This is a genomic window from Methanoculleus nereidis (assembly GCF_032944295.1).
Taxonomy (GTDB): domain Archaea; phylum Halobacteriota; class Methanomicrobia; order Methanomicrobiales; family Methanoculleaceae; genus Methanoculleus; species Methanoculleus nereidis.
Map to the genome: position 1 here is coordinate 1 of NZ_JABFFQ010000002.1, position 57,442 is coordinate 57,442.

Consider the following 57,442-nt stretch of genomic DNA (forward strand, 5'->3'; position numbering starts at 1 on the left):
ATATACTCCAGTCGCGATTGTCAGGGTACGGGCGTCCCCAACGTTCGGTTCTTGGCATGGAGGGACGGAAGGGACGTCCGGCATCTTTTCTGTGTGGGTCGAAGAACCAGAGTTATGCAACACAGCAGTTGGGGATACAGCGCGAGAGGGGATTCGCTCCCCCGGCGCTCAATAGAGTGAACGGCGCATCACTTCTTCTTCTTGGCCATGGAGAGTATATCTACTACGTATTTTCCTTCCTTTTCCAGTCCCACGACGACCTCGTCCGATCGGGCCAACTTCTCGATATTCAGCTCGTACGAACCGGGACTGAGGATACGTATGCTCTCAATCCGCTCGAAGACCTCGATCTCCTCATTTCGTCGATCCGGCTTGACCTCAAGCACATCTTCGCCCGTATCCCGGGCAATCTCGTCGATGGTCTTCTCCTTCAGCACGTCGTCGTGCCGTTCGGCCTCACGGATGTAGAGAAACTTCTTCCCACCGCAGCTCGGGCATCCTTTCAGTATTACTGTCGAACCGTCCTCGAACTCCCTGCCACATTGCGTACACTTGTGAGGCATGTATCACCCGTAATATCCGTTCATCTCGACGAGGAGACCCATGCGCTGATAAGATCTTTCTCCTTCTTGAGCGTCTTGAGCTGGTTTGCAGGCCCGATCACGGTCAGGCGGGTCTCGGTGCGCTTCCCCCCGAAGAGTCTCCCCAGAAACCCGCTCTGAGAATCTTTGACGGGGTAGGTCTCCATCTCGATCCCGGAAAATCCATCCGGCGCGATCTCCCGCATCGTGATCTCAATGAGTTTGCTCTGCTCGTCCGGCGCGAGACCCTTCTCCAGGACAACGATATTTCCTTCCATGACGTCGTCGAGGATCAGGCGGATCTTCTCCATTGCAGTGAGCCGATCCAGGCGTTCCGCCGAGATAAGGTCTATCTGTACACCCTGTATCATCTCAATCACTCGAAATATGACGTCATATTCTCGTACAGTTCTTCCACGTTGATCCCTTCAAGGCTGGATATGGCAATCACAGGGTGTTGAGGAAACGCGCTCTTGATCCGCGCAGGAGACGCATCGGGAAGATCGTTCTTGTTTGCGACGATAAGAACCGGAAGCTTCCGGCTCTCGATGATCCCGACCAGCATGATATTCACCTGCTGGAACGGGTCCTGCGTGGCATCAAGCATGTAGATGACGCCGTCGATGTCCTCACGGAGCCAGTGCATCGCCTCGGCCACGCCCTCGGTCGCCTCCCGTGCCCGCTTGACGGCTTCCTCCTTCTCGATGCCGTACTCGACGAACTCATTATAGTCAATCTTTGTCGTCACACCCGGCGTATCGACGATGTCGATGGTTATTGAGTTGCCGTTCTGGCCCGTGATGGTGATGTCCTCCTTGCGCCGCACCCGGCGGGTTTCATGGGGCACCTCGCTGACCGGCCCGACCGCATCACCAACCCAATCACGCACAATCCTGTTTGCAAGCGTCGTCTTGCCGGCATTGGGAGGGCCGTATATCCCGATACGGCAGGTCCGCTTCTTAAAGAGTGCCCTCAAGAACCCCGAGATCTTTTTTTTCGTACGAACTAAGAACGTCATTAAGTTCCCTCAGGTAGGTCTATTTTCCCTATACTTAAGTGAGTTGTGGCACTCACAAATAAATATAATTATATGTTCCGTCCGGCGCATTCTCTCTATTTTGGGGACAAACCGCAATCCCGAGGTGAGAGAATTCTTTTATACTGTTAAAACCTAGATAGACTTGCACCTGGAGAATTGGCTCAAATAGCGCCCAGATCAGGAGAATCCCATGATGAATAATAGCGATGCCATCCGTTTTGAGACACGCATACCAGTCCGGGAGGTCATGCAGAGCCATCCAACGACCATCGATGTAGGGGAGACCGTCGCCCGAGCGGCGCAGACCATGTGCCGCGACGGAGTCGGCAGTTGCATTGTGCTGCAAAATAACCTGCCCACCGGGATCGTCACGGAGGAGGATATCAACTGCAAGGTTGTGGCAAAGGACTCAAAACCAAGCAGCGTTGCCGTCAGTGAGATCATGAGCACACCGCTGATCACGATCAGTGCCGAAAAACTGGTCGGGGATGCCGCAGCAATGATGGTAAAGCACCGTGTCCGCAGGCTTCCCGTCGTCGAGGATCAGATGGTCATTGGTATCGTGACGGTCAGGGATATCCTCACCGTCGCGGCCGAAGTGAATGAGCTGCTGGCGGACCTTATCGAGATTAACCGCGAGGAAGAGTACGCTCTAGGGGTCTGTGACCGGTGCGGGAATATGTCCGATGACCTCTCGCGGGTCGACAACCTTATGCTCTGCCCCGCCTGTCGGGAGGAGGAACAGTTGCTATGAAGGTGGCCTCAAACCTGATGGTGGAAATTCCCACCCTGCGCTACGACGAGTACGTCACGAAAGCACGGAGCGTGCTTCGGGAAGACGTCTTTCGTGAACTCTACGTTGTGGACGAAAAAAATCGCCTGATGGGCTATCTCGACATATCCGACGTTCTGCGGGTTATGGATACCAAGTCAAACGTCACCATCAAAGGATTTATCAGGGAGGCTGCCCAGGTCGCCCCGAGTACGCCCCTTGCTGAGGTCGGCCTCGCTATAATGAACGCCCGTACCAACAGCGCTGCGGTTGTCAATGAAGACGGCACCTACCAGGGAGGGGTGCTCTTCTCCGAACTCTTCCCCGTCCTGATCTCCCGTCGTAACATCCCCGGCAGAGTCGATGACGCCATGTCGCGGGAACCCGTCACCTGCGCACCGGATGACCCCATACACCGCATCTACAGCCTGATCGTTGCGAGCGGCTTTACCGCGTTCCCTGTGGTGCAGAAGAAGGAGACCATCGGCATCGTCTCCCGCCGGGATCTCCTGCGCGCCGGAAATTTCCGCATATCGGTAAAGAATCAGGCAGATACTACCGTAGAGCGGGTGATGACGACACCCGTAATCTCGGTGACGCCTGATGACTCTCTGGCAACGGCGAGTCGGCTGATGGTCGACCATGACATCAGCATCCTTCCGGTCATCGACGAGAGAAAGAGGCTCGTCGGCGTTATCGACCGCCATGACGCCCTCGCTGGCCGCACGCCGTGAGGATGTCTTCGGATACTATTTCAGAGGAGTGAGACCATGCAACCAAATTCCAATAACTCAGATAAGAAACCGGCCGACAGACTCCTGAAGATGCCGGGCAAACGTGATCGCGGACCGATCGACTTCAAGACGAGAATCGCAGAATATGAAGGCGAGATAATGGCGATCGCCACGAGGGACGTTGTCACGGCACAGCGGACCACGACGATCATGCAGGCGGTCGAGATCATGACCCGGGCAGGGTTCCGCAGGCTGCCGATCGTCGACGCGGGAACGCACCACCTCCGGGGGATCGTGACCGTCAGCGATATCATCAACTTCATGGGCGGCGGCGACAAGTTCAACCTCGTGCAGGTGAAACACGGGGGGAACTTCCTCGCGGCCATCAACGAGGAACTCCGCGAGATCATGACCCCTCACCTGGTTACCATGCCCATCACCGGGAGCATCGGCGATGCGATCGATATCATCATCAACAAAAATGTTGGTGGGATTCCCATCACCGACGCCGAAGGAGGGCTGAAGGGTATTGTGACCGAGCGCGACGTAATGAAGGTGCTCACCACCGAGCACTCGGGCCGCAGGGCAGAGGATATCATGAAATCGTCAGTGCGCGTCACCAGTCCCGACACACCGATCGGCAACGTCTGTCGGGAGATGGTGAAGTGCAGGTTCAGGCGGCTTCCAGTGGTTGTCGACGATGTACTCTGCGGCATCGTTACCGCAACCGACATCATGAGTTATCTTGGGAAAGGCAAAGCCTTCGAGCAACTGACGACCGGAGACTCCGCTGAGGTTATGGGAGCGCCGGTACGGTCACTCCTCTCCGGGGAACTGCACACCACCACGCCAGACCGGAACATCCACGACGTCGCCCTCGAGATGATCCGGCGGCGTGTCGGGGCGTTCCCTGTTATAGAGGATTCACGCCTTGTTGGACTGGTAACAGAATACGATCTTGTAAAGGCATTTGCTGAGGAGTGAAGGAGCATGCGTGCGATTGATGTGATGTCCGCGCCGGTGTACGTCGTTGCACCGGCCGACAACGTCGCTTATGCGCGAAACCTGATGCTCAAACATCGTGTGTCGAGACTCCCGGTCATGGAAGGCGATGATCTTCGGGGCATCCTTACCAAGAAGGATATCGCCTACCGGCTCAGGCAGACGGAACCGATCTGGCGGCGGCGCCCAATCGACCGGATCCCGGTCAGTATCCTGATGGCGCCGGACCCGATCACCGTAAAACCGGAGACCAACATCCGCGATATTGCAGCCATAATGCTTGATCGGGATATCTCCGGGCTGCCCGTGATCAATGACGGGAAGATGACCGGCATCGTCACCAAACTGGATGTTATGCGTTCGACCCGCGTACGGGGGCTTTCTGCCCGGGTCGGCGATATTATGGAAGATGCGGCTACGGTCAACCGGTACCACTCGCTGGACCACGTCATCGACACAATAAAAGGAAAAAACGATAAACTTATTGTCGTTAACGACAATGGAAGCCTTGCCGGCATCATTACGGAGAGTAACCTCGCATTTTATGAGTATCAGGACGAGCGGATGAACCTGCCCAGGAAAGACGTTACCCACCTTCGGAAAGAGGAGCCGGCAGGGCAGAAACGCTTCAGATACGTTGTCGAGGTATCGGCAGTTGCAGAGGACATCATGAGCCGCCCGGTCATCACCGTCACCCCCGATGCATCCCTCCAGGATGCCGTCGGGCTGATGCTGGAGCACCAGATCAACAGCCTCGTGGTCGTGGAGGATGGAGATATCCGGGGTATGCTCAAGAGAGATGATATTATCAAGGAAGTGGCAAAATGAGCGACAGATTTCAGGTACTCGTCAAAGATGTGATGGCAAAACCGATCACTATCGCGAAGTCCGCCTTTGTCAGCGAAGCGCTCGAAAAGATGCTCGGTGAGGGCGTCGATCCCCTTATCGTGACCAACAACGGCACGGTCATCGGCACGACATCCCGGGCGGCGATCGCCGAGACGCTCGGGAGCAGAAAGACCCAGGCGCTGAAGGCCACATCCATCCATGTCGCGAACACGGTCGAGGAGAACTTCACCTCCGCGTACCCGGACCAGAGCATCGACATCCTGGTGCCGCTGCTCCAGCACTACAAGCTGGTCGTGGTCTTCGATGCCGAGCACCGCCTCATCGGGCAGGTGACGGCAGGGGATCTCCTGAAGGTGCTCCGGCCGGCAGGCGGCATCCTGGAGGTCATGGAACCGGCACACACCATCCAGGGCGAGGAGCGGGCCGTCCATCTCCGCCGCAGAATGCTTGACGGCGAAATCGACCGGTTCATCGTCGAGGACGGCGATAGGATCCTCGGTATCGTCACGGAGACCGACGTCGCAAAGGCGCTCCATGCGTTCAAGGATCTCGTGGAAGAAACTCACCAGGACTACCGGATCAGGAACCTCCTCGTGCGCGACATCATGACCGCGCCCCTGATCTCGATGGACGCGGATACGGATGTCTCCGACGTCATCGACCTGATGCTCAAAAAGAACATCAGCTCCGTCCCGGTCAGGCAGAGCGGCAAGATAGCGGGCGTCGTGACCCGGAACTCACTCGTCCAGGCCCTGTGAAAGGGCCGGATAATACTAACTCTTTTTGCGGGCGGCGGGGGCTGGCGCTCCGGAGCTTAAATCTCAGAGTGTAGACTTGCGGGAACTCATTGAGGGGCGACTCATTGGATGTCCTTCAGACCATCGCTCGCAGGAGCATGGGTGCTCAAGATCTAGATCTGAGAATTGTTGCCCCCACCCCGCCCGGCCTTCGGCCTCCTCCTCCGCACCTTCGGTGCTCATGCTCCGGCTCTACGACCCGCCGCACCCCGCCCCATGGGGCGGGGGCAGTCACGGCGATATTCCCACGGTCCACTGCACCGGGACTTTTCCCTCGCTTTTTTCGCGCTTTCTTTGTCGCCACTCGCATCTGGCAGTCTTTGTGCTCCTGCCTTTCGACCCGTCATATCCCCCGTGCCATTCTTCGGAGCATCACTTACCCAATGCACGGATTTCAAGGGGGTATCGCCATTGGGGGAGGGGCTGACGGGGAGTGCGATGCTCCGAAGGAGCGGAGCTCGAGCACCCAAAGGGTGCGGAGTGCGAGCGTAGCGAGCTTGAGCACCGTTAGGTGCGAGGGGGGCTTGCCCCCCTCTCCTGTCTCCAAAGGGTACCGTTGCTGCTCCAGCGAACTGTGCTTACTTTTTCGCTGAGCACCTACCCCTCCGCATCCCCACAATATGATAACACCAAAGCCTCCATCCGCCCCGCTCGCAGCCTCTCGTTGCTCAAACTTCCACCCCTCAGGGAAGGTCGTCCCCCCGGTGCCAATTATTAATACGCCATAGCCAGAAACGGATACCAGGATTTTCCATGAAACCTACGCAGCCAGTCAAACCAAACAGCGATATAACGGCCCTCTTAGAGTCCATGAGCAAGACCGGCTTTCAGGGGCGAAAGCTCGGGGAGTCGCTTGGGGTCTGGACCAGGATGGTCAACGATCCCGACTGCACGATATTCATGGGACTGTCGGGCGCGATGATCCCGGCAGGCATGCAGAACGTGCTCATCGAACTCGTCAGGCACCGTTACGTCGACGTCATCGTCTCGACGGGCGCGAACATCTTCCACGACACCTGCGAACACCTCGGCGTCCGGCACTACCTCGGCCACCACCACGCAGACGACGAGGCGCTCTTTGCGGAGGGGATCGACCGCATCTACGACGTCTTCGCCTACGAAGAGGAATTCCGGAGCATAGATGCGGAGATTGCTCGGTTCGCCGACGAGATAGCACCGTTTCGGGGTTCGTCGCGGGAGTTCATCCGGCGTCTCGGAGAGTGGCTCCGCGAGCAGAAGCCGGAAGGGCGGTCGCTCGTCGCCACCTGCGCCGAGTATGGTGTCCCGATCTTCATCCCCGCTCTCTGCGATTCGTCCATCGGGATTGGCCTCGTCATGGCCCGTCGCCGCGGGGTCAAGGTCGACATCGACCAGCTCGCCGATACCGACGAGATCACCCGTATGGTCGAGAACGCGAAGAAGACCGGCGTCATCTACGTCGGTGGCGGCGTGCCGAAGAACTTTATCCAGCAAACACAGGTCATCGCGTCGATCCACGACCAGAACCTCGGCGGGCACGCCTACGCCATCCAGTACACCACCGACGCCCCCCACTGGGGGGGGCTTTCCGGGTGCACGTTTGAAGAAGCGATCAGCTGGGGCAAGGAGGCGCTCGAGTCGCCGCGGGTCCAGTGCTTCTGCGACGCCACGATCGCACTCCCCATCATCGCCTCAGGGCTGATCGGGAGCGGAGTCGAGCGGGCTCGCAGGTCTCCCTGATCACCACAATTATTATTAATCAACGGAGCCAAAATAAATAGGCACAAGTCATAGAATGCTGTGTCTGGAGCAACACATCGCGTGTTGCGAGTGTCGAAAGATGCGAAGTTCTATGTTGAGGTAGCCAAGCCTGGTATGGCGCAGGTTTGCTAAACCTGTGTCCCCCTGGGACTCGAGGGTTCAAATCCCTCCCTCAGCGCTTTCACCGACAACGTCGATGATGAGGCGATCACATGGATGAAGAAGAGATAAAGTACTTTGTTCGAATCAGGAACACTGATCTCGACGGCACCAAGGCAGTGCACATCGCACTGACGGGGATCAAGGGCATTGGTCCGCACACGTCGCGCACCATCACCGCCCTTGCCGCCGTGGATCCGCATGCCGTGCTCGGCAAGCTGGACGACGAATCCGTCGGGCGGATCGCAAACGCCGTCGACACCTACACCGAACAGGTGCCCGACTGGATGGTAAACCGCCCAAAAGACGTCTACACCGGAGAGATCCGCCACCTCCTCGGCAACGATCTTACCATGATGAATGATGACGACGTCAACCGCATGAGAAAGATGCGCAGCTACCGCGGCATCAGGCACGAGACCGGACAGAAGGTCCGCGGTCAGCGCACCAAGTCTACCGGAAGAACGGGCACGACTGTCGGTGTCAAGAGAAAGAAGAACTGAGCGGTGATTGAATGGTATATCCTGGAAAAAACCACAAGCAATACGCGACACCCAAGCGCCGGTTCGAGAAGACCAGACTTGAGGACGAAAAGCGGCTCATCATCGATTACGGGCTCCGAAACAAGCGTGAACTCTGGAAAGCCCAGAGCGTGCTGCGGAAATACCGCGCTGCCGCCCGTGAACTGGTAGCACTCCGCTCAGGTGGACTCAGCACCGAGGACTACCAGAAGAAGAGAGACCAACTTATCAACCACCTGCACCGCTACGGTCTCGTCGGCGAGAACGCCGACGTCGGTGATGTTCTTGCGCTGAAAGTCGAGCAGCAACTCGACCGCCGCCTCCAGACACTGGTCCTCAGGAAGGGGTTCGCACGCTCCCCAAAACAGGCTCGCCAGTTCATCACCCACGGCCACATCGCGATCTCCAGTCGCCGCGTGACCGTGCCGAGCTACCGGGTCGCGAGAGCCGAAGAGCAGGAGATCTCCTACTACGGCCCATCCCCGTTCACGAACGACGTTCACCCTGAGAGAAGCCGCATCGCCCGCACAGGAATGAGGTAATATTATGGCAGAAGAGAAATGGGGCATTGCACACATCTTTGCCTCCTTTAACAACACCATTATCACCGTCACCGATCTCTCCGGAGCGGAGACAGTCACCAAGAGCAGCGGCGGCATGGTCGTGAAGCAGGACAGGAACGAGAGCTCTCCCTACGCAGCCATGCAGATGGCAATCCAGGTCGCACAGAACGCACGCGACAAGGGAATCACCGGCGTCCACGTGAAGGTCCGTGCACCCGGCCGCGGCAAACAGCGGAGCCCGGGGCCCGGCGCTCAGGCAGCGATCCGTGCCCTCGCCCGTGCGGGGATGAGGATCGGCCGCATCGAAGATGTCACCCCGGTGCCCCATGACGGCATCCGCGGTAAAGGCGGCCGGAGAGGAAGGAGAGTGTAATGGAGATAGCGTTTTCTCGACTGGATGAGAGAGTCGCCAAATTCACCCTTAGCGGCGTTTCCACATCGTTCGCCAACACGTTCCGGCGGGCGATGATCAGCGAAGTGCCGACGCTCGCCATCGAAGATATCCGTATCTACGATAACACAAGTGTTCTCTTCGATGAGATGCTGGCACACCGGCTGGGGCTCATACCTCTCCGGACCGACCTGAAGCGTTACAAGCCGCGCAGCGAGTGCTCCTGCGAAGGCGTCGGATGCCCTATCTGCACCGCCACCTATACGCTCTCCGTTGAGGGGCCCAGGACCGTCTACTCGAACGATCTGATCCCTCAGGATCCCGACGCTGCACCGGCGGAGGAGAAAATCCCCATCATCGATCTTGCGCGGGACCAGAAGGTCGTACTCGAAGCATACGCCATCGTCGGCACCGGAAAAGAGCATGCCAAGTGGCAGGCGACGACCGCCTGCGGCTATAAGAATTACCCCGAGATTATCATCGATGAGCGGTGCGATGGGTGCGGCATGTGCGTCGACGAATGTCCAAGGGGCGTGCTCGAAGCAGAACAGGGGAAAGTTCGGGTCATCGAGGGACGGCAGGAATTCTGTTCTCTCTGCAGGCTCTGCGAACGGGCATGCCTTGCCGGCGGCATCGGAGCCGAAGCAGCCATCCATATTGATGCCGCTCCGAACAGGTTCATCTTCGTGGTGGAAGGCGACGGCTCAATGCCCGTCCGGGAGATCATCGAGAGAGCGCTACAGTATATCCAGAAATCATCAGACGACCTGGCAGACGTGATGAACGAGATAACGGGAGAGGGGACTGAATGAAGAAGACAACCGAGACTAAATCGAACCCCCGGCTGACCGCCCTCATCGTGACGCTCAAAGACGCGTCACGCTTACATGAGGCGAACATCTGGCGCGAGATTGCAAAGAGGCTGGATGCACCCCGGAAGAATTACGCTGAGGTGAATCTCAGCAAGATCGACCGGTACGCGAACGAAGGCGAGACAATCCTGGTGCCGGGCAAGGTGCTCGGCAGCGGCGCGCTCCGCCTGCCGGTGAAGATTGCCGCCCTGGACTTCTCCGAGGCAGCAGTGAGCAAGATCACCGGTGCCAACGGAACGTGCATGACCATCGAGGACCTCGTTCGGGACAACCCGAAGGGGAGCAGGGTACGGATCCTCAGGTGAGACGAATGGTTACAGTTATCGACGCAGACGGACTACGGCTCGGAAGAATGGCTAGCATCGTCGCGCAGCGTGCGCTTGCCGGCGAGGAGATCGCCATCGTGAACGCGGAAAAAGCAATCGTCTCCGGAAACCGGGCGCACGTGCTCGCGAACTACACCACAAAGCGCGAGCGGGGGTCTCGTGAGGGAGGTCCGTTCTTCCCGCGCAGGCCCGATCATATCGTCAAGCGCACCATACGGGGCATGCTGCCATACAAGCGCGAGCGCGGTATCGCCGCATTCAAGCGGATCAAGACCTATGTCGGCGTTCCAGTAGAGCTCGCCGGGATGGAAACCGAAACGCTGGAGAGCGCTCACATCGACCGGCTGAGCAGCCCAAGGTATATAACGATCGGGGCGATAAGCACCAACCTCGGAGCAAAATATTAAAGTAGGGTGATGGAATGGCAAAGATCATCAATACAAGCGGTAAGAGAAAGACGGCAATCGCCCGGGCGACCCTGAAACCCGGCAACGGCCGGGTTCGCATCAACTCCGTACCCCTGGAGATCTACGGGAACGAGTTGACTCGTATGAAGATCGCCGAGCCGCTGCTGCTGGCTCCGAACGCGCTCGACGGTGTCGATGCGGCGATCGATGTTTCCGGCGGCGGTACGATGGGGCAGGCCGAGGCAGTCCGGACGGCGCTTGCACGCGGCATCGTGGAGTGGCACAACGACCCGCAGATTAAGGACGCTTTCCTCGCGTATGACCGTACTCTGCTCGTAAATGACTCGCGGCAGAAAGAAGCCAAGAAACCGCACGGCTCCGGCGCACGGGCAAAGTTCCAGAAGTCCTACCGGTGAGGAAAGAGATATAAGGGATGCAGGACCATTATTATGATACCCGTACGATGTTTTACATGCGGTAAAGTCATCTCTACAGCCTGGAAGGAGTTCGAGGAGCGGCGGGATGCGGGCGAGGATCCAAAACGGATCCTCGACGATCTCGGCCTGGAGCGATATTGCTGCAGGCGGATGCTGTTGACGCACAAGGTAGTAGTGGAGGACCTGAATCCGTACCAATGAGGGGTCGTGGGGTAGCCTGGCCATCCTATGGCGTTCGGGATGCTGTGACCTGAGTTCAAATCTCAGCGACCCCATTTTATCACTAATGATTTTGAGGCTACACGATGGAATCGTATACCCGATATGAACGAGCGCGGATTATAGGGGCTCGTGCTCTTCAGATATCGATGGGTGCACCGGTTTTGGTCAAAACGCCAAAAACAGAGCCGCTCGAGATCGCACTTGAAGAGTACGATCGAGACGTGATCCCTATAACGGTGAAGAGAAAGTAGTGATCTGATGACGACCATCGAACAGATTACCTTAAGAACAATCCTCGATAGCCGTGGAAACGAGACCGTCGAGGCCGAAATCCACACGAGTTGCGGCTTTGGGCGGGCTTGCGCCCCGAGCGGTGCCAGCACCGGAACCTATGAAGCGAAGGTACGGCCGCCGCGTGAAGCTGTCGAGGACGCGCAGAAAAACCTGATTCCATCGCTTATCGGTGAAGACACCCGCGATCAGATCACATTCGACGCATTACTCAGAGAGAACGACGGAACACCCGACTTCAGTTCAATCGGCGCAAACGTCGCCGTAGCACTCTCGCTTGCGTGTGCAAAGGCGGCTGCATCGTCTCTTGACCTTGAACTCTTCCGCTACCTTGGCGGTGCATTTGCCAGCGAGACGCCCCTGCCGCTCGGCAACGTCATCGGCGGAGGCGCGCATGCCCCGAATGCCACATCCATTCAGGAGTTCCTGGTGGTCCCCACCGGGGCCTCCGGCGCAACGGAGGGTGTCTTCGTCAATGCTGCCGTTCACGGCGCGGTGAAGAAGATCCTGCAGAAGCAGGGCAGACTCTCCGGAAAGGGGGATGAAGGCGCGTGGGCTCCTGCCATAACCGACATCGAAGCGTTCGAGATCATCACTGAGGCAATCAACACTGTCTCCGATGAGATGAACGTCGAGGTCCGGATGGGCATCGACGTGGCGGCAAGCGAACTCTGGGACGGCGAGCGTTACCGCTACAAGGATGCGGCGCGGACCAGGGAAGAGCAGATCGCCTACATGGCGGATCTCGTCGACCGCTACAACCTCATCTACATCGAGGACCCTCTCTTCGAGGAAGACTTCGATGCATTCGCCGACCTGACCGAACAGGTCGGGGACCGCTGCCTGATCTGCGGAGACGACCTCTTTGTGACCAACGTCGAACGTATCACGAAAGGCACCGAGACATGCGCAGCAAACTGCGTCCTGATCAAACCGAACCAGATCGGAACGCTCACCGACACCTTCGAGGCGATACACCTCGCCCAGGAGAGCGGAATGGAGACCGTCATGAGCCACCGGTCCGGAGAGACCACCGACGCGACGATCGCGCACCTTGCAACCGCATTCGGGTGCATCTTCCTCAAGACCGGCGTGGTCGGCGGAGAACGGATAGCCAAACTGAACGAACTGATTCGCATAGAGGAGCTGATCTAACTTGACAGGAAACGAACTTGGAATAGAATTGAAAGAGCCACTAATACCCGTTGAGGAGTATCTCGCGGCAGGTGTGCACATCGGCACCCAGCAGAAGAGCAAGGACATGATGAAGTTCATCTACCGCGTCCGCGGGGATGGGCTGTATATCCTGGACATTCAGGCAACCGACGAGCGGGTTAAGGTCGCTGCGCAGTTCCTTTCGCAGTTTGAACCCGCGAAGATCCTGGTTGTCACCTCCCGGCAGTATGGTCAGTACCCGGCGAAGAAGTTCGCCGACGCTATCGGCGGCATGGCCGTCATCGGCCGGTTCATCCCCGGGATGCTCACCAACCAGCGCCTGAACAAGTACATCGAGCCCGACGTGATCGTGGTGACCGACCCCATCGGTGACTCCCAGGCGATCACCGAGGCAGTCCAGGCCGGTATCCCGATCGTCGCACTCTGCGACACCAACAACATGACGAAGTACGTCGATGTGGTCATCCCAACGAACAACAAGGGCAGAAAAGCACTCTCGGTGATCTACTACCTCCTGACAAAGGAACTGCTCCGCCTGCGCGGTGTGGCCACATCACTCACTCCCGAAGACTTTGAGACAGAGTTATAAGATCCAAAGCACAAGAGCTCAACCTTGATGGATATGCGCCCATGCAGTGTAGCGGGAATGTTCTATCCTGCCGAGCCCAGGCATCTGGAGCAACTGCTGGAAACATTCTTCCGAAACAAGGCTCCGGGCATCACAGCCCGGGGTGTCGTCTCTCCCCATGCAGGCTACGTCTACTCGGGGGAGACCGGAGCCTGTGCTTTCTCTACCATACCACCTGATTTTGACGGCACATTCGTCGTCATCGGTCCGAGCCACCGGGGATACATGACCAGTGCCTCTGCCGTCCCGTGGGCGACGCCTCTTGGAATCGTAGACGTCGATACAGGATTTGTCGACGCACTGGATATCGAGGTCGATGAGGTATCGCACCGGAGCGAGCACTCGATCGAGGTGCAGATGCCGTTCATCAAATACCGGTTCCCGAGAGCACGGGTTGCGCCCGTTCTTATGGGAGACCAGAGTTATGAGGCGGCAGTGAGCCTCGCAGAGCACCTGCTTCAGGCGATCGAGCACACGGGACGAAACGTGCGGATTGTCGCCTCGAGCGATTTCTCTCACTACGTCCCGGACGAGGTGGCCCGCCGGCATGACCTCACTGTAATCGATGCACTCAAAACCCTGGACGTGCCGGAGTTTTATCACCGACTCCGGGAGACCGGCGCCACGGTCTGTGGCTACGGCCCAATCGCCGCCATGTGCATCACATGCCAATCGCTCGGTGCAGAGAGAGGGGAACTCCTGCGGTATACGACCAGCGGCGACGTGACGGAGGATTACAATCAGGTTGTGGGGTATGCGGCGATAGCGGTGGTGTAATTTGGCAACGTGGAGCGCGCCGGGCAAGATATTCCTGTTCGGCGAGCATGCAGTGGTCTATGGTAAGCCGGGAGTCGCGATGGCGATCAAACCTCGCGTCTTTGTCACGGTGAGGAAATCCCGCAACCCGACACGTCCTAAATCACCCTACATCGACGAGTGTTTCAAATTGATGGGGGTCCGGGGCAGCGTATACGTCCACTCACAATTGCAGAGTTCATCCGGGCTCGGATCGTCAGCCGCGGTGACGGTGGCCACGCTTTCTGCAATCAACGACGAGTTCCGTCTCGGGCACACCCGCGAGTATATCGCCGAAGCTGCGTTTGCCATCGAAAAGAAGGTCCAGAAAGGGAGGGCAAGCCCCACCGACACCTACGTCTCGGCAAACGGGGGGATGGTGCTCATCACAGGGGGCTCCAAGCGGAGACTTCCTCCCGAGAACCTGCAGATCGTGGTGGGGAATACCCTGGTGCCGCACAGCACCGCGAAGATGGTGGAACTGGTCGGGAATCTGCGACGAAAGCAGCCGGGTGTCGCAAACCCGATACTCGACGCTATCGGGGCGGTGACGCTTGCCGCCCTCCATAACATCAGCAACCCGAAGGAACTCGGGCAGTATATGGACATAAACCACGCCCTCCTGGAGGCGCTCGGCGTGGGGCATCCGGTCAGCAGCAAACTCGTCCTCGCGGCGAGGGCGAGCGGCGCATACGGCGCGAAGATCACGGGAGCAGGAGGCGGCGGGTGCATCATTGCCCTCTGCCCCCGCCGTGCAAAGAGCCGGGTTGCCGGGGCCATTGAGGCCTGCGAGGGAAAAGCAATTATCACAACGATCGATACAGACGGCGCGAGAAAAGAGAAGCATGACTGAGACCGTGGTACTGAAACTGGGAGGGAGCGTGATCACCGACAAGTCGGGAGAATGCGCTATCGATCACGCTCGCCTGCACGAGGTTGCGGAAGAGCTTGGCGCACACCGAGAGACCGCGCTCGTGCTTGTCCACGGTGCAGGGTCATGCGGGCACCCGGAGGCCCGGCGCTACCGCATCAACGACGGTCTCACCAGGGAGAATGTTCCCGGCGTTTATGAGACACACGCGGCCGTCTCAAGCCTGAACACCGCGGTCGTCGATGCCCTGCGGGACGCGGGGGTCGAGGCGATCGGCATCCACCCGCTCGATCTCGCGCTCGCACAAGACGGACGTCTGGTCTCGTTCGAGACCCGCCACATCGCCGAAATGACAGAACACAGGATCGTCCCCGTGCTGCACGGCGACGTGGTGATGGACCGTCTCCGGGGCTCCTGCATAGTCTCGGGCGACCAGCTCGTGACCCGTCTTGCCGCCGCTCTCGCGAGCCGGCGCGTGGGCCTTGCAACCGACGTGCCCGGGGTGCTGCAGAACGGCCAGGTCATCCCGCGTATCGACCGGAGCACGGCAGAATCACTCGATGTTGGCGGATCGGGAAACACCGATGTGACCGGAGGCATGCAGGGCAAGATTGCAGAACTCCTGGCGCTGGCCGATGGAGGCATCGATTCGCACATCTTCCATGTCTCAAAGATTGGCCGGTTCCTGGACGGCACCGGGCATGGCGGAACGATAATCGGAAGGGGTATGCCATGACGAACGAGACCGCCACATCCTCACGGAAACGGGATCATCTGGTCATCTGTTGTGAGCAGCCTGTCGAGGCCGGCGATGCCGGGTTTAACGATGTGCGGCTGGTCCATAACGCTCTTCCCGAGTGCAACATGGATGCAATCGAGACGAAAACACGGTTCCTCGGTAGAGCACTCGGCTCCCCTCTCTTCATTGCAGCGATGACCGGAGGACACCCGGACACCCTCGAGGTGAACCGGCGGCTGGCACGTGCCGCCGAACGGTATAACCTCGGCATGGGTGTCGGTTCTCAGCGAGCGGCATTGGAAAAGCCCGAACTGGAGGAGAGTTTCACCGTCGTGCGGGAGGAAGCGCCGCGTGCCTTCCTCTGTGCAAACCTCGGAATCATCCAGCTCCGCGACCACGGCATCGAGTGGGCGGAACGGGCTGTCGAGATGATCGATGCACAGGCGATCGCCATCCACATCAATTCGCTCCAGGAAGCGATTCAGCCGGAGGGCGATCATAACACAGAGGGGTGCCTCGAAGCGCTCAGGTACCTCTGTGAAGAGTTCTCCTACCCGGTCATCGTGAAGGAGACAGGTTCCGGCATATCCGCCGGGACGGCAAGGGTTATCCGGGGAGCAGGAGCGAGCGCTATCGATATCGGCGGCTACGGGGGCACATCATGGGCAAAGATCGAACGCCTGCGGGCGAACGACTCCAGGCTCGCCGATCTCGGGGAAGCGTTCCTCTCCTGGGGCATACCGACGGTGGTAAGCCTCTGTGAGGTCCGGACGGCGGGAGGCCCGATCATCGCGACGGGCGGACTCCGAACGGGTGTCGATATCGCGAAATCAATTGCCCTCGGGGCGGACCTCGGGGGCATGGCGCTCCCTCTCTTAAAACCGGCCATGGAGAGCGATGATGCTCTCTCTGCGGCCATCGAGGCGATGCACCGCGAACTTCGCGTGGCGATGTTCCTGACGGGATCCCGGTCGACACGGGATCTCCGGCACGCACGGACGTATATAACCGGCCTGACCCGGCAAATGCTTAGAAACAGCGACTAATCACGAAACAAACATCCCAACAAGGAGGCTACATGGATATTGAGATCATAGCAGTGGGCGGATATAACGAAGTCGGCAGAAATATGACTGCCGTCCGCTGCGGAAAGGAAATCGTCATCTTTGATATGGGCCTACGCCTCGACCAGGTGATGATCCATGAGGATGCTGATATCGAGAATATGCATTCTCTGGACCTGATCGAGATGAAGGCCATTCCTGATGACACCATCATGAATGCGGTAGAAGGGAGTGTCAAGGCGATCGTCTGTTCGCACGGGCACCTGGACCACATCGGTGCGATACCGAAACTGGCGCACCGCTACAACGCCCCGATCATCAGCACGCCCTATACCTCAGAACTGATCAGGCAACAGATTGCAGGCGAACAGAAGTTCGGGGTGAACAATAAACTCTTCGCCCTGAAAGCCGGACAGCGCTACACCATCTCCCCGCACCTCACGCTCGAGTTCGTGCGTGCCCAGCACTCGATCATCGACACGGTCTTTCCGGTCCTGCACACACCGCGGGGCGCGGTCGTTTATGCGAACGACTTCAAACTGGACCGGACGCCGGTGCTCGGGGAGCCGCCGGACTTCGCCCGGTTGCGCCAGATCGGGAAGGAGGGCGTCATCGCTCTCATCACGGAGAGCGTCAACATTGCCGATAAGGGACGCTGCCCGAGCGAGAAGATCGCACGGGACCTGGTTCGGGACACCATCACGAGTTACGAGGACGACAAAAGCGCTCTCTTCGTCTCGACGTTCTCGTCGCACATCTCCCGCGTCAAGACCATCGCCGAATGCGCCCACGAGATCGGCAGGAAACCGGTCCTGCTCGGGCGGTCGATGGAGCGCTACAGTTCGGCGGCAGAACAGCTGAAACTGGTCGGGTTCCCCGAATCGCTCTCGATGTTCGGCAACCGCCGGACCGTTGATAGGACGCTCAGGCGGATCATGAAGACCGGGAAGGACAAGTTCCTCCCGATCGTCACCGGCCACCAGGGGGAGACGGGCGCCATCCTGACGAGGATCGTGATGGGAGATACCCCCTACAAACTGGAGAAGGGCGACAAGATCCTCTTCTCGGCAAAGGTGATCCCGAACCCGATGAACTACGGGCAGCGCTACCTGGTCGAAGCTCGCGCCAAAATGGCGGGCGTGCGGATCTTCGACGAGCTGCACGTCTCGGGTCACGCCTACCGGGAGGACCACTACGAGTTCCTCCATCTCTTAAACCCCCAGCACGTCATCCCGTCGCACGGCGATATCGGGATGACCGGAGGCTATGCGAAGTTCGCGGAGGAGATCGGGTATACGCTTGGAAACGACCTCCACGTCATGAGGAACGGCAAGAGCCTCCTGATAAAGTAGGAGATAGTGCATGACGACGCTAGAAGACTACCTGGAGAAGAATGCTGACCGGATCGACAAAGTTATTCACCGCTACTTCGGAGACGTCCACGGCGACCTTTTCCGGGCGAGCGCCCACCTGCTGCTTGCGGGCGGCAAACGCCTCCGCCCGGCGGTCGTCATACTCGCTGCAGATGCGGTGAGGAAAGGAAGCTCGGACGACCTGATCCCGGCGGCGCTCTCGCTTGAACTGACCCACAACTTCACCCTCATCCACGACGATATCATGGACGGCGACGCCGCCCGGCGCGGTGTCCCAACGGTGCATACGGTCTGGGATGAGCCGACGGCGATCCTTGCAGGGGACGTCCTGTACGCGAAGGCGTTCGAGTTCATCTGCCTCTCGGATGCCTCCGAAACCGCCAAGATCCGCGCGGTGAAGATGCTCGCCCGGACATGCACCGAGATCTGCGAGGGGCAGAGCATGGATATGGCGTTCGAGAAGCGCCACGACGTCCTGGAGATGGAATACCTGGAGATGGTCAGCAAGAAGACCGGGGTGCTCTACGGCGCGTCTGCCGCCATCGGCGGGATCCTTGCGGGTGCGAACCCGGTCCAGGCCGATGCCCTCTACCAGTTCGGGGTGAACAGCGGTGTTGCCTTCCAGATTCAGGACGATCTCATCGATCTCCTTGCAAGTTCTGAGGCGAGCGGCAAGGACCGCGCTTCGGACATCCGGGAAGGGAAGCAGACCCTGATCGCCATCCGGGCACGCGAGAGGGGGATCGATCTCGCTCCGTACCGGAGGGCACTTACCGGTGCCGAGATCGACGATCTCATCGCCCGGCTGCAGGACGAGGGCATCGTCGAAGAGGTGCGTGCCGTTGCCGTCGAGCGGGCCACCATCGCAAAGCAGGCGCTTTCGGTCCTCCCCGACTCGGAGGAGAAGCGGCTTCTTGCGGAGATCGCCGATTTCTTCATCGCCCGAGGCAACTGATACCATGGAGACCGATATTGAGCACCTGCTCTTTATCTACGCTCTGCAGAACGCAGTGAAGCACGATAGCGCCCCGAAGAGCGGGACAGTCATCGGCACGGTGCTTGGCAAGCACCCCGAGTTCCGGAGCCGTGCACGGGAGATCGGGCCGCTCGCGGGAAAAGTGGTCGCAGAGGTGGCGAAGATGACCGCGGCGGAGAGGAAGAGCCGCCTTCTGGAACTCGCCCCCGTACTCCTCGCCGAACCTTCCGAGACGCACGAACACGTCCGGGAACTTCCCGCCCTTGAGGGCGCGGAGAACGGCGTGGTGATGCGGTTTGCACCGAATCCGAGCGGGCCGCTGCACCTCGGGCATGCCCGGGCCTCCATCTTAAACGACTACTATGTCCGGCGCTATGGAGGGCGGTACGTCCTCCGTATCGAGGACACCGACCCGCGGAGGGTCGATCCCGAAGCATATGACATGGTCCGGGAAGACATCGCGTGGCTGGGGCTCGGGATCACCGATATCGTCTACCAGAGTGACAGGCTCGATATCTATTACGACTGGTGCAGGAAACTTATCGAACTCGGCGGCGCCTACGTCTGCGTCTGCGATTCTGAGCGTTTCCGGGAACTCAAACTCAAGGGCAGGGCGTGCCCCTGCCGGGAACGTACGGTGGAGGAGAACCTGGAACTCTGGCAGCAGATGCTTGATGGGGAGTTCTACGAGGGCGATGCGACCGTCCGGGTGAAGACGGAACTCGCCCACCCCGACCCGGCGATGCGCGACTACTCCGCGATGCGGATCGTGAATACGCCCCTCCACCCGCGGGTGGACGCTACGGTCTTTCCGTTGATGAACTTCTCGGTCGCGGTGGACGACCACCTGCTCGGGATCACCCACGTGATCCGCGGGAAGGACCATATCGCAAACACGCGGAGACAGCGCTACATCTTCGACTACTTCGGCTGGAAGCCGCCGGTCTACCGACACTATGGCCGGATGGGGATATCGGGCGTCGTCCTCTCGACGTCGGGGATGCGCGAGGGGATAGTGAGCGGTCTCTACACGGGCTGGGACGACATCCATCTCGGGACGCTCCGGGCGATCGCGCGCCGGGGTATCCAGCCCGAGGCGGTCCGAAACGCCATGGTCGATATCGGTATCGGCGAGACCGACATATCGTTCTCGTGGGAGAACCTCTACTCCCGGAACAAGGAACTCGTCGACCCGAAGGCGAACCGCTACTTCTTCGTGCCGGATCCAATCGAGGTGACCGTCGAGGGGGCTCCGCGTCACGAGGCCCACGCGGCACTGCACCCGAACGACCCATCCCGGGGGGTCCGCACCCTCGTCGCCGCCGGAACGATCCTCCTCCCGCGGGCGGATATCGCGGGCAAGAGCATGGTCCGGCTAAAGGACCTCTACAACGTGAAGATCGAGTGGGACGGCGAGGAGCCGCGCGTATCTTACGCGGGCGACTCGCTCGAGGAGGCCCGGCGCGAGAAGGCGCCGATCATCCAGTGGCTGCCGGCGGACGCGAAACTCCCCTGCACTCTCCTGCGGCAGGACGGGAGCCTCGAGGGGTTCTGCGAGCCGCCGGTCGCCGGGGAGGCGGACCACGTCATCCAGTTCGAGCGGATCGGGTTCGCCCGGATCGACTCGGTGGAAGGCGGCCGGGTGAGCGCGTACTTCGCGCACCGGTGAAGCGGGTTCGCCGGACGGGGTAGGCCCCTTCTCCATACAACTTTTTTTGAAACGACCGGCCGAGCGAGGGCGACCCACAGTCTCCGGCTCTGACAGATGTTGGCACGGATTTCAAGGGGATATCGCCATTGGGGGAACGACGCTCCGGAGAACGACGTCCTGAAAGGACGGAGCTCGAGAAACCCGCAGGGTTTCGAGGCGTGTGCGAAAGCGAACGTGAGCACCGAAGGTGCGAGGCGCGATGTTCCGACAGGAACGGACCACGAGAAGAACGAAGTTCTTCGAGGGGAGTGCAGCCCCCTCCCCGGTCTCCATCTCGTAAATTGCTACCTCTAACCCCCATTCGAAGACCTTCGGTCTTCTCAAGATCCGGACGTCCCATTCGTCGCACCCCGCCCGCGCTTCGCGCTCCTCCTCCGCGGTCCACAGCACCGGGCTCTTGCCTTATTTCGACTAAATTATGGGCAGTACGAAGAAGAGGTCGTAGGAACGGTGTTCGAACAGCGTTAAAGTACGAAGTGCGAGCACAAGCGGAGCTTGAGCGGCGTTAAGGTGCAGCGGTAGGTACTCCACCCACTACCACTCTTCGCGTTCCCCGCAAGTCGCACCATCTGTGCTCCAACTCCGCTTCATAAGAGCCTTGTGCCTCACGCAAGAGGGATAAAAGATGGATTTCCGGTGAACACGGTCAGCTTCACCGGCGCTGGATCGCCGGCCTCTCCGCCCTCCGGGCGAGTTCCTGGAGCACCGCCCGGGCGAGCCCGACGTTCCTGTAGTCCCGCTCGCGGGCGACGTCGCGGATGCAGGCCGGCACCTCGATGGTGCGCTCGACCTCCCGAATCTCGGACGCAAGAGCCGCAAGATCCCTCTTCTGCCGCATGAAGTCCCGGTGCCAGGCCGCGGAGCCCCGCTCCGGATCGATCGAGAGGACCGTCTCGTAGCAGGTTGCCGCCTCGTCGTAGCAGCACATGGCCCCGAGCACCCAGCCCCTGCACTGCCAGGTGAGGAGATGCTCCGGATCCAGCGTGAGCGCCTTATCGCAGCAGGCGATGGCGCTGTTGTGCTCCCCGAGGTGCGCGAGAACGTATCCCTTCCTCTGCCAGGCTGTCGCGTCTTCGGGATCGAGGGCGAGTGCCCGGTCAAAGCAGGCGAGCGCCTCATTGCAACGGCCGGCTTTGATGAGAGCAAACCCTTTCCGCCTCCAGAGAACCGGGTCGTCAGGGGTGAGTTCAAGGGCTTTATCGTAACACGTGACCGCTTTATTGTAGTCTCTGGCGTTGCAAAGAGCCTGGCCTCTGTGGTACCATCTTTTAGCACCCTCTTCTCGTGTCGCCATCGAACCTACAGGGGAACCAACCCATAAGAACCTAACGCGGTACCTTCCGCAATGAATAAAACCAATCGAACGAGAGATACCTGTATTATGGCAGACAGGATTCTTGTTGCCTATGCCACCCGCTACGGTTCGACCGCAGAGGTGGCGGAGGCGATCGGCGAAGAACTCCGGAAAGCGGGCATTACGGTCGACGTGCAGCCGGTGGGCGAAGTCCAGGACCTCTCCCCGTATCGGGCGGCCGTCATCGGGAGTCCGATCTACATGGGGAAATGGCTCCCGGAATCGCAGGTCTTCATCGAGAAAAACCAGCAGTATCTGCGCACCATCCCGGTCGCCTACTTTGCCGTGGGGCTCACGGTCGCAGACGGCGGGCCCGATATCCTCCGAAAGGCGGAGGCGTCGATGGACCAGGTCAGGATGCTCGTAAACCCGGTGGAGATCGGTATCTTTCCGGGAAAACTGGAGAGCAGTCGCCTGTCCTTCACCGACCGTGCCATCGTTACGATGATCCGGGCAAAAACGGGAGACTTCCGTGACTGGGAAGCCATCCGCTCCTGGGTGGAGGCGGTGCGCTCAAAGATCGCGCCGGCGTGACCTGTCACGGGGAAGCGGCGTACGGGCACCGGAATGCTCTTTTCCCGTTCTCGTTCGCCGTTACACACAAAAAAGTGCTTATAGGACGGCCACTCACCTATAAAAATCACAAGGTGAACCGGGTGAATAAGTATTCTTTTGTCGCCAGAATGCCCGACAAACCGGGCGCGCTGCATCGCGCGGCCGAAATCGTCAAGTCTTACTCGGGCAACATCATCCGCATCCAGTACGATCGCAGGATCGATCCCGCCACGGTCTTTTTTGAGGTGACCACCACGCCGGAGAGTTACTCCCGGATGAAGCAAGACCTCCACGCGATCGGCTATCTCCAGGAATCGCTGCCCACGCTCGGATTCCTCAGATTTTCCGTATACGTCCCCCATGAACCCGGCTCCCTCTTCGAACTCCTCACCTACATCACCGGAGCGGGGGCGAACATCGCCTACATCGACTTCGACGACCGAAGGGGTTCCTCCGGCAGGGTCACCATCAGTTTAAACGTCGAAGAGACCGCTATTGTGGAGAGCCTGCTCGACCGGTTAAAGTCACGCTACCGCCTTGAGATCCTCGAGTACGACACGACCGGCGAGCAGCTTGACGACACTGTCTTCTACGTCAGGTTCGCCCAGGCGGTCCGGGGGCTGATCGGGACGGCCGAGGACGAGTTCCTGCTCTCCCTTCTGCAGGACGTCAACCACATAGTCCAGGAACTCAACAGCCTCGGCCAGGATCCAAAAGAAGTTTTTGAGAGCATCCTGCTCACGGGACGGACACTCAAGAACACCACGGGAGACCAATTTTACGCGGACGTCCAGCATATCCGCTTGAGCGACGCCGTCGAGGTCTTCTGCTTCCAGATGCCGGGTGGCGGGAACATCTTCCTGCTCCGCGCCCCGGACGAGACCGTCATGATCGATACCGGATACGGCATCTACCATGAGGACGCCATGCGGATGTTCCGGCATTACGGTCTCGGGGACCCTGGAAAGATCCACAGGATCTACATCACCCACGCCGACGCGGACCATTGCGGGGCGGGCGGCCTTTTTGACGCGAAAGCGTACACACACACCGGGTCGCTCGAGATCATCCGACGGGCGAACCGGGCATACGGCTCACGCAGCGAGTCCTCGATCCTCGAGGAGGTCTACACGACCGTCATCAACCTCTTTTCGTACTTCAATCCGCCGAAGAACCCCGAGGTCTTCCCGGCGGAGAGGATCGGCACACGGTCGATCTTTCCTATCCTTGCGCGGTTCCGGGTCCACGACCTCGAGTTCGAGGTCCTTGAGTCTCTTGGGGGACACATGCACGGCCAGGTCTATTTCTTCTGTCCGGGGCACGGGATCATCTTTACCGCTGACACCCTGATCAACTTCGGGAGCCTCAATGAGGACCGGAAACGCTACAATTCGCTCGCCGACTTCCTGGTGACGTCGGTCAACGTCGACAGCGACTGCGCACGCCAGGAGAGGAAGGCGCTACTCAAACTGATCCAGGACCTTGACGAAGAACTTGCCCCGACCGGCCGCCGGTGCCTTGTCGCATGCGGCCATGGCGCCATCTCGATTCTCGAAGACGGAAGGCTGGAAGCCTTCGGGCCGGTCGAGCGTTACCGGGCAAAAGGGCCAGAGAGGTAGGCAGCGGGTGGCCGCCCACCCAGAAGTGCGACGGACCGAAGGGCGCGACTGCCGAAACGGCAGGAGCATGAGAAAACGCAAAGCGTTTTCGGGGCCGGAGCGAGAGCAATTGCGATGCTCAAACTTCTTTCCCGCGTGACCCCTGCTCCCCCACCAATGCGATCCCTGCACCGAGGACAACCAGGAACCCGCCGACCAGCAGCACCAGGGGGTCCAGCTGGACAAGGAGGAAGAGGCTGGAGATGATGCCGATGACCGGGATGAGCGGCAGGAACCCAATACTCCCCGGTATCCGGAAGGGCCGCACCGTATCCGGCGCACGGTAGCGGAGCAGGATCACGGACGCGTTGATGACAACAAATGTCACAAAGAGCGTGAAGTTCGTGACGTTCGCGACGAAGCCGATCTCGCCGGCAAAGAGGAATGCCATGGAGGCGAGTGCAACGGCGACGATGGCCGTCCAGGGGGTCCGCGTCCGGTGGTGCACCCGGCCGAGGAACGCCGGAAGCGAGAAGGATGAGGCCATGCCGTAGATGATCCTGGACGATGCCATCATCATCAGGAGGGCGGTGTTTGCGGTGGCGAAGAGAGCGATGACGGAGATGAGAGTGAACGCCACGGGGCCGAGAGCGACGGACGCGACGTCGGCAAAGGGCGCCCGGGACGCGGCGAGCTGCTCGGAACTGACGACCGATACAGCGGCGAGGGAGACCAGGATGTAGAGGAGGACAGAGATGGCAAGCGCGATGATCAGGGCGATGGGAATGGTCCGCTCCGGGTTTTTGGTCTCTTCGGAGAGTTTCACCATCTCTTCGAATCCCATATAGGCAAAGAAGACGAGCGCGGACGCCTGCAGGAGGCCGGGGACCCCAAGGGGCATCTCAAGGTAGTCCACCCGCCCGAGGTGCGGGAGGCCGATCAGGATGACCATGACAATTCCCCCGACCTCGATGAGGGTCAGGACGATGGCGACCCGGGCCGTCTCCTTGATGCCATAGAACAGGATTCCCGCAAGGACGAGAATAATCAGGATCGCGGAGGGGATGACCGGAAAGCCGACGAGATCTGAGAAGTAGCCGGCAAACCCGAGCGAGACGGTTGCGGCCCCAAGGATGCCGGAGAAGATGATCAACCACCCGATGACGAACGCAAGTTTCCTCCCGAAGGCGTTCGAGACATACTCGAACTCGGCACTCGCACGAGGGAACATCGACGAGAGTTCGGCATAGCTCAGGGCACTGAACGCGGCGATGGCGGCGGCGATGGCGAACGTCAGCCAGACAGCGTTGCCGGCCATGCCGGCCGCTTCCCCGAGCAGGGCATAGATGCCTGCCCCGAGGATGATCCCCACACCCGAGAGGGTGACCGCAGGCAGCCCGAGCTCGCGCCGGAGTTTTGTATCGGGGTTCGATGCGTCCGGCTCCTCTTTTTGCATACACAGTCCTATGTTTCTGCACCATTTATGGATATCCGGCATTCCACCGTACTCCGACAACGGTCGCCGGATCTGTACCGGAAACGAGACTCGCCGAGGTCGGGAAGCCCGTCTTCCCGGAAGGGCGGACAGTAAGTGGACGATGTCCTTCCCCTGCACCGGCGATCAGTTCGAGGGGTAACGTGGAAAGCCCACCTGTGACCATCCGGTTGATCCTTGTGATCCTCCGGGCGGGTGAAGAAATTGGGGAATTATAGTCCAGATTCCAGATCCGGACACAACCCATATATATTGGACACACCCATGCAGGCCTCCCTGCAGGGTAGGGAGAAGTGATCAAATGGCCCAGAATGTTGTTGATATCCTGAAACAGGAGCACGAAATGGTGCTCTCGCAACTCTCGGAACTCTCGAGCAAGGGCACGAGCAACCGGGAGCAAAAGTACAATACCTTAAAGGAGAACCTCATGCCGCACATGGTCGGGGAGGAGCAGGCCGTATACCCGAAACTCATGGAGTCAGGGATGCAGGAGATGGCCCTTGAGTCGATCGAGGAGCACAACGCAGTCAAGACGCTGCTGTCCCAGCTCGACAGCGCATCCACATCCGAGGAGGATGTCTGGGTGGCGAAGATAACGGTGATCAAGGAGAACGTGAAGCACCATATCAGCGAGGAGGAGGAACATATCTTCCCCGAGATGCAGCAGAAGATGGGCAGCGACGAGCTCACGAACCTTGGCAGCCGATACGAAGAGGCAAAGAAGAGCGCGATGCCGGTTGCGGCACGCTGAACGATCGGGCGCTATTGATGCGGGCGGATGCGCACGCATCGACGTCCCCAGTTTTTTGGCCGGAACAGGAAGAATCCGGCGAAATGGTTAAGTACAGCACCTCCTATTGTTCAACCGGACGGAGGACACATATGCCACAGATTCTTGAACTGATCAGGCAGGATCACGACCTCATCAGGGGTCTCTTTGACGAACTCGAGAGCAATCCCGAGACGAGGGATATCCGGTGCATCACGCTCCGCCGCGAATTGCCGGGGCACATGGATGCAGAAGAGGCCACACTGTATGCATGGCTCCGGGACGTGGTACCGGAAGAGATCCGGCAATCGCTTGACGAACACACCGAAGTCCGCGGGACGCTTGCCCGGTTCGAGAGGATCCCCCTCAGGGACGACGCATGGATGCCGGCGCTCGTCGACCTGAGAGGAAGGGTCGAAGCGCATTTCGCCTCGGAAGAGGAGGATATCTTCGCCCTGGCGGAGCGCCATCTCAGCAGGGCCGACCTGTTTGCGCTCAGCGAGATGTTTGAGCGGGAGAAGGTGGCAGCGGCGCAGTACGCGACGGTGTAATGGCTACGTGAGCGTAACAGTGCACCGGAATGCCCGGCAGGCCGGCGCCCCCCTTTGTACTCATAACATGCCGGCCACAGAGCAAACATATAATTACTAATTTTAGTTGAAAGTAAACATCATTCCGTGAAAGTTATCGCTACGGGGTTAGAGTGCACTCCAATGAACGTCCTCATCACGAGCGGAAGGACGATTGCGCAGGGCAGAAAACTCTACTACAAAGACATGCCCGCATATTCCGATGATAAAGAGCGTGGTGCCACCTACGGTACCATGCCCCCGACTTCAGTCGGGGGTAGTTGACTGCCGCAACAGGAGATCCCCTCCTCCTCTCGAACAGGACGGGAGAGGAAATCTTCATCGCCACTCCATCCGAAGACATCGTTTCCGGAACCGTATTTGTCCCTTGCGGCCCGCATGCAAATGCTATCCTGCACGCGACCCCGGACTACAAATGGCTGGAGGGGATGCTGGCACCACCAGTATTATAGCCGGTGCACCAGGTCTCCCGGGACAGGTAAAGGTAATTTATTCAACACTCGCCAAAAGTTAAATAAGCATTAACATCCACAGATATGATGGTGCCACCGCAGCGGCGGCACATACTTGAGATCTATTATCACTTGAAACTCTCATCCATGTAAAACCCCGAAGCACCCGCGACTCCGAGGACGGAGAGGAGTCGCACCGGGCATCGTGCCGGATACCCCAGAGGGTGCTGCAGGAGAGTTTCAGCGGGGATGGGGAGGCTGTTCCCCCCTTTCTCCGATCAGGTTTCGCTTTTGAGGATATCTTCCGGCTCGCTATCGCTCATGCTGAAGAACAATCCATAGAAAAAGGTAGGAATAACTCCAGCGGAGCAAAGCGATAACGGAACGTGAGTGATGTAAAAGACGTGCGTTACGCAAAAAGGAACGGTCGAGAACAAACTACTGGCGTTCGCACAGTAATACACAAGAACAGTGTTCGTAGTAAAGGGAGGTAATAGCAGCGAGCTGGGCTTCCCGAGGGCTCGCGCACCTCAGTACAACACAGCACGTGAGAGGGCTTAACTGCTGGGTTCGGAATGGGTCCAGGTGTTTCCCCTCTGCTATGGCCGCTATTACCAGTTACATCCAGGAATGAAGTGCCGGTCGAGTCGAAAACCCCTGCAGGGTTTTCTCCCCAATCGGCTGTTTCGCGCCCGAATGGAAGCCAAGGCCCGGACTTGAACCGGGGTGTAGTTGATCTGCAGTCAACCGCGTGGCCGCTCCGCCACCTTGGCAAGCTGTGTTGCCTCACTCTATTGTCGCCCAACCTATTTAAGGGTTACACCCTTACTAGATTCGGCTGTGAGGCGTCATTGGTGCGTACTCCGGATTTCGTCTGAGTTCAGCGGACGGCATCGGACGTTAGTATCCGCGGACTGAACACGTCGTTGCCTTCGTGCTTACATCCCGGACCTATCAAACGGGTCTTTTACCCGTGTCCTCAACGGAGTCTCTTTTTAGGTCAGGTTTCAAGCTTAGATGCTTTCAGCTTTTATCCCTTATCGCGTAGCTGCTCGGCACTGCCCTGTCGGACAACCGATCGACCAGAGGCGACGACGGAAAGTTCCTCTCGTACTATTTCCATCTTACCTTCAGACTCCTTACACTCCAGATAGATAGTAACCGACCTGTCTCACGACGGTCTAAACCCAGCTCACGATCCCCTTTAATAGGCGAACAACCTCACCCTTGGCCGATGCTGCACGGCCAGGATGGAAAGAACCGACATCGAGGTAGCAAGCCGCCGGGTCGATATGTGCTCTTGCCGGCGACGACTCTGTTATCCCCGGGGTAGCTTTTCTGTCGTCAATGGCCCTCATCAATAAGGCTCATTGGTTCGTTAGACCCGAGTTTCCTCTCGCGATTTCTTGCTATGCGAAATCGCGTCAGGCCAACTTATGCTCTTGACACTCTCCTGTGAGTTTCTGACTCACATGAGTTGACCATAGGGCACCCTTGATATTTTTTCGAGGGTGTGGCGCCCCACCCAAACTGCCTACCTACCGTTGTCCTCTCCAAAGAGAGTTAGTGTTACAGTAAACCTAGGATGGTGTCTCATTGTTGGCTCCCCACCCCCCGGAAGGGGTGGTTCGACGCCTCCCATCTACGCTGCGCAAGGAATACCGTAACACAGCGACAGGCTGCAGTAAAGCTCCACGGGGTCTTCACTTCCCATCTGGAGTCCCTAGTCTCTGCACTAGGATAAAATGTTCAACGGCTTCGTGTTAGGGACAGTAGGGCTCTCGTTAATCCATTCATGCAAGTCGCCAATTAAGCGACAAGGTACTACGCTACCTTAAGAGGGTCATAGTTACCCCCGCCGTTTACGAGTCCTTCGTCCGGTTGAACCCGGTATTCAGATACTCGCACTGGGCAGGAATCAGTGACTATACTAGTCGTTTCCGAGTTGCAGTCACCTATGTTGTTATTAGACAGTCAGAGCCCCCTGGTCACTGCGACCTGCCTGATCGCCAGGCAGGCACCCCTTCTCCCAAAGTTACGGGGCCAATTTGCCGAGTTCCCTTAACACGATTAAACCGACACGCCTTAGCCTTTTCAGCTAGGGGCACCTGTGTCAGATCTCGGTACGGACATTCATCCCCCTTTTCACGGGCTCCAGGAATTTGCCGAATTACTCCATCACGCTTTCACTCGCTTCTCACCATGGCGGTACTCCACGAGCTTGAACGCTTGGACAGGGCGACGACCCTGCCCGGCATATCCCGAAGCGTCAGGGCAGTAAACTGCTACGGATGAATGGTACAGGAATATTAACCTGTTTCCCTTTTGACGTGCTCGAATTACGACACATCTTAGGACCGACTAACCCTCGGCTGACGAACATTGCCGAGGAAACCTAGCCCCTCCGGCGGTTGGGATTCTCACCCAACTTTGCTTCTACTAATGCCAGAATTCTCATTGCTACCCGGTCCACAGGACCTTACGCCCCTGCTTCAGCCCAGGCAGCACGCCTCTCTACGCCATCACACAAACGTGTGGTCCGTGGTATCTGTAGTAGGCTTTAGCCCCGTCCATTTTCAGTGCCCCAAACCTCGACTGGTAAGCTGTTACGCACTTTTTAAAGGATAGCTGCTTCTGAGCTCACCTTCCAGTTGTCTTTGGCCTGGGACGCCTTTCAGTGTTGACACTTAGCCTACATTGAGGGACATTAACCACGGTCTGGGTTGTCTCCCTTACGGACTACAAGCTTACCCCGTAGTCCGGACTGCCAGCCTTCTTCGACGACGGGGAATTTGGAGTTTGACAGGAGGGTGAGGGATTTCTCCCCCAGCTCCCCCAATCAGTGCTCTACCTCACCGTCTATCTCCAGCCAGGTCATGCTACGGCATGTTTCGAGAGGAACCAGCGGATGCCCAGCTCGATTAATCTTTCACCCCTATACGCAGGTCACGCGAATGATTTGCATATCAAAACCGCCTGCGGTCCTCCACGCAGCTTTCGCCACGCTTCAACCTGCCCACGCATAGATCGCTAGGCTTCGGGTCTTATCCTACAGACTCCACGCACTTTTAATACGCCGTCCCATGCCCGAAGGCTACGGACCTGTTGGTTTCCCTTCGGCTCCCCTTTTGGGTTAACCTTCGCCTGCAGAATAAACTCTCTGGCCCGTTCTTCAAAACGTACGTTACGACACCGGCAACCACGCCCGTACTACCGCCTCGCGACGGGTTCCTTCACGTGGAAGATCCTTTCGCGCCGCAACTCACTATCACCTATCAGTTTCAGGCGCTTTTAACCACCTTTCAAGGGTTACTTTTCAGCCTTCGCTCACGCTACTAATACGCTATCGGTTTCGAGTAGTATTTAGTTTTGGAGGTTGATGACCCCCAGATTCCCGCGAGAATTCCGACCCGCGGTACTCAAGACACTACCAGGATACCTTGGCTTACATGTACGGGACTATCACCCTCTTTGGTACCCCATTCCAGAGGATTTCCATTTAACCTTGGTATCCAGACGGTAGGCTTACTACACCACATCTCCCTTGCGGGATTCAGTTTGAACTCTGTCGCGTTCGATCGCCTCTACTGACGACATCTCGGTTGATTTCTTTTCCTCCCCCTACTAAGATGTTTCAATTCGGGGGGTTCCCGATCCTTACGGATCAACACCGAAGTGTTGGGATGTCCCATTAGGGAATCTCCGGATCGTAGACTCCATGCGTCTTCCCGGAGCTTATCGCAGCTTGGCGCGCCCTTCTTCGGCACTCGAACCGAGCCATCCACTGATAGGCATATCGCCATTCCGTTGAACTCATTTAACGTCCAGAGTACGCACCTATACACAGCTTCCTCAGGTCAAAGACCTTCAGCCCTTCCCCGGTGATTCACATCTCCGGGTGCATTTTCGGCAGGACTGTTTAGTCCTGTCGAGTGGACTCAGGGGGATTTGAACCCCCGGCCTCCGCCTCGCAAAGGCGGCGCTCTTCCAACTGAGCTATGAGCCCGAATCTCCCGTTGACATCGGCAATTTTACGTTTTGTTCAGCAACCGCTGACCCAAGTAATTTCTTTAGGAGGTGATCCAGCCGCAGATTCCCCTACGGCTACCTTGTTACGACTTAACCCCCCTTGCGGAACCTAGATTCGACTGCGGCAACGACCGCAGCCTCATCCAAACCCCACTCGGGTGGTTTGACGGGCGGTGTGTGCAAGGAGCAGGGACACATTCACCGCGTTATTTTGAAACGCGATTACTACAGATTCCAGCTTCATGTGGGCGAGTTACAGCCCACAATCCGAACTACGGACAGGTTTAAGAGATTGCCTTCACCTTTCGGTGTCGATACCCATTGTCCTGCCCATTGTAGCCCGCGTGTAGCCCGGATAATTCGGGGCATGCTGACCTACCGTTGCCCATTCCTTCCTCCTCTTTAGCAGAGGCGGTCCCAACAGTGTCCCCATCAGCCCGGAGGCCATGCTGGCAACTGTTGGCGTGGGTCTCGCTCGTTGCCTGACTTAACAGGATGCTTCACAGTACGAACTGACGACGGCCATGCACCTCCTCTCAGCTAGTCATGCAGAGTCTTCAGCCCGGCAATCATTCCGCTGTCTTATCCGGTGAGATTTCCGGCGTTGAGTCCAATTAAACCGCAGGCTCCACCTGTTGTGGTGCTCCCCCGCCAATTCCTTTAAGTTTCAGCCTTGCGACCGTACTTCCCAGGCGGTACGTTTCACGGTTTCCCTTCGGCACCTCGGTGACTCGTGGTCACCGATACACCTAACGCACATCGTTTACGGCTGGGACTACCCGGGTATCTAATCCGGTTTGCTCCCCCAGCTTTCGTCCCTCACTGTCGAAGCCGTTCTGGTGAGGCGCCTTCGCCACAGGTGGTCCCTCGAGGATTACAGGATTTCACTCCTACCCCCGAAGTACCCCTCACCTCTCCCGGTTCCAAGATTGCCAGTATCTCTTAGACGCCTGACGGTTAAGCCGTCAGATTTCCCAAGAGACTTAACAACCCAGCTACGAACGCTTTAAGCCCAATAAAAGTGGCCACCACTCGAGCCGCCGGTATTACCGCGGCGGCTGGCACCGGTCTTGCCCGGCCCTTTCTTCAGGTGTGTTTTAGACACCTGGACAGCCTGCATATACAGGCACTCGAGGTTCCCTTATCACGGTTGCCCGCATTGTAAAGTTTTCGCGCCTGCTGCGCCCCGTAGGGCCTGGATTCGTGTCTCAGAATCCAACTCCGGGCTCTTGCTCCCACAACCCGTACCGATTACTGGCTTGTTGGGCCGTTACCCCGACAACAACCTAATCGGCCGCAGATCCATCCTAAGGCGTCGGAACTTTGGGTTACAAAGCATTCCAGCATCTGTAACCTATAGGGTATTATCCCCAGTTTCCCGGGGTTATCCCCTTCCTTAGGGCAGGTTATCCACGTGTTACTGAGCAGTACGCCGAGGGCCGAACCCTCTCGACTCGCATGGCTTAATCGAACCCCGATAGCAGTGACCTCTGGCAGGATCAACCAGAGTTTGGAAGTAATGCACACTACTAAACTTGGGAGGAATTAGCGGTTACTGAACAAATTTCCGCATTGCCAATGCCAACGTCAGAATCAACCCGCACAATGGCGGTCACGTTGATTCTCCATCAACAGGAAAACAATGTTTATTTCCTAACTATTTAAACATTTGTTTCCTGCATCAGATTCAAGGCGAAACCCTTGAACCCTCATATCCTTTGAATACAGGGAAACTTGGCCCGAATCAGACCGGACCACTCCACCTGCGCAGGAACTAATGTTTGTGATTCATCACATATAAACATTATGTCCCCGCTTCAGGCCCGTTCCGGAAATTCACTCGGAATTCCCGGCCCAGAACACAGCGCCCGGTCAGAACGTCGAGTCCTGGCCACCCTGTTTCACCCGTGCGGGGATTAATGTTTGTGATTCCTCACATATAAACATTGTGTTCCCGCTCCAGGTTCCAGGCCGGGAATCCATCATATATTCCCGGCCCGATCGTATCAGAACGCCCGCATTACACGAGCACAGATACATCGCGTGAGAACATATGTTGAACTTCCAGACATATAAACATTGTCACCCGCATCAGACCCGGGCCAACACCCGGGTCCTCACAACGGTTGAAGGGGCGCAAGACCAGACCACCCGTTCCGGGCTGCACGGCCTGGCGCCCTGACAACACAGCCTTACAATGTTGTCATCAATGCCATATAAACATTTCCCTGCATCGTCGGATCCAAGCACAGAGCTTGGACCCCCATATTCGTTGGAAATGTCGGCCATCCCGCATCGGAATGCGAGATTGTGCACGAAATTTGCTTCCAACTTGACTATTACATGTTGACGCCAGGGGTATTTATACATTTACCTCACTTCCATACAAAAAACAGCACCACATCCAGAAAAGGCCGGGATTTTCCACTCTTCAAGCGACAACGGGTGCCGGAAGCGCAAGGATATTGCCATGCGCGCAATGCCGTTAACTCCAGATTCAGCGGGGTTTTCAATAAAACAGCAAAATCTACGAGATAAAAGTCCCCTGCGCTCACCGGCCGGCGACGGCGCGTCATTGGGAGGATTTTTCCATGTCACACTCGGGTATCCGGTCGCTGATATAGATCTCGCCGAAGAACTCATCCTGCCAGAGCGCGAGTTTGCCCTCAAGCATCAGGAACAGGAGCGGGATGTAGACCTCGCGGCGGCTCCGCCCCATAGCCCCGGACAGGTCCCCGAGCGTCAGGACATCCCCGTTCCGAGTGGCCTGCCGGAATGCGTCCATCACGACCGAGACTGCCTTCTGGTATCCCTCATCGTGCGCGACCGCCACCACATCTTCGGCGTTGAGATCGAGATCCGGCTCGCGCGGCACAGACACCCTTCTGCGCTGCTTGCGGCGCTGCTCCTTCTCCGCCGTCTTCAACTGCTTGATGAGCTCGTAGAGCGTGACCGGCGGGCGTTTCCGCAGGCTCTTCCTTCCTAAGCGGCGCTGGATCTCCCGCTCCAGGCGGCCCATCGGCTCAAGATCGCCGGCCGACTCGAAGTCGAACCCGAGATCCGCGAACGGCTCGTCTTCGTCGTCCGCGAACGACTCCTCATCCTCATCGCCATCCCAGCCATCGAGATAATCCGATTTCAGGCGCAGCAAGCACGCAGCATAAAAGAGCGTCCTCCCCGAGACCCGCAGGTCCAGTTCCTTCCTCCGGTCGAGTTCGGCAAGGAACCGGTCCGTCACATCCACGATATCGATGTTCCAGGGATCGACCTCTCCCCGCTCGGCCATGCCGGCCAGGATCTCGACAGGCTCTTCATCCATTGTTCTGCACACCGGTCACATAGGTGCTCTTGTCAGGACGGATGGTCACGCCCACGATGCGGTCGGCGCGCTCGATCATGGGTTTTCGGAGCGAGACGATGATCGATTGCGCGTTCCCCGAGAGTTCGTTCATCATGCCGGCAATCCGGCCGACGTTGCTCCCATCGAGAAACATATCCACTTCGTCGAGGGCGTAGAACGGCGCGGGCATATACTGCTGGATGGAGAAGATGAACGCCAGCGTGGTAAGCGACTTCTCGCCTCCAGAGAGCGAAGAGAGGAGATGGACCTTCTTGTCGCGCGGCTGAACCGCAAACGTCATGCCACCGGAGAACGGGTTATCCTCGTTATCGAGGATCAGCTTCCCGCTCCCGTCGGTCAGGCGCGCGAAGATGTCGCGGAAATTCTCATCGATCGCGGTAAAAGCGGTCATGAAGGCATCATACTTCATCTTCTCGTACTTCTCGATCCGCTCAAGGAGCATCATCCGCTCCCGCGAGAGCACCTCCTTCTTCTCGGTCCTCTCCTCGACGCGTGCCGCGACCCGGTCACACTCCTCGATCGCGAGCATGTTCACCGCGCCGATCTTTTTCAACGCCCGCTCGGCCTCCGCTATCCCGACATCGATAACATCGAGATCGAGATCCGTCTCCACGTCACCGGCCTGCTCCCGGAGCACCGCGAGTTCCGCTAAGAGCGAGCGTTCCCGCTCATCGAGGGCATCGATCTGCATCCGGATGCGCTCCGTCACAGCCGAGAGTTCGAGAGAGCGCTGGTCCAGCACCCGGATCTCCTCAAGGATCCGGTCGCGCTCTTCGTGCAGACCAGTAAGTTCGTTGGAGAACTCCTTCTGGCGCGCTTCAAGCTCGCCGATCAGGCGGCGCTGGCCCTCGATCTGTTCCCCTGTAGCCGTGATCTCACCGTCGATCTCCCAGTTCTTCGTCTCCAGGCGGCTCCGTTCGAGAGCGAGTTCCTCGATACGGTTCGCAAAGTGCTGCCGCTCGCGTTTGGCGTCGGTTATGTCGGCGTCCTTATTCCGGAGCCGGCGCTCGATATCCTCGACCGCCTTACGGAGTTGCTCGTACTGCTCGGTGAGTGCAGGGACCTCGGTATCGTCGAGTTTCTTCTTGAGACCGTCGACCTCCGCCGAGAGTCGCGTGATCTCGCCGGCGGTCCGCTCCAGGTCGGCCTCAAGCCGCGCAAGTTCCTCGCCGCCCGTCTGCGCGCTCTCGAGCAGGGCCTGTAGGGCCTCTCCCAGGGTCTGTCGTTCCCCCGCGAGCACTTCGGTGCGCTTCTGGAACTCATCAACCAGCATGCGGTAGCGCGCAACCTGTTCGTCGACCGCGCTCCGCTCCGCCCGTTTTGCCTCCGCAGCCACGGCAAGGCGGCCGATGGATGCTTCGATCTCCCCCGCCTCCGCCTCGAGGCCGGCAAGCGTCGCACGGACCCGCATGATCTCGTCATCGACCGCCACCCCGAACCCGCGGATCTTCTTTCCCTGAGAGCCGCCGGTCATGGCGCCGCTCCTCTCGACGAAGTCCCCGTCCAGGGTGACCATCTTGTAGCGGCCCATCAGCCGCCGCGCCCGCTCGAGGGTATCCACCACCACCGCCGCGCCGAAGACGACCCGGAACGCGCGGTCGAACGCCGGGTCGAACTCCAGGAGGTCGACCGCGTAGCCGACGATGCCCGGGTCCGCCTCGAGCGGCGAGAGGATCGGCGGCCGGAGTTTGTTGAGCGGCAGGAAGGTGACCCGCCCGAGTCGGTTCTCTTTTAAGTAGCGAATCGCATCGGATGCAACCGCATCGGTATCGACGATCACCCACCTGAGCCGGCCCATCGCCGCCACGTCGAGCGCGGTGGCATACTCCGGCGGCGCCCGCCCGAGCTGCGCGACGGTGCCGTGGACACCCTCCATGCCGAGGACGACATCCATCGCCTTCCCGCCGGCATCGCCGTGCGCCTGCTGCTGCGCCTCAAGGCGCATCAGGCTCTGCTCGTTCTCCCGGATCTCCTTCTTCAGCCGGTCAAGAGCCGACCGCCGCGCAAAGAGCGTGCTTTCGGCCTCAGAAAGGCCGCGCTCGATCTGGCGCTTCTGCGCCTCGCAGTCGGCCATGCAGGATGAGTAGTCCGCAACCTGCGCTTGCTTGTTCGCGAGCTCCTCCTCGACCTGCTGGATGCGCGCATCCAGGCGTTCCCGTTCCGACGTCCGCATCCGGCTCTTCTCGATGAAGATGTCCTGTTCACGGAGGATCTTCGCCCGGAGCTCTTTTTTGCTCTCGAGGTCCTGCAGCCTCTCGAAGAGCTGGTCCTTTATCCCCTCGACCTCTTTGCTCTCGCTTGCGATACGCGCCTCGACCGCCGCGAGTTGATCGCGCTGCGCCGAGAGTTCCATCGCGAGGTTCGCGCGGTCGATCGAGAGGTTGCGGATCTGCCCCGCGCACTCCTCAACCTTCGCTTCGGCGCGTTTGCTGTCCATATAGACACGATGGACCGCCTCGAGGTTCTCATCACGGCTGACCTTCAGCCGCTCAATGGTCTTCTCACCGAGTTTGATCGCGCCCCGCGCCTCTTCGAGCCTCCCGACGAGTTCGAGATACTCGGGACCGCTCTTGCGGTTTATCTCCTCGTCGACGGCTTGCTGGCGTCCGCGCGCCTCCTCGATGCTTGCTGCGAGAGCTTCAACCTCGCCGGCGTTGCGCTCGAGCGCTGCCTGCTGGTCGTGCGCGAGATCATGGAGGGTGCCGATCTCCTGTTCCTTCTTCCGAACGAGCGCCGCCCCCCGGCATTGCCCGAGGTGCTCCAGCTTGTCCTGCCACCGCCGGTACTCCACCGCCTGCTCGCGCTCGTGCTGGAGCGCATCTAGCCGCGCAACGAGTTCGTTTAAGAGAATCTCCTCACGTTCGAGCCGTTCCCGAACCACCTCAAGCTCCGAGAACGCCTGTTCGCGCTTGTGGTCGAACTCGGCGACACCTGCTATCTCGTCGATGATCTTCCGCCGTTCGGTATCGCTCATCTCCATGATGCGGGTAATATCACCCTGCATCACAACATTGTAGCCTTCCGGCTTGATCCCAATCTTTGCAAGGAACCCGATAACGTCGCTCTGCTTGCAGAGGCGGTTGTTGAGATAGTTGTAACTATAGTAGCCCGTCGCCGTCCGCTTGATCCGGCGCCGGATCGTCGTACCGTCCGAGAACGTGACCGTCACCTCGGCGGTGTTCTTCCCGGAGTTGACGTTGATCAGATCAGTCAGCTTCTCAGCCCGCAGCCCCCGCGCACCCGAGAGGGCCAGGACAAAGAGAATGCTGTCGATGATGTTGCTCTTACCGGATCCGTTCGGGCCTGAGACGACAGTGAATCCTTCAAAAAAAGGAATTTTCGTCTTTCTCGCGAAAGACTTGAAGTTGTCGATCTCAAGCTGCGTAATGTACAAGGACGAGACTCCCTTTACTATCGATCAAGGTCGACCGTATCGTCCTCATCAGCATGTATGACATCGTCGACCGAACGCTTCTTCTGCTCGACGAAGAGTTTCCGTTCAGACGGCTTGCCGCCTTTCCCCCGCCCCTTTGCCGGGGCGCTCCGGGTTCCGGTGCTGGCGACGATGTACTCCGAGGGTCTCCTCGGTTCCGGCTTCAGCGTTCCGTCGTTCTGCATAATGAGCTCGAGTTCCGCATCTTCCGGCGCGTCCGGCTGCTTTTCTGCCGGACGCGGGGAACTCCCGGGCTCGGCGGCGCGGGGCTCTGCCTGGAGCGTGGTCTCGATCTTCTTCTCAGCGGCCACCACCGGCTTCTTCCGGCGCTCCTCCGCGTCCCGAGAGAGTTTCATCGCTATGGACTTGATATCCAGGACCTCTTCCGTCAGGCCCTTCACCAGGGCCTCAAGCTCCCGCACCTTCCGCTCAAGGTCCCTCAGGCGCTCGTCTCCCGCCCCTGACGCGGGCGGCTGTACATACTCTTTCATCGTCTCCACCTCTTTCTCGCGCTCCGCAAGTTCTCGCTCAAGAAACCGTATCCTCGCATCTTTTTGCGCCATTATCTCCCTCAAGGTAATCCTTGATAATAATTACGTAATAATATTACTATAGATTGCCCAAAATGAAGAAATATTACATTGTATCCGGAGTGCAGTTGAGAGAAAACGCGATAGTACTGTATCCGCAGCTGCCATACACGAACACGTATAAAAGAAAGCATATTACCTCACCAGAGTAACCTTTTTCTGCATGTCTAGTCTGGCAAACTTCGATCCAGAAGTCGCGGGCCTCATCGAGAAAGAGCGCCTGCGTCAGATCAATGGGTTGGAATTGATCGCCTCCGAGAACGTCGTGAGCACTGCGGTCCTCGAGGCGATGGGTTCTATCATGACCAATAAATACGCCGAGGGCTACCCCGGTAAACGCTACTACGGAGGTTGCGAGTTCCATGATGTCGTGGAGAACCTGGCACGCGACCGGATGTGTGAACTCTTCGGCGCCGAACACGCGAACGTCCAGCCGCATTCGGGGAGCCAGGCAAACCAGGCAGTCTACTTCGCCTACCTCGGCTACAAGGACAAGATCATGAGCCAGAGCCTCACCCAGGGCGGCCACCTCTCCCACGGTTCGCCGGTCAACATCACCGGACGCTGGTATTCCATCTTCCACTACGGCGTCGATCACGAGTCCGAGACGCTCGACTACGCGGCAATCGAGGAGATGGCACGGGTCGTGAAACCGCAGATGATCGTCTGCGGTGCGAGCGCCTACCCGCGTGAGATCGATTTCAAGGCGTTCCAGGAAGTCGCCGATACCGTCGGTGCGCGGTGCATGGCCGACATCGCCCATATCGCCGGACTCTGCGCGACCGGGTACCACAACTCCCCGGTCGGGGTCGTCGATATCGTGACGACGACGACGCACAAGACCCTGCGCGGCCCCCGCGGCGGTGCCATCATGTGCAGCAAGGAGGACGCGGCCGCCATCGACAAGTCCATCTTCCCGGGCATGCAGGGCGGTCCGCTTATGCACACCATCGCCGCAAAGGCGGTCTGCTTCAAGGAAGCCCTGACCCCCGCGTATAAGGACTACTGCGGGCAGGTCGTCAGGAACGCACAGACGATGGCCGAAGTCCTCAGCCAGGAAGGGCTCGACCTCGTCTCCGGCGGCACCGATAACCACCTTATCCTGCTCGACCTGACCGGGGTCTCGGCAAACCACGAGCACCTCACAGGCCTTGCGGCCGAGGTCGCGCTTGGTGAGGCGGGGATCACCGTGAACAAGAACACCATCCCCCGCGAACAGCTCAGCCCCTTCGTGACGAGCGGGCTACGCATCGGCACGCCTGCCGTCACCTCGCGCGGCATGAAAGAGGAAGAGATGAAGCAGATCGCTTACTGGATCGCCCGGGTCATCAAGGATATTGCAAAGGATAAGACCTCGAAGAAGGCGATCACCGAAGTGAGAGAAGAGGTTATTGCCCTCGCGAGCAAGTACCCCCTCTACCCTGAAGTCGCATGATACTCGACGGCAAAGCGGTCTCTGAGAAGAGGCTTGAGCTCCTCAAGGAGAGAATAGACGAGTCCGGGCTCTACCCACGCCTTGCAACCGTCATCGTGGGCGAGGACCCGGCATCGCAGATGTACGTCCGCATGAAGCACCGGGCATGTGAGCGAGTCGGGATCGGATCGGTCGGGATCGAACTCCCGGCGGACGCCTCCACCGAGCGGGTACTCGAAGCGGTCGCGCGCCTCAATAACGACCCGGACATCAACGGCATCCTGGTCCAGCTGCCGCTTCCTTCCGGGGTCGATACCACCCGTGTCATCGACGCGGTCGCGCCGGATAAGGACGTGGACGGGTTCCACCCCTACAACCTCGGCAGGCTGCTTGCCGGAACCCCGGTCTTTGCCCCCTGCACCCCGCAGGGGATCATGACGATCCTCGAGGAATACAAAATCCCGACCGAAGGGCAGCGGGCGGTCGTCGTCGGTCGGAGCATCGATGTGGGCAGGCCCATGGCCGCCCTGCTCCTGAACGCCGACGCAACCGTCACCATATGCCACTCGAAGACGAAGAACCTCGAGGCTGAGATGCGAGACGCCGACATCCTGGTCAGCGCCATCGGAAGAGCGAAGTTTGTCGGACCGGAGATGGTGAAGGAGGGCGCGACGGTCATCGATGTCGGGATCAACTACGATGACCAGGGCAAACTCTGCGGTGATGTCGATTTCGAGGCGGTGAAAGACCGTGCCGGAGCAATAACCCCGGTCCCCGGAGGCGTCGGCCCCATGACCATCGCGACGCTGATGGAGAACACCTTCAGGGCGGCCAAGTTGAGGACATGCTGAAACACTGTACAGTAAACCATCTCCAGATAGGCGGCGGCGCTCCGGCTCGCCTGATGGGTGTCATCAACTGCAGTCCCGAGTCGTTTTACCGGGACTCCTACATCCCGGCCGGTCGGGTCCATGACCGGGCTCTTGCGATGCGCGATGCGGGCGCCGATATGATCGACCTCGGGGCACGGAGCACAGCCCCGGGCTCTCCTCCCATTTCTGTCGACGAAGAAGCGGCACGGGTGGATGCAGCGCTCTCGGAACTCGACGGGACCGGGATCACGGTCTCGGTGGATACCCGGCACCCGGAGGTGCTCGCGGTCTGTCTCCGTCACGATATTCATGCAGTGAACGATATCTCGGGGCTTGCCGACGAGCGCTACGCGCGGGCGGTCGCTGATTCCGGTCTCCCGGTCTTCGCGATGGCGAGTTTTAAGGAACCCGGCGACGCCGTCGGCCTTGCCGCAACCCAAAAAGCCCTCGGGATGGTCGTGAGCCGGTGCGCACGTCTGGGGATCGACGAGTATGTCCTCGACCCTGCGATCGGACGATGGGGGCCGGGGTGGGCGAGCGAGGACGACTGGGAACTCTGCAGGAACTTTAGCTCGTTCCTGGACTTCGGCCGCCCGGTGCTCGTCGCGGTCTCAAGGAAGACGTTCCTCGGCGACCTGCTCGGCCGCCAGCCCGAAGACCGGCTCGCGGGCACGCTCGCGCTCACGACGATGCTTGTTGCAGCGGGGGCAGCCATCGTGCGGAGCCACGACGTCGCTGAGACCGCCGACCTCCTGCGGGTGTATGCAAAGATGGGGGAAGCATGACGACACCATCGTTCTCGGTATACGGCCTTGCAACCCCCCTGCTCCGGGCCGGCGACGACATCGCGGCGCACCTTCTTGCGTCCGTCAAACGCTCGGCCGTCCGGGGGTTCGAGACAGGCGACGTCGTAGTCGTTGCGGAATCAGCCCTTGCCACCACCGAAGGGCAGATCGTGAGACTTGCCGATGTCGAGCCGTCGGCAGAAGCCCTCCGGCTCGCTGAAGAATACCAGATGGACCCCCGCCACGTCGAGGTGGTGCTCCGGGAGAGCGACCGGGTCGTCGGGGGCATCCCGGGGTTCCTGCTCTGCATGAAGAATGGGACCCTCCTCCCGAACGCGGGTATCGACGCCTCGAACGCCCCGGAGGGGTCGCTCGTCCTCCTGCCCCTCGACCCGGACGCGTCCGCCGGGCGGATACGCGTCGCGATCGCGGAGCGGTCGGGGGCCGATGTCGGCGTCATCGTCATCGATTCCCGGACACATGCGATGCGCCTCGGGTGCTCCGGGGTCGCGATCGGGTGTTCGGGCATCCCCTCGGTGGTCGACGAGCGCGGGAAAAGAGATCTCTTCGGCCGGGAACTCGAGGTCACAAAGCGGGCGGTTGCGGACTGCATCGCGTCCGCCGCCGAACTGGTGATGGGGGAGGCGGGCGAGTGCGTTCCCGCGGCCGTGGTGCGGGGAATCGGGCTTCCCGTCGGCGATTACGCCGGGGTCGCCACGATCGACGCTTCAGAGTGTCTCTTTATGGGGGTCGCGCTGCACGCGGACCCGTCCCTTCTCGTCAAGGGCGATAGAAAATCCTGAGTTCTCCAGGTATTCCCTGCTCTTCCTCCCTTTTCCGTGGATAAGAATCTCGACCAGGTCTTCCTTCTCGTCGACGTCGGTCGACATTCGAAACGAGTCGATCACCTCAACAGAGAAGCCGCATTCTTCTGCAACCCGCAGGTGGTCAAGGAAACTCGCGCCGTAGTAGTCGGCGTGGAAGCACCGCGGCTTTTTGAGGAATATGATGTTTGTTCCGCCACCCCGGCCCGGTACGATGGCCATATCCTTCTCGGTGCGGATCAGCCGCTGGATATCCCCGGCAGTCACCAGGGGGAGGTCGGCCATGATGATGAGCGCCGGACAGTGGAACTGCCCGAGCGCCCAGTTGATGGCATCGTTCAATGGCTCCGTCCGGACGGCGATGAGGGCGTTCTCGTGTTTGAAGGGGTGGGTGCAGAGCAGGGTGGCGCTGCACCCGGACTTCTGCACGGCGGCGATCACGTCTTCAAGCATCACCCGGGCGAACGCCTCCCGCTCTTCCTGGTTGAGGATGCAGGAGAGACGCGTCTTGGGGTTCACCGGCTTAAAGGGAATGAGCGCGTGGAAGTACATTGTGAGATCGTTGTCAGGGTAGTATCAAAAAGGCATCGTTTCCAGTATGCCGCGGATAGACCGGCCCGGATTAAATTAAAAGTTACTCACCCGGCCATATCGCATCTCTCCGCCGGGAACCAGGCATTTACGCAGGTGCTGTGGAACACCCCTGGAGAGGGACGCACCGCTGCACTGTTCACACGAGGTTCCGTTCGTTCTCGACCCTGTTGACTCACGCGAAAGGGAGTTCTTACCGTCTGTGCGCCGGTCGTCGCGTGAGACCCCATCGCTGCCCTAAGGTTCATGTGCGGGGATGCCGACATATACCCATGCACCGCCGCGTGATCACCTTTTCGAGGAACGCATTCCTCCCCTTAACAACGGTCTGCCAGAACCGTTGCGGCTACTGCTGTTTCCGCACCCCGGTGCGGGAGGGTTGCATCATGCCTCCCGGCGAGGTTATCCGGACGCTGGAGTCGAGTGCAGCCCTCGGCTGCACGGAAGCGCTCTTCACCTTCGGAGAGCGGCCCGGCGCGGTCCCGGGTTTTAGCGAAATACTCGGGCGGCTCGGCTACGCGGATTTCCTCGACTACCTCTACGACCTCTCTCTTGCGGCTATCGACCGGGATCTGCTGCCGCACACCAACGCCGGCATCCTCTCCTACGAGGAACTCGACCGGTTCCGTGAGGTGAACGCGAGCATGGGGCTGATGCTCGAGACAACCGCGGACGTCATCGCGCACCGGGATTCTCCGGGAAAGGACCCTGTGGTCCGGATAGAGATGATCGAGAACGCCGGAAAACTTTCCATCCCGTTCACGACCGGCATCCTGGTCGGTATCGGGGAGACGATAGAGGACCGCGAGGAGTCGTTTGAGGTCATCCGAAACCTCCATGCACGGTATGGCCACATCCAGGAGGTGATCGTGCAGAACTTCTGCCCGAAGCCCGGGACCCCGATGGAGGACTTCCCGGTACCCGGCACCGAAGAACTATGTGCGACGATCTCCCTCGCCCGGGAAATCCTTCCCTCGGACGTGGCGGTGCAGATTCCCCCAAACCTCGCGGATGCGGCCCACCTGGTCGGGTGTGGCGTGAACGACCTCGGCGGGGTCTCCCCGCTCACCATCGACTACGTCAACCCGGAGCACCCCTGGCCGCAGATCGAGGAACTCAAGAGGGTGGCCGGGGATGCGGAACTCCGCGAGCGGCTCTGCATCTACCCGCAGTACATCGAGAAGGGCTGGTATTCCCCCCTGCTCGAACCCCTGATCCAGCAGCTCACGGAGAAGATTGCGGCACCGGCCGGGGGTTCAGGTGCATAACCTCATCATTTATCCCGACAACACCTATCAGGAGATTTGGCCATGAAACAGGTTGACCTCCTCTACACAGGGAAGGCTAAGTCCGTCTACCGCACCGAAGACCCGGAAGTATACATCATGAAGTTCCGGGACGACATCACGGCGTTCGACGGCGAGAAGAAAGATACCCTGGGCGGCAAGGGGAGATATAACGCAGAGGTTTCGTCGTTCCTCTTCAAGTACCTGGAAGACCACGGGATCCGGACCCACTTCCTTGGAGAGATCGAACCCGGCACCATTGCCGTGCGGAGTCTTACGATGATCCCGCTTGAGGTGATCGTGAGAAACGTCGCGGCCGGATCCATCGTGCGCAACTACCCGTTCAGGGAGGGGGAGCCACTCGACCCGCCGGTTATCATCATCGACTACAAGAGCGACGCTCACCATGACCCGATGCTCAACGACGACCTGATCTACGCGCTGCACCTTGCCACGCCCGAAGAACTCGACCAGATCAAGGCCATGGCACTCGCGGTGAACGAGGTGCTCTCGGACTACCTCAACCTGCGGGGCATCACCCTGGTCGATTTCAAACTCGAGTTCGGCCGCTATGATGGAGAGATCGTCGTCGGCGACGAGATCAGCATGGACTCGATGCGTCTCTGGGACAAAGAGACCGGGGTGTCTCTCGACAAAGACGTGTACCGTTTCGGCAAGGGCGATGTCATGGAGACCTACGCCGCCGTCGCGAAGCGCATACTCTCCCCGCCCTGGGGGTGAGCCGGTGTGAAGCATGACGTAACCATCACCATCGGACTCAAAGAAGGAATGCTGGACCCCGAAGCGTGTGCCATCCAGCACGCCCTCGCGAACCTGAGGATCCCGACTAAGAGCCGCCGCACCGCGCGGCTTTTCCGTATCACACTTGATACGGCGGAGCAGGAGGCGGCACAGATGTGCGAGCGGCTCCTCGCAAACCCGGGGTCATCCACGACTACACGATTGAGGGCGAGTGAGGCATGAGATTTGCGGTGGTGCAGTTCGGCGGCAGCAACTGTGACCGGGACGCCTACCACGTCCTCGCGGATGTCTGCGGGGTGGATACGGATCGGGTCTGGTACAAGAACGGTTCGGCGGAGAACATCACCGGCGTCCTCTCGGAAGGCGGAAACGTGCTTGCGATGATGCCGCATCCCGAGCGGGCGAGCGAATCCGTGCTCTGCTCGGAGGACGGTGTCAAAATCTTTAACTCGATGATAGCCCATATCGAAGAGCACGGACATCAGAGACACACGCAATAGGAGTTTTATCATGACCGAAGAAGGGATCGAAGAGGCGCGCGCCGAAGCAAAGGAGTACGCGAAGGAGAAAGGCTACATACTGAACGTCGACGAGAAACAACTCTCGGCCGTCCTTCGCGGGCTGGCACGGAACAAGGAGCGGTTCGGGGCGGCATACTGCCCCTGCAGGCTCCGGAGCGGCGACCCCGAGAAGGACCGGATCATCATCTGCCCCTGCATCTATCATGAGAAAGAGATCGAGGAGCAGGGAGCCTGCCACTGCCGGCTGTTCTTCAAGAAGGGCGAATAACTTTTTTTACGTCCCGGCAGCCGTACTGCGCAACTTGCATCTCCGGCCAGTCGCTCACGAAGCCACAGGAACAGATTTCGAGGGGGTATCGCCATGGGGGGAACGACTGTCCGAAGGACAGGAGTTTGAGCACCGAAGGTGCGAATTGGGGGCAGGGGAGGGGGTCTCCCCCTCCCCCACGGCGATACTCCCACGGTCCAGTGCATCAGGCTTTTTCCTCGTACATACCGCTCGCTTCGCTCTCGCCAGTCAGCAATCGCACCTGGCGGCTTCTCAAGCTCCGAACGTGCCGTCCGTCGCACCTTACGGCCCGTCGCTTACCTCCTCAGCCCACGGCTGTACCTGAGGACGCGGTAGACCGCGTAGAACCCGACGATCACCGCAACCACGTAGCCCAGTGTTGCGAGGATCGAGACGTACCCCGGGACGGGGATATCGGCAATCCGGAGCACCAGCGACGAACCCACGACGATCGCGGCGATCACCAGCGCGACGATGACCTTGTCGCTCGTCCGGTCGATGACACTGACGATCTCGGTAAGATCACGGTTCTCGAGCTCGATCGTGACGGTGCCCTCCGAGAGCGTCTTTAAGGTCTCGTTCACGTTTCCGGGGATGGCAAGCAGGCCTTCCGCGGCGTCAACCAGGGACCGCACCGCGCCCGTCACGTTATCCGGGGAGAGTCGCTGCTGCGCGGCGATCTCCAGCAGGTACGGCCGGATCCTCTGGTCGAAGTTAAACGTCGGGTCAAGCCGGGTGCCGATGTCCATCACCATGACGATCACCTTCATCATCAGCATCAGTGTTGACGGCACCCGGATGTGGTACCGGCGAAGGGTGTCGGTCAGGCCCCGGATCGCGATTGCAAAGTTCACCCGCTCGAGTTTCATCTCCCGGTAGTCCAGCAGGACCAGGTAGAGGTCGTCTTTTACGTCGTCGAGGTCCGCCGGGCTGATACGCACGTCGAGTTTCCCGAGCGCCGTGATCACCCCGGCCACGTTCGTCCGGGTCATGGCAAGGAGGAGATCGACGAAGATGCGCCTTCGCTCCGGGCGGAGGACGCCGACGATGCCGTAATCGAGGAAGACGATCTCGCCCCGGTCGGTCACCAGGAGGTTGCCCGGGTGAGGGTCCCCGTGGAAGAACCCGTCGATGAAGATCTGTTTGACGTAGGCGGAGAAGCCGATATCCGCAACCTCTTCGGGGAAGAGGCCAAGGCTCCGAATGGCCTCCACGTCGTCGATCCGCACCCCCTCGACGTAGTCCATCGCGAGCAGGCAGGGGCCGGAGAAATTCCAGTGGATGGCGGGAATCTTCACACACGGGACGTCCCCGAGGTTCCGCCTGAGGCGCTCCGCGTTCATCCCGTCCTGGGTAAAATCCAGTTCGCGCCGGATCTGGGCCGAGAACTCGTCCACCATACCCTGCAGGTTGTAGACCCGCAGGTCGGGGAAGATCGACTCCGCCCGCACGACAAGCGACTGCAGGATCAGGAGATCGGTCTCGATCAGGTCGACGATCCCCGGCCGCTGCACCTTGAGGGCGACGGTGCGGCCGTCTTTCGTTACGGCCCGGTGCACCTGCGAGAGCGAGGCCGCCGCGACCGGCTCCTCCTCGATGATGACGAAACAGTCCTCGAGGTTTTTGCAGTAGCGCATGATCACCGGCCGGATCTCCTCAAACGGGACCGGGGCAACCCGGTCCTGCAGCCTCTGCAGTTCCTCGATGAGTGGGGGCGGGAGGAGCTCCCGGCGGGTGCTCATGATCTGGCCGAACTTGATGTAGGTGGGCCCCAGTTCCTCGATGGCAAGCCGGATGCGCTCGTATACCGATCGCTTCTCTTCGGGAGGCCTGCGGAATATCCGCAGCCGTTCGGCCCCGGGAATGACCTCTTCGACGAGGATACCAAAACCATACTTGACCAGCACGTCCGCGATCTGGCGGTAGCGCTGGAGCCGGGTGACCATCGGGGATGAATCAGCACTTCCGGTACTTAAGGGATGGGGCGGGTCATCCCCGGGAGGGGAGCCGGCCCCGGACAAGAGACTTCCAGGGATAGGGCACGGCCAGGAAGAGCGGCACGGCCAGGACGATCGCGAGCGGGATCGTTGTGAGGCCAAGCGTCAGCGTGGTCATATCAGCGATCCAGCCGGTGACCGAAACCCCCAGCCCGCCTACCCCGACCGCGAGCCCGAGCATCAGGCCGGAGACCACCCCGACGTTGCCCGGGGCAATCTCGTGGGCCATGGCGACGGTGACGGCGAAGGTCGACCAGAGGATGAACCCGAAGATCATCAGCGCAACGAGCGAGAGAATACCGCCGGTCGTGAGGAATACGACGAACGGCGGGATGGCGGTAACGAGCCCGATGATCGTGTACTCTTTGCGGCCGTAGCGGTCGGAGAGCACGCCGCCGACGACCTGCCCCACGACCCCGGCGATGAGCGTGCCCGAGACCAGGATGTTCGCGGTCACGAGATCGAACCCCCGCATGGTGAGGATGGTGGGGAGGAAGGCGACCGAGCCGAAGATCGCCCAGGCCCGCAGGCCCGATGCCGCGACCAGGAGAGCGACCGCCCGGTAGGAGGGTTTGGCGGCAGGGATGCGTGTCTCCGGGACGGCATCGCGGTCGGGGGCGGGCAGGATACGCCTGAGCACCACCGCCATCACAAGGCCGGGGACGGCGAGGATGACGAGGCCCGGAAGACCCATGAGGCCGACGGCGACGCCCGCGCAGATGGGGCCGACCGCGTAGCCCAGGTTGCCGCCGATGACGAAGTAGGAGGTGATCCGGCCCCGGTTTGCGTCACCGGTCAGGCGACTGACGGTGCCGAGCGCGCTCGGGTGGAAGAAGGCGTGTCCGAGCGCCGCGACGGCTACGGACGCGAGTACGATGTAGTAGTTGTCGAGCAACCCGACGATGGAGATGAATATTGCGCTTATGGCGACGCTCGTGCCGACGTGGACGGCAAACCCCCGGGTATCGAAGACCCAGCCGACGAGCGGCTGCACGAACGACGACGTGAGGTTGTAGACCGTGACGATCAGCCCGGCGAGGAAGAACGAATAGCCCTGCTCTGCGATGAGGAGCGGGAGGATTGCAGGGAGAACGGGTGAGTAGAGGTCGGTCACCAGGTGGGCGGCGGAGAGCCCCCAGACCGGTTTGGTATCAACTGTCACGATTGTCAGATCCCGCTCAAGCGTATGACCTCAACCGTGATATCTACTCGGTCTTTGCGGTGATGCGCAAACGTCCGCCGCATGGGAAACGCGCACCGGATCACCTCCTCAATCGTTGCCCGGCCTTCCGTGTAGGCGGCGACGAACGGGGCCGAGCCCTCGTTGAAAATGCCGTAGATAACGCTCGCGAGTTCGAGCGCGAGATCGATGAATGGCCGGTCGGCGTGCGCTTTCTGCGCCCCGAACGGCGGGTTCATCACGACGGTGTCGCAGGCAAGACCTGCCTGGTCGAGATCGGGGTCCCGGACGTCGGTGACCAGGAACTCGACGGTGACGCCGAGCAGTTCCGCGTTTCTCCGGGCGACGGCTATCGCGGCCGGATCGATGTCTATCCCGGTCACGGCCGACGCCCCGAGGAGGGCGGCGCCGCAGGCGAGGATGCCGGTCCCGCACCCGAGGTCGCAAACCCGTCGTCCCTCGATCGCGCCCTGCATCGCGGCATGGTGGAGGAGCCGGGCCGCCACCGGCGCCGGGGTCTGGTACTGTTCGAGCCGGGCCGTCGGCCGCTCGAATCCCTCCAGGCGTTCGAGCCGCATCTCAAGCTGCCGCAGGTTCATGGCGCGAGGTACTCGTCGATGGTGTAGTCGTCCCAGTCCCGGGCCCCGCAGAGGATCTCGAACTCCGGCGGGGTCAGAACCGGGACGGGGAACCGGATCTGGTCATCGTAGGCGAGCCGGGGGCAGGCGGTGTTCACGTAGGCAGCAAACCCGAGGTCGAGCATCTCAGCAGGCGAGACTTCGCGCATCGCGACAAGGAACGCCCGGTCGGAGAGGGCGGCGAGCCGCCGGGCGAGGTCCATCCGCTGCTGCCCGCTCTTGGTGCTGACGATGATCCCATAGTTCGCGGCGTCCCGCGCTTTCTCCATCACCGCGGCGCGGCGGCGGACCAGGCGGTCGGCGTCCACTTCCTGCGCCTCGCCGGTGTAGGGGTCGAGCGCGACCACCCTTGAGCGGGTCGCGAGCCGGATGCCGATGGGGTGGAAGACCCCCGTCCCCACGAAGAGTATCTCGTCCGCTCCCGTGGCCCGTGCGGCGGCGAAGTTGCACCCGAGCACCTGCCCGGGGATCGGCGTCCGGCCGTCGCCGGGGGCGACGACTGCCTCGATGCCGTGCTCGCGGAGGAACGCCGTCATTGCGCCGAGCAGGTGGACGTGCTGGACAGTGGTGACGAGGCCGATGCGGCGGCCGGTAAGAAGAGGGAGCACTCGTTCAAGCACGGTTGCATCAAAATCGAACCGGACCGGTTCGTAGATGACATCGGTTCGCTCCTCCACCGGCGCGTGCCCGAAGTGCACCAGCACGTCCGCGAACCTGAGGGCATCGAGCGCGAGGTCGCAGCCCCCGTAGCAGGGATCGCCGCTGATGATCACGGAGAACCCCGCGTCACGGAGGGCGGCGGCCGTCCCCGGCGCCTGCCGGGCAAGCCCGGCAGGGAACTGAAGGGCGACGTTCCGCACCCCGCGCTCGCGGAGTCTCCCGATAAGGTCAGAGACAGGTATCAACGACACGCACCTGCGTCTCGGAGACCTCGATCTTTACCAGGGTCTTGAGCGGCCGGCCGATATCCTCGTCGCCCCGGCCGATGACCACGCAGATGTCGGCAATCTCGGCGCCCGTCTGCTCTATCGCGCTGATGAGGGCGCGGAGCGTCCCCCCGGTGCTGCAGACGTCGTCTATGATCACGACCCGGTCGCCTGCGGCGACGCCGTTTAAGTAGAGTTCGCCCTTCGAGTAGCCCGTGGCCTGGTGCACCGCGACCTCTCCGGGGAGGCCGTAGGGACGTTTCCGGACGACCACGAGGGGTATGTCGGTCATCATCGAGAAGGCGACGCCGATGTGGATGCCCATCGCCTCGCAGACGACGATCTTGTCGACGTCCTCAAGATCGAGGTTCCGCACCATGGCGCACCCGATCTCGCGGAGGAGCGCGGGTTCGAGGAGCGGGACCCCGTCGGTGATCGGGTGGATGAAGTAGTTGTATTCGCCCCGCTTCATGATCGGGGCGGTTTCCAGCGAATGAATCAGGCGATCAAGCATGCATATCACTTATATCTTTCAGGAACTGCTCGATAACGTCGCGGGTGACGTGAGGCATGCAGACGATCCGCATGTGTCCGTTCCGGGTCCGTGAGACCCGCCAGCCGGCAGGCACGCGGTCGCAGGAGAACGTCGCCACGTTGACGTCCGGGGTCACCGCCCTCGGGCAGCCGAGCGTCTCCATCCCTTCTATCAGCCTTCGGGCGTTCTCCATGCACCCGGCGACCACCGCCCGCATGCCGTCCATTCCCAGGTACTCGAGGACGGCGACGGCCGCGGCCACCGACGCCCCCGGCCGGGTGCCGGCGAGGGTGCACTCCCGCTTCACCGTCAGGTAGGGGGTATCGACGTTGAGGCACGCGAAGCACGCCGGGTCCCGGGTAAGGAGGCAGCCTGCCGGGATGGTGCTCATCCCCATCTTGTGGGGGTCGACGGAGATGGAGTCGACGCCGGGGAGCCGGAAGTCGAACGGGACCGGGCGGTCGAGGAACGGGACCACCATCCCGCCGAACGCGGCGTCGACGTGCAGGAAGACGTCCCGGTCTTCGGCAACCTCGGAGAGGCGGGCGATGGGGTCGACCATGCCGTACTCCGTCGTCCCGACGACACCGACGAGTGCGACCGTGTTGTTGTCCACGAGACCGTCAAGTGCCTCCGCGTCCATCCGGAACTGGCTATCAAGCGGCACCGTCCGCGCTTCGAGCCCCAGGATGTCGCAGGCCTTCATGAACGAGAAGTGGCTCGAGGCCGGGACGACCACGTTCGGGGACTTCACCGGTTTCTGCTTCTTTGCGATCCGGAACGCCTGGATGTTGGACTCGGTTCCCCCGGAGGTTGCGTAGCCTCCGGCGTCAGGGAGGTGCATCAGGGTGCCGAGCCGCTCAACGAGGAGTTCCTCGAGCGCGGCCGTCCCGGGGAAGAGCCCGGGGTCGCCGAGGTTGGTCTCGAGGAAGATCGCGTGCGCCCGTGCCGCGACCGGGTGGGGTGGCGTGCACATCGAACTCAGGATGTTCCGGTAGCCGATGTCCTCCCGCCGTTTTGACGAGAGGAAGGAGAAAAGATCTTCCTCAGGGCACCCAGTTTCACGCATTTCTTCTCGCCGCATCAAGGAGGATCTGCCGCTCTTTCCGCGCTACGGCCTCACGGATGCGGGGGACCGCATCAATGTTTGCGGAAACGCTGTTGATGCCGTGCCCGACGAGCCAGGTGACCATGTCGGGGTCGGAGCCGGCCTGGCCGCAGATGGAGCACTCGACATCGTGCTCCCGGCAGACATTGATCGCGTAATCGATCAGCCGGAGCACGGCGGGGTGCTTGGGCTGGTACATGTCGGCGACGTGCTCGTTGTTCCGGTCGATGGCGAGCGTGTACTGGATGAGGTCGTTCGTCCCGAACGAGGCGAACCGGATCCCGGCCCGGATGAAGTCCTCGACCAGGATAGCGCTGCTCGGGACCTCGATCATGACGCCAAGGGTCGCGTTCTCCACGTCGACCCCCCATTCCTTCATCATCGCCCGGGCTTTGGCGAACTCATCGGGGTGGTTGACCATCGGAAACATCACGCCGAGGTTGTCGTAGCCTGCGGCCCAGAGCCGCTTGAACGCCTCCACCTGCAGGCGGAACTGGTCGGGGGTCCGGAGGTCCCGGCGGATGCCGCGCCAGCCGAGCATCGGGTTGTGCTCGACCGGCTCGCCTTCGCCGCCCTCCATGTTGCGGAACTCGTCGGTTGGGGCGTCGAGCGTCCGGACCCAGACGGGCTTGCCCGGGAACGCGTCGAGCACGATCTTGATGCCGTTGTAGAGTTCCCCGATGAACTCTTCCTCGGCGCCGTGCTCGATATACCAGCCGGGAGTCTTCGCGAGGCCGAGGATGAGGTGCTCGATCCGCAGGAGGCCGACACCGTCCGCTCCAGTGGCGGCGGCCCGCTGTGCGGCCTCGGGGAGGGAGACGTTCACCTTGACGAGCGTGCCGGTGATGACCGGAGCGGCCGCGACTGCCGCCGTTGCGCCCGCGGGTGCCGCTGCTGCCGGCGCCTCGACGGCTCCCTCGTAGATGAGGCCCTTCTCGCCGTCGACGGTAATGATCTGGCCGTCTTTCAGGATCTTCGTTGCCTTCTTGGTCCCGACGACCGCAGGCGTCCCGAGTTCACGGCTTACGATGGCCGCGTGGCAGGTCATGCCGCCTTCGTCGGTGACGATGGCGCTGACCCGCCGCATCGCCGGCACCATGTCGGGGTTGGTCATCTTGGTGACCAGGATGTCACCGTCCTTGACGGCGCTCGTATCCTTGACGTCGCGCACGATGGCAACCCGGCCGCTCGCGACGCCGGGGGATGCTCCCTGGCCTTCGACCAGCACCACGCCGAGCGTGCCTTTGGACTTCTCTGCCGGCTCGGCTCCGCCGCGTGGGATCTCCGGGCGCTTGATCGTCGTTATCGGCCGCGACTGAAGGATGAAGACGTCGTCGCCGACGATCGCCCACTCGACATCCTGCGGGACGCCATAATGGTCTTCGGCGATCTTGCCGAGTGTCGCGAGACGTGCCACTTCCGCGTCGGAGAGGACGGGGGCGGTGCGCTGTTCGCCGGAAAGGTCGACGATCTTCGTCCCGTGCTCGCCCTCCGGCACGATCATGATCTCCTTTTCGGCGATCAGGCGGTCGACAACCCGCTCCGAGCGCAGGTCAAAGACGTAGTTGTCAGGAGAGACGCTGCCCGAGACGACGGCTTCGCCGAGCCCCCAGGAGCCCTCGACGATTGTCAGGGGCTCGCCGGTGACGGGGTGGGAGGTGAACATGACGCCGGACTTCTCCGATCGGATGAGTTCCTGCACGACGACGGCGATGTTCACGCTCCGGTCGTCGAACCCCTGCTTTGCCCGGTAATAGATGGCCCGCGCACCATACAGCGAGGCCCAGCATCGCTGGACCGCGTCAAGGAGGTCGCCTTCACCGAGGATATTGAGAAACGTCTCCTGCTGGCCGGCAAAACTGGCATCCGGCAGGTCTTCGGCGGTGGCGCTCGACCGGACGGCGACGACCGTCCCGTCGGCTCCCATCCGGGTGTATGCGTCGGTGATCTCCTGCCGGATGTGATCGGGCATCTCGACGCTCAGGACAAGGTCCTGCACGTCCCGGGAGACCGATTCAAGCGCTCCGTTGTCGTCGACGTCCAGACGCTCCAGTCTGCGGAAGAGAGCCTCTTCGATCCCGGTCTCTACAAGAAACCTTCGGAATGCCTGGGCGGTCACCACAAACGCCTTCGGCACGGGAAGGCCGATTGAGGCCATCTCCCCAAGAGACGCACCCTTTCCACCTACAGAGATGATATCTTCCTTTTTTATTTCTTCGAGCCACAGAACGTTGGGCATTTCCTTCATGCTCGCACCACACATATACTTCTCACCATTACTTATAAGATTTCGGAGGAAAAAGCATCAATACATATGATGTTGAATTAGTATGGGTTGAACCGTGAAATATAGAGTGCTGGTCAGCGACCCGCTGGCAGAGGAAGGGATTGACATCCTGAAGGAATTCTGCGACGTGGATGTCAACACCGGGCTGACCGAGGAACAGCTCGTAGATAGTATCGGAAACTACGATGCCCTGCTGGTGCGCTCGGGCACCGAGGTGACGGCGCGGGTCATCGATGCGGGAGCGAAACTCAAGTTTATCGGCCGTGCCGGCGCCGGGGTCGACAATATCGATACAGAGGCGGCGACGCGCAGGGGCATCATCGTTGCGAACGCACCTGAAGGAAACACGCTCGCGGCCACGGAGCACACGATGGCGATGATGCTCTCGCTCGCGCGCAATATCCCCCAGGCGACCGCATCCTTGAAGAATGGCGAGTGGAAGCGTTCGAAGTTCATGGGCGTCGAACTGAACGACAAGATCCTCGGCATCATGGGGTTCGGGCGTATCGGGCGCGAGGTGGCGAAACGTGCACAGGCAATGCAGATGAAGTGCATCGCCTACGATCCGTTCATCACGAAGGAGCGGGCCGCAAGCCTCGGCGTGGAGATGGTGCCGCTCGACGAGCTCTTCCGGAGGGCGGACGTGATCACAGTCCACACGCCGCTGATCAAGGAGACGCGTCACGTCATCAACGCCGAGACGATCGCGACGATGAGGGACGGCGTCCGGCTGATCAACTGTGCACGCGGCGGGATCATCGACGAGAAGGCGCTCGCGGACGCGGTTGCGAGCGGCAAGGTCGCCGGTGCGGCGCTGGACGTCTTCGAGAACGAGCCGCCGACGGAATCACCGCTCCTCGGACTCGACAGGGTTATCGTCACCCCGCACCTCGGGGCGAGCACGGTCGAGGCGCAGAAGAACGTCGCGGTCTCGGTCGCAAACCAGTGCATCAGCGTTCTATCCGGCGGCGCGGCGAAGTACGTGGTGAATGCGCCGATGATCCCGGCGGAGCAGCAGGCCCTGGTCGAGCCCTACGCGATGCTCGCGCAGAAGATGGGCAGCCTCCTCATCCAGCTCGTCGAAGGGAGGCTCGAGTCGCTCGAGATCACCTACGGGGGCGAGGCTGCAGCGCTGCCGAACACGAAGTTCATCACCCGCGTCATCTTGAAGGGGCTTCTCGATCCGATCCTGCAGGTGCCGGTCAACATCGTGAACGCTGAGTTCGTTGCAAAGGAGCGCGGCATCCGGATGAGTGAGACGACGACCGAAGAGGCGCAGGGATTCCGGAACATCATCTGCATCACCGCAAAGACCGATAGGATGACCGAGACGGTGAGCGGGAGCGTCTCGGGCCCGAACCGGGCACGGATCGTGAGCATCGGCGGCTACATGACCGACCTGACCCCGACCGGCCACGTGGTCATCTCCCGCCACACCGACAAGCCGGGCGTCATCGGCAAGGCCGCGACGATCCTGGGACGCGTGAACGTGAACATCGCGGGAATGCAGGTGGGACGCCACAAGCCCGGTGAAGAGGCGCTGATGGTCCTCACGGTCGACTCCGCGGTGCCGGCCGACGCGATGGACGAGATCAAGAAGATCGACGGCATCCACACGGCGAAACACGCCGAGATCTGATCGGCCGGATCATCACCACCCCCATTTTCACCGCGTGCCGGCCCCCGATGCGGCGGAGCCGGCACGGGGCGGTTTTCGGGGCAAGCGAATAATTTTATACCCGGAGCACCAACCTTATTGATCGTCGGGAAGACACGGGCTCGTGGTCTAGCTGGTTATGACGTCGCCTTGACATGGCGGAGGTCCTGAGTTCGAATCTCAGCGAGCCCATCACTGTTTTGGGAAACAAGCGCTTTTGTAAATTTATTTCCCGGGCTCAATATTGCTCAAATGAACCCATAATTCCAACAAAATTGTGCTTCCGACACGCGAGTTATTGTGCCGCCCCCTGAGCACGATCTCCAGCTCCCTGCTTTTCCGCAGGAGTTGTGTCCGAAATCCACATGCGCTTTTTCAGGACTTTCCATACAACTCATGCCGTCTCAGACGTCCGAGGAAGGGCAGGCTATTCCATCCAGAAGGCCGGTAGCAAGGTTGATATTTCACGCACCTGTGAAGGGTGCGGCGTGGCTGATGCAGGACCGGC

General features: G+C 60.1%; 53 protein-coding genes, 5 tRNA genes, 3 rRNA genes and 1 pseudogene. 41 read left to right on the forward strand and 21 right to left on the reverse strand.

Translation table 11 applies throughout. The annotated features are described in order from the left end of the window. Window positions 1–188: 188 nt before the first annotated feature. From HL657_RS04395 to HL657_RS04405, 3 genes are read right to left on the reverse strand one after another with little or no spacing between them, the layout of a single operon-like run. The gene (locus HL657_RS04395) at window positions 189–563 is read right to left on the reverse strand and encodes a Zn-ribbon domain-containing protein (RefSeq protein WP_317295621.1); all 375 of its coding nucleotides are present in this window, start codon (window positions 561–563) and stop codon (window positions 189–191) included. Window positions 564–583: 20 nt separating this feature from the next. Next, window positions 584–952 (reverse strand): DUF2073 domain-containing protein, encoded by a 369-nt coding sequence (locus tag HL657_RS04400; protein WP_317295622.1) that lies wholly within the window; start codon window positions 950–952, stop codon window positions 584–586. A 5-nt stretch (window positions 953–957) separates the two neighbouring features. Then, window positions 958–1,599 (reverse strand): Era-like GTP-binding protein, encoded by a 642-nt coding sequence (locus tag HL657_RS04405; RefSeq protein ID WP_317295623.1) that lies wholly within the window; start codon window positions 1,597–1,599, stop codon window positions 958–960. Between the two features lie 211 nt (window positions 1,600–1,810). On the opposite strand from HL657_RS04405, the gene HL657_RS04410 reads away from it, so the two are divergent. From HL657_RS04410 to HL657_RS04535, 26 genes are all read left to right on the forward strand, one after another. Continuing rightward, entirely contained in the window at window positions 1,811–2,374 is a 564-nt protein-coding gene (locus tag HL657_RS04410; RefSeq protein ID WP_317295624.1) for a CBS domain-containing protein, read from the forward strand. Beyond that, a complete protein-coding gene (locus HL657_RS04415) occupies window positions 2,371–3,126 on the forward strand; it encodes a CBS domain-containing protein (RefSeq protein ID WP_317295625.1) in 756 nt (251 codons plus the stop codon). Before HL657_RS04410 ends, HL657_RS04415 begins: the two co-directional genes overlap by 4 nt. Before the next feature lie 36 nt (window positions 3,127–3,162). Next, window positions 3,163–4,110 (forward strand): CBS domain-containing protein, encoded by a 948-nt coding sequence (locus HL657_RS04420; protein WP_317295626.1) that lies wholly within the window; start codon window positions 3,163–3,165, stop codon window positions 4,108–4,110. A gap of 6 nt (window positions 4,111–4,116) precedes the next feature. Then, on the forward strand, window positions 4,117–4,956 hold the full coding sequence (locus HL657_RS04425; protein ID WP_317295627.1) for a CBS domain-containing protein: 840 nt from the start codon (window positions 4,117–4,119) through the stop codon (window positions 4,954–4,956). Then, the gene (locus HL657_RS04430) at window positions 4,953–5,735 is read left to right on the forward strand and encodes a CBS domain-containing protein (RefSeq protein WP_317295628.1); all 783 of its coding nucleotides are present in this window, start codon (window positions 4,953–4,955) and stop codon (window positions 5,733–5,735) included. The genes HL657_RS04425 and HL657_RS04430 overlap by 4 nt, the downstream gene beginning before the upstream one ends. Before the next feature lie 792 nt (window positions 5,736–6,527). Further along, on the forward strand, window positions 6,528–7,493 hold the full coding sequence (locus tag HL657_RS04435; RefSeq protein ID WP_317295629.1) for a deoxyhypusine synthase: 966 nt from the start codon (window positions 6,528–6,530) through the stop codon (window positions 7,491–7,493). A gap of 114 nt (window positions 7,494–7,607) precedes the next feature. After that, a tRNA-Ser gene (locus tag HL657_RS04440) sits at window positions 7,608–7,692 on the forward strand. A 34-nt stretch (window positions 7,693–7,726) separates the two neighbouring features. Then, a complete protein-coding gene (locus HL657_RS04445; protein ID WP_317295630.1) occupies window positions 7,727–8,176 on the forward strand; it encodes a 30S ribosomal protein S13 in 450 nt (149 codons plus the stop codon). An 11-nt stretch (window positions 8,177–8,187) separates the two neighbouring features. Continuing rightward, window positions 8,188–8,736 (forward strand): 30S ribosomal protein S4, encoded by a 549-nt coding sequence (locus HL657_RS04450; RefSeq protein WP_317295631.1) that lies wholly within the window; start codon window positions 8,188–8,190, stop codon window positions 8,734–8,736. Between the two features lie 4 nt (window positions 8,737–8,740). Further along, complete coding sequence (locus tag HL657_RS04455; RefSeq protein WP_317295632.1) at window positions 8,741–9,130, forward strand: 30S ribosomal protein S11; 390 nt, start codon at window positions 8,741–8,743, stop codon at window positions 9,128–9,130. Further along, window positions 9,130–9,960 carry a DNA-directed RNA polymerase subunit D gene (locus HL657_RS04460; RefSeq protein ID WP_317295633.1) on the forward strand — a complete coding sequence of 277 codons (831 nt, stop codon included), beginning with the start codon at window positions 9,130–9,132 and terminating at the stop codon, window positions 9,958–9,960. Before HL657_RS04455 ends, HL657_RS04460 begins: the two co-directional genes overlap by 1 nt. Then, complete coding sequence (locus tag HL657_RS04465) at window positions 9,957–10,325, forward strand: 50S ribosomal protein L18e (RefSeq protein WP_317295634.1); 369 nt, start codon at window positions 9,957–9,959, stop codon at window positions 10,323–10,325. The genes HL657_RS04460 and HL657_RS04465 overlap by 4 nt, the downstream gene beginning before the upstream one ends. A gap of 5 nt (window positions 10,326–10,330) precedes the next feature. Further along, window positions 10,331–10,753: a 50S ribosomal protein L13 gene (locus tag HL657_RS04470; RefSeq protein WP_317295635.1), complete on the forward strand. Its 423-nt coding sequence runs from the start codon at window positions 10,331–10,333 to the stop codon at window positions 10,751–10,753. Between the two features lie 14 nt (window positions 10,754–10,767). Then, window positions 10,768–11,169, forward strand: a complete 402-nt coding sequence (locus tag HL657_RS04475) for a 30S ribosomal protein S9 (protein WP_317295636.1) — start codon at window positions 10,768–10,770, stop codon at window positions 11,167–11,169. A gap of 33 nt (window positions 11,170–11,202) precedes the next feature. Further along, window positions 11,203–11,391 (forward strand): DNA-directed RNA polymerase subunit N, encoded by a 189-nt coding sequence (locus HL657_RS04480; protein WP_214020726.1) that lies wholly within the window; start codon window positions 11,203–11,205, stop codon window positions 11,389–11,391. After that, a tRNA-Pro gene (locus HL657_RS04485) sits at window positions 11,392–11,465 on the forward strand. It begins immediately after the preceding gene. A 30-nt stretch (window positions 11,466–11,495) separates the two neighbouring features. Beyond that, window positions 11,496–11,663 (forward strand): DNA-directed RNA polymerase subunit K, encoded by a 168-nt coding sequence (locus tag HL657_RS04490; protein ID WP_292392146.1) that lies wholly within the window; start codon window positions 11,496–11,498, stop codon window positions 11,661–11,663. 7 nt (window positions 11,664–11,670) lie between these two features. Next, entirely contained in the window at window positions 11,671–12,858 is a 1,188-nt protein-coding gene (gene eno / locus HL657_RS04495; RefSeq protein ID WP_317295637.1) for a phosphopyruvate hydratase, read from the forward strand. A 1-nt stretch (window position 12,859) separates the two neighbouring features. Next, window positions 12,860–13,468 (forward strand): 30S ribosomal protein S2, encoded by a 609-nt coding sequence (gene rpsB, locus HL657_RS04500; protein ID WP_317295638.1) that lies wholly within the window; start codon window positions 12,860–12,862, stop codon window positions 13,466–13,468. A 27-nt stretch (window positions 13,469–13,495) separates the two neighbouring features. Continuing rightward, window positions 13,496–14,284 (forward strand): AmmeMemoRadiSam system protein B, encoded by a 789-nt coding sequence (amrB, locus tag HL657_RS04505; protein WP_317295639.1) that lies wholly within the window; start codon window positions 13,496–13,498, stop codon window positions 14,282–14,284. 1 nt (window position 14,285) lies between these two features. After that, window positions 14,286–15,155, forward strand: coding sequence for a mevalonate kinase (gene mvk / locus HL657_RS04510; RefSeq protein WP_317295640.1), 870 nt, complete (start codon window positions 14,286–14,288; stop codon window positions 15,153–15,155). Then, a complete protein-coding gene (locus tag HL657_RS04515) occupies window positions 15,148–15,909 on the forward strand; it encodes an isopentenyl phosphate kinase (protein ID WP_317295641.1) in 762 nt (253 codons plus the stop codon). Before mvk ends, HL657_RS04515 begins: the two co-directional genes overlap by 8 nt. Then, window positions 15,906–16,958, forward strand: a complete 1,053-nt coding sequence (gene fni, locus HL657_RS04520) for a type 2 isopentenyl-diphosphate Delta-isomerase (protein WP_317295642.1) — start codon at window positions 15,906–15,908, stop codon at window positions 16,956–16,958. Before HL657_RS04515 ends, fni begins: the two co-directional genes overlap by 4 nt. 32 nt (window positions 16,959–16,990) lie before the next feature. Further along, a complete protein-coding gene (locus HL657_RS04525) occupies window positions 16,991–18,328 on the forward strand; it encodes an RNase J family beta-CASP ribonuclease (RefSeq protein WP_317295643.1) in 1,338 nt (445 codons plus the stop codon). A 10-nt stretch (window positions 18,329–18,338) separates the two neighbouring features. Further along, window positions 18,339–19,304 (forward strand): polyprenyl synthetase family protein, encoded by a 966-nt coding sequence (locus HL657_RS04530; protein WP_317295644.1) that lies wholly within the window; start codon window positions 18,339–18,341, stop codon window positions 19,302–19,304. Between the two features lie 4 nt (window positions 19,305–19,308). Then, on the forward strand, window positions 19,309–20,994 hold the full coding sequence (locus HL657_RS04535; protein WP_317295645.1) for a glutamate--tRNA ligase: 1,686 nt from the start codon (window positions 19,309–19,311) through the stop codon (window positions 20,992–20,994). A gap of 694 nt (window positions 20,995–21,688) precedes the next feature. On the opposite strand, the gene HL657_RS04540 is transcribed toward HL657_RS04535, so the two are convergent. After that, entirely contained in the window at window positions 21,689–22,330 is a 642-nt protein-coding gene (locus tag HL657_RS04540) for a tetratricopeptide repeat protein (RefSeq protein ID WP_317295646.1), read from the reverse strand. Between the two features lie 87 nt (window positions 22,331–22,417). On the opposite strand from HL657_RS04540, the gene HL657_RS04545 reads away from it, so the two are divergent. Together HL657_RS04545 and HL657_RS13435 are read left to right on the forward strand one after the other, a co-directional pair. After that, window positions 22,418–22,924: a flavodoxin domain-containing protein gene (locus HL657_RS04545; RefSeq protein WP_317295647.1), complete on the forward strand. Its 507-nt coding sequence runs from the start codon at window positions 22,418–22,420 to the stop codon at window positions 22,922–22,924. Between the two features lie 908 nt (window positions 22,925–23,832). Then, window positions 23,833–24,291, forward strand: a pseudogene (locus tag HL657_RS13435) (MBL fold metallo-hydrolase); the annotation flags it as partial. A 391-nt stretch (window positions 24,292–24,682) separates the two neighbouring features. Here HL657_RS13435 and HL657_RS04555 read toward each other — a convergent pair. Next, a complete protein-coding gene (locus tag HL657_RS04555) occupies window positions 24,683–25,999 on the reverse strand; it encodes an APC family permease (RefSeq protein ID WP_317295649.1) in 1,317 nt (438 codons plus the stop codon). A gap of 340 nt (window positions 26,000–26,339) precedes the next feature. Between HL657_RS04555 and HL657_RS04560 the strand changes: the two genes are divergently transcribed. Together HL657_RS04560 and HL657_RS04565 are read left to right on the forward strand one after the other, a co-directional pair. Continuing rightward, window positions 26,340–26,789, forward strand: a complete 450-nt coding sequence (locus HL657_RS04560; RefSeq protein ID WP_317295650.1) for a hemerythrin domain-containing protein — start codon at window positions 26,340–26,342, stop codon at window positions 26,787–26,789. A 131-nt stretch (window positions 26,790–26,920) separates the two neighbouring features. Further along, complete coding sequence (locus tag HL657_RS04565; protein WP_317295651.1) at window positions 26,921–27,358, forward strand: hemerythrin domain-containing protein; 438 nt, start codon at window positions 26,921–26,923, stop codon at window positions 27,356–27,358. A 982-nt stretch (window positions 27,359–28,340) separates the two neighbouring features. Here the strand turns inward: HL657_RS04565 and rrf are convergent. From rrf to HL657_RS04605, 8 genes are all read right to left on the reverse strand, one after another. Beyond that, window positions 28,341–28,462 (reverse strand): 5S ribosomal RNA (gene rrf / locus HL657_RS04570). 88 nt (window positions 28,463–28,550) lie between these two features. Next, a tRNA-Cys gene (locus HL657_RS04575) sits at window positions 28,551–28,622 on the reverse strand. Window positions 28,623–28,730: 108 nt separating this feature from the next. Further along, window positions 28,731–31,655 (reverse strand): 23S ribosomal RNA (locus HL657_RS04580). Between the two features lie 127 nt (window positions 31,656–31,782). Next, window positions 31,783–31,855: transfer RNA gene (locus HL657_RS04585), tRNA-Ala, on the reverse strand. A 66-nt stretch (window positions 31,856–31,921) separates the two neighbouring features. Continuing rightward, a 16S ribosomal RNA gene (locus HL657_RS04590) occupies window positions 31,922–33,388 on the reverse strand. The 16S, 23S and 5S rRNA genes sit together here with 2 tRNA genes alongside, the layout of an rRNA operon. A 1,062-nt stretch (window positions 33,389–34,450) precedes the next feature. Then, window positions 34,451–35,197: a segregation/condensation protein A gene (locus HL657_RS04595; protein ID WP_317295652.1), complete on the reverse strand. Its 747-nt coding sequence runs from the start codon at window positions 35,195–35,197 to the stop codon at window positions 34,451–34,453. Then, entirely contained in the window at window positions 35,190–38,633 is a 3,444-nt protein-coding gene (smc, locus tag HL657_RS04600) for a chromosome segregation protein SMC (RefSeq protein WP_317295653.1), read from the reverse strand. The genes HL657_RS04595 and smc overlap by 8 nt, the downstream gene beginning before the upstream one ends. A 17-nt stretch (window positions 38,634–38,650) precedes the next feature. Continuing rightward, on the reverse strand, window positions 38,651–39,235 hold the full coding sequence (locus HL657_RS04605) for a DUF7518 family protein (protein WP_317295654.1): 585 nt from the start codon (window positions 39,233–39,235) through the stop codon (window positions 38,651–38,653). 190 nt (window positions 39,236–39,425) lie between these two features. Here HL657_RS04605 and glyA point away from each other — a divergent pair, with 190 nt between their 5' ends. The 4 genes from glyA to cofE are packed head-to-tail and all read left to right on the forward strand — an operon-like array spanning window position 39,426 to window position 43,136. Continuing rightward, the gene (gene glyA / locus HL657_RS04610; protein ID WP_317295655.1) at window positions 39,426–40,697 is read left to right on the forward strand and encodes a serine hydroxymethyltransferase; all 1,272 of its coding nucleotides are present in this window, start codon (window positions 39,426–39,428) and stop codon (window positions 40,695–40,697) included. Next, entirely contained in the window at window positions 40,694–41,527 is an 834-nt protein-coding gene (folD, locus tag HL657_RS04615) for a bifunctional methylenetetrahydrofolate dehydrogenase/methenyltetrahydrofolate cyclohydrolase FolD (protein WP_317295656.1), read from the forward strand. The genes glyA and folD overlap by 4 nt, the downstream gene beginning before the upstream one ends. Then, a complete protein-coding gene (folP, locus tag HL657_RS04620) occupies window positions 41,521–42,333 on the forward strand; it encodes a dihydropteroate synthase (protein WP_317295657.1) in 813 nt (270 codons plus the stop codon). The genes folD and folP overlap by 7 nt, the downstream gene beginning before the upstream one ends. Then, on the forward strand, window positions 42,330–43,136 hold the full coding sequence (gene cofE, locus HL657_RS04625; RefSeq protein WP_317295658.1) for a coenzyme F420-0:L-glutamate ligase: 807 nt from the start codon (window positions 42,330–42,332) through the stop codon (window positions 43,134–43,136). Before folP ends, cofE begins: the two co-directional genes overlap by 4 nt. Here the strand turns inward: cofE and cofC are convergent. Continuing rightward, window positions 43,062–43,709: a 2-phospho-L-lactate guanylyltransferase gene (cofC, locus tag HL657_RS04630; RefSeq protein ID WP_317295659.1), complete on the reverse strand. Its 648-nt coding sequence runs from the start codon at window positions 43,707–43,709 to the stop codon at window positions 43,062–43,064. The genes cofE and cofC overlap by 75 nt on opposite strands. A gap of 311 nt (window positions 43,710–44,020) precedes the next feature. Here cofC and cofG point away from each other — a divergent pair, with 311 nt between their 5' ends. From cofG to HL657_RS04655, 5 genes are read left to right on the forward strand one after another with little or no spacing between them, the layout of a single operon-like run. After that, window positions 44,021–45,016, forward strand: coding sequence for a 7,8-didemethyl-8-hydroxy-5-deazariboflavin synthase subunit CofG (gene cofG, locus HL657_RS04635; protein ID WP_317295660.1), 996 nt, complete (start codon window positions 44,021–44,023; stop codon window positions 45,014–45,016). A 42-nt stretch (window positions 45,017–45,058) separates the two neighbouring features. After that, window positions 45,059–45,775, forward strand: coding sequence for a phosphoribosylaminoimidazolesuccinocarboxamide synthase (gene purC, locus HL657_RS04640; RefSeq protein ID WP_317295661.1), 717 nt, complete (start codon window positions 45,059–45,061; stop codon window positions 45,773–45,775). A gap of 6 nt (window positions 45,776–45,781) precedes the next feature. Next, the gene (gene purS / locus HL657_RS04645) at window positions 45,782–46,018 is read left to right on the forward strand and encodes a phosphoribosylformylglycinamidine synthase subunit PurS (protein WP_317295662.1); all 237 of its coding nucleotides are present in this window, start codon (window positions 45,782–45,784) and stop codon (window positions 46,016–46,018) included. After that, on the forward strand, window positions 46,015–46,296 hold the full coding sequence (locus HL657_RS04650; RefSeq protein WP_317295663.1) for a phosphoribosylformylglycinamidine synthase subunit PurQ: 282 nt from the start codon (window positions 46,015–46,017) through the stop codon (window positions 46,294–46,296). Before purS ends, HL657_RS04650 begins: the two co-directional genes overlap by 4 nt. A gap of 10 nt (window positions 46,297–46,306) precedes the next feature. After that, complete coding sequence (locus tag HL657_RS04655) at window positions 46,307–46,585, forward strand: ferredoxin-thioredoxin reductase catalytic domain-containing protein (RefSeq protein WP_317295664.1); 279 nt, start codon at window positions 46,307–46,309, stop codon at window positions 46,583–46,585. A 317-nt stretch (window positions 46,586–46,902) separates the two neighbouring features. Here the strand turns inward: HL657_RS04655 and HL657_RS04660 are convergent, their stop codons facing one another. The 7 genes from HL657_RS04660 to ppsA are packed head-to-tail and all read right to left on the reverse strand — an operon-like array spanning window position 46,903 to window position 55,238. Further along, window positions 46,903–48,552, reverse strand: coding sequence for an ABC1 kinase family protein (locus tag HL657_RS04660; RefSeq protein WP_317295665.1), 1,650 nt, complete (start codon window positions 48,550–48,552; stop codon window positions 46,903–46,905). Window positions 48,553–48,595: 43 nt separating this feature from the next. Then, entirely contained in the window at window positions 48,596–49,765 is a 1,170-nt protein-coding gene (locus tag HL657_RS04665; protein WP_317295666.1) for an MFS transporter, read from the reverse strand. 5 nt (window positions 49,766–49,770) lie between these two features. Next, a complete protein-coding gene (locus HL657_RS04670) occupies window positions 49,771–50,382 on the reverse strand; it encodes an METTL5 family protein (RefSeq protein ID WP_317295667.1) in 612 nt (203 codons plus the stop codon). Further along, window positions 50,379–51,326 (reverse strand): diphthamide biosynthesis enzyme Dph2, encoded by a 948-nt coding sequence (gene dph2, locus HL657_RS04675; protein ID WP_317295668.1) that lies wholly within the window; start codon window positions 51,324–51,326, stop codon window positions 50,379–50,381. The genes HL657_RS04670 and dph2 overlap by 4 nt, the downstream gene beginning before the upstream one ends. Then, window positions 51,310–51,861: a hypoxanthine/guanine phosphoribosyltransferase gene (gene hpt, locus HL657_RS04680; protein ID WP_317295669.1), complete on the reverse strand. Its 552-nt coding sequence runs from the start codon at window positions 51,859–51,861 to the stop codon at window positions 51,310–51,312. The genes dph2 and hpt overlap by 17 nt, the downstream gene beginning before the upstream one ends. Further along, on the reverse strand, window positions 51,854–52,951 hold the full coding sequence (gene mfnA, locus HL657_RS04685) for a tyrosine decarboxylase MfnA (RefSeq protein WP_317295670.1): 1,098 nt from the start codon (window positions 52,949–52,951) through the stop codon (window positions 51,854–51,856). The genes hpt and mfnA overlap by 8 nt, the downstream gene beginning before the upstream one ends. Next, window positions 52,944–55,238: a phosphoenolpyruvate synthase gene (ppsA, locus tag HL657_RS04690; protein WP_317295671.1), complete on the reverse strand. Its 2,295-nt coding sequence runs from the start codon at window positions 55,236–55,238 to the stop codon at window positions 52,944–52,946. Before ppsA ends, mfnA begins: the two co-directional genes overlap by 8 nt. A gap of 94 nt (window positions 55,239–55,332) precedes the next feature. Between ppsA and serA the strand changes: the two genes are divergently transcribed. Continuing rightward, window positions 55,333–56,916: a phosphoglycerate dehydrogenase gene (serA, locus tag HL657_RS04695; RefSeq protein WP_317295672.1), complete on the forward strand. Its 1,584-nt coding sequence runs from the start codon at window positions 55,333–55,335 to the stop codon at window positions 56,914–56,916. Window positions 56,917–57,052: 136 nt separating this feature from the next. Continuing rightward, a tRNA-Val gene (locus tag HL657_RS04700) sits at window positions 57,053–57,126 on the forward strand. The last annotated feature ends 316 nt before the right edge of the window (window positions 57,127–57,442 follow it).

Excerpts from the sequence above, each read along its gene's own strand:
- cofG (WP_317295660.1), top strand. The coding sequence starts at position 44,021 with ATGCACCGCCGCGTGATCACCTTTTCGAGGAACGCATTCCTCCCCTTA.
- HL657_RS04490 (WP_292392146.1), top strand. The coding sequence starts at position 11,496 with ATGGAATCGTATACCCGATATGAACGAGCGCGGATTATAGGGGCTCGT.
- HL657_RS04455 (WP_317295632.1), top strand. The coding sequence starts at position 8,741 with ATGGCAGAAGAGAAATGGGGCATTGCACACATCTTTGCCTCCTTTAAC.
- HL657_RS04400 (WP_317295622.1), bottom strand. The coding sequence starts at position 952 with ATGATACAGGGTGTACAGATAGACCTTATCTCGGCGGAACGCCTGGAT.
- HL657_RS04560 (WP_317295650.1), top strand. The coding sequence starts at position 26,340 with ATGGCCCAGAATGTTGTTGATATCCTGAAACAGGAGCACGAAATGGTG.
- HL657_RS04595 (WP_317295652.1), bottom strand. The coding sequence starts at position 35,197 with ATGGATGAAGAGCCTGTCGAGATCCTGGCCGGCATGGCCGAGCGGGGA.
- HL657_RS04540 (WP_317295646.1), bottom strand. The coding sequence starts at position 22,330 with ATGGCGACACGAGAAGAGGGTGCTAAAAGATGGTACCACAGAGGCCAG.
- HL657_RS04450 (WP_317295631.1), top strand. The coding sequence starts at position 8,188 with ATGGTATATCCTGGAAAAAACCACAAGCAATACGCGACACCCAAGCGC.
- cofC (WP_317295659.1), bottom strand. The coding sequence starts at position 43,709 with ATGTACTTCCACGCGCTCATTCCCTTTAAGCCGGTGAACCCCAAGACG.
- purC (WP_317295661.1), top strand. The coding sequence starts at position 45,059 with ATGAAACAGGTTGACCTCCTCTACACAGGGAAGGCTAAGTCCGTCTAC.
- folP (WP_317295657.1), top strand. The coding sequence starts at position 41,521 with ATGCTGAAACACTGTACAGTAAACCATCTCCAGATAGGCGGCGGCGCT.
- HL657_RS04405 (WP_317295623.1), bottom strand. The coding sequence starts at position 1,599 with ATGACGTTCTTAGTTCGTACGAAAAAAAAGATCTCGGGGTTCTTGAGG.
- ppsA (WP_317295671.1), bottom strand. The coding sequence starts at position 55,238 with ATGAAGGAAATGCCCAACGTTCTGTGGCTCGAAGAAATAAAAAAGGAA.
- mfnA (WP_317295670.1), bottom strand. The coding sequence starts at position 52,951 with ATGCGTGAAACTGGGTGCCCTGAGGAAGATCTTTTCTCCTTCCTCTCG.
- HL657_RS04430 (WP_317295628.1), top strand. The coding sequence starts at position 4,953 with ATGAGCGACAGATTTCAGGTACTCGTCAAAGATGTGATGGCAAAACCG.
- HL657_RS04425 (WP_317295627.1), top strand. The coding sequence starts at position 4,117 with ATGCGTGCGATTGATGTGATGTCCGCGCCGGTGTACGTCGTTGCACCG.
- HL657_RS04420 (WP_317295626.1), top strand. The coding sequence starts at position 3,163 with ATGCAACCAAATTCCAATAACTCAGATAAGAAACCGGCCGACAGACTC.
- HL657_RS04555 (WP_317295649.1), bottom strand. The coding sequence starts at position 25,999 with ATGCAAAAAGAGGAGCCGGACGCATCGAACCCCGATACAAAACTCCGG.
- HL657_RS04395 (WP_317295621.1), bottom strand. The coding sequence starts at position 563 with ATGCCTCACAAGTGTACGCAATGTGGCAGGGAGTTCGAGGACGGTTCG.
- cofE (WP_317295658.1), top strand. The coding sequence starts at position 42,330 with ATGACGACACCATCGTTCTCGGTATACGGCCTTGCAACCCCCCTGCTC.
- HL657_RS04535 (WP_317295645.1), top strand. The coding sequence starts at position 19,309 with ATGGAGACCGATATTGAGCACCTGCTCTTTATCTACGCTCTGCAGAAC.
- hpt (WP_317295669.1), bottom strand. The coding sequence starts at position 51,861 with ATGCTTGATCGCCTGATTCATTCGCTGGAAACCGCCCCGATCATGAAG.
- HL657_RS04480 (WP_214020726.1), top strand. The coding sequence starts at position 11,203 with ATGATACCCGTACGATGTTTTACATGCGGTAAAGTCATCTCTACAGCC.
- HL657_RS04525 (WP_317295643.1), top strand. The coding sequence starts at position 16,991 with ATGGATATTGAGATCATAGCAGTGGGCGGATATAACGAAGTCGGCAGA.
- HL657_RS04465 (WP_317295634.1), top strand. The coding sequence starts at position 9,957 with ATGAAGAAGACAACCGAGACTAAATCGAACCCCCGGCTGACCGCCCTC.
- HL657_RS04460 (WP_317295633.1), top strand. The coding sequence starts at position 9,130 with ATGGAGATAGCGTTTTCTCGACTGGATGAGAGAGTCGCCAAATTCACC.
- fni (WP_317295642.1), top strand. The coding sequence starts at position 15,906 with ATGACGAACGAGACCGCCACATCCTCACGGAAACGGGATCATCTGGTC.
- HL657_RS04660 (WP_317295665.1), bottom strand. The coding sequence starts at position 48,552 with ATGGTCACCCGGCTCCAGCGCTACCGCCAGATCGCGGACGTGCTGGTC.
- HL657_RS04655 (WP_317295664.1), top strand. The coding sequence starts at position 46,307 with ATGACCGAAGAAGGGATCGAAGAGGCGCGCGCCGAAGCAAAGGAGTAC.
- HL657_RS04530 (WP_317295644.1), top strand. The coding sequence starts at position 18,339 with ATGACGACGCTAGAAGACTACCTGGAGAAGAATGCTGACCGGATCGAC.
- HL657_RS04470 (WP_317295635.1), top strand. The coding sequence starts at position 10,331 with ATGGTTACAGTTATCGACGCAGACGGACTACGGCTCGGAAGAATGGCT.
- glyA (WP_317295655.1), top strand. The coding sequence starts at position 39,426 with ATGTCTAGTCTGGCAAACTTCGATCCAGAAGTCGCGGGCCTCATCGAG.
- HL657_RS04605 (WP_317295654.1), bottom strand. The coding sequence starts at position 39,235 with ATGGCGCAAAAAGATGCGAGGATACGGTTTCTTGAGCGAGAACTTGCG.
- HL657_RS04435 (WP_317295629.1), top strand. The coding sequence starts at position 6,528 with ATGAAACCTACGCAGCCAGTCAAACCAAACAGCGATATAACGGCCCTC.
- eno (WP_317295637.1), top strand. The coding sequence starts at position 11,671 with ATGACGACCATCGAACAGATTACCTTAAGAACAATCCTCGATAGCCGT.
- HL657_RS04545 (WP_317295647.1), top strand. The coding sequence starts at position 22,418 with ATGGCAGACAGGATTCTTGTTGCCTATGCCACCCGCTACGGTTCGACC.
- HL657_RS04515 (WP_317295641.1), top strand. The coding sequence starts at position 15,148 with ATGACTGAGACCGTGGTACTGAAACTGGGAGGGAGCGTGATCACCGAC.
- HL657_RS04445 (WP_317295630.1), top strand. The coding sequence starts at position 7,727 with ATGGATGAAGAAGAGATAAAGTACTTTGTTCGAATCAGGAACACTGAT.
- folD (WP_317295656.1), top strand. The coding sequence starts at position 40,694 with ATGATACTCGACGGCAAAGCGGTCTCTGAGAAGAGGCTTGAGCTCCTC.
- HL657_RS04565 (WP_317295651.1), top strand. The coding sequence starts at position 26,921 with ATGCCACAGATTCTTGAACTGATCAGGCAGGATCACGACCTCATCAGG.
- HL657_RS04475 (WP_317295636.1), top strand. The coding sequence starts at position 10,768 with ATGGCAAAGATCATCAATACAAGCGGTAAGAGAAAGACGGCAATCGCC.
- HL657_RS04410 (WP_317295624.1), top strand. The coding sequence starts at position 1,811 with ATGATGAATAATAGCGATGCCATCCGTTTTGAGACACGCATACCAGTC.
- HL657_RS04650 (WP_317295663.1), top strand. The coding sequence starts at position 46,015 with ATGAGATTTGCGGTGGTGCAGTTCGGCGGCAGCAACTGTGACCGGGAC.
- amrB (WP_317295639.1), top strand. The coding sequence starts at position 13,496 with ATGGATATGCGCCCATGCAGTGTAGCGGGAATGTTCTATCCTGCCGAG.
- HL657_RS04670 (WP_317295667.1), bottom strand. The coding sequence starts at position 50,382 with ATGAACCTGCGGCAGCTTGAGATGCGGCTCGAACGCCTGGAGGGATTC.
- HL657_RS04415 (WP_317295625.1), top strand. The coding sequence starts at position 2,371 with ATGAAGGTGGCCTCAAACCTGATGGTGGAAATTCCCACCCTGCGCTAC.